Source organism: Amnibacterium sp. CER49 (genome assembly GCF_029846255.1).
GTDB lineage: Bacteria > Actinomycetota > Actinomycetes > Actinomycetales > Microbacteriaceae > Amnibacterium.
In genome coordinates this window covers 228,287-285,957 of sequence record NZ_JARVWQ010000002.1, presented here as the reverse complement: position 1 = coordinate 285,957, position 57,671 = coordinate 228,287, and the positions used below count along the sequence as shown (strand labels likewise).

General features: G+C 72.5%; 52 protein-coding genes (2 of these 52 running past the window's edge). 29 read left to right on the top strand and 23 right to left on the bottom strand.

The genetic code is table 11. The annotated features are described in order from the left end of the window. On the bottom strand, positions 1-61 hold the start of the coding sequence (locus QDR37_RS11300; RefSeq protein ID WP_279713867.1) for a helicase-related protein. Its footprint begins 3,365 nt before the window's first position; only the first 61 of its 3,426 coding nucleotides appear in the window; it begins with the start codon at positions 59-61; the stop codon falls past the left edge of the window. A 152-nt stretch (positions 62-213) separates the two neighbouring features. Further along, positions 214-2,865 (bottom strand): DEAD/DEAH box helicase, encoded by a 2,652-nt coding sequence (locus tag QDR37_RS11295; protein WP_279713866.1) that lies wholly within the window; start codon positions 2,863-2,865, stop codon positions 214-216. A gap of 350 nt (positions 2,866-3,215) precedes the next feature. Here QDR37_RS11295 and QDR37_RS11290 point away from each other — a divergent pair, with 350 nt between their 5' ends. Then, positions 3,216-4,100, top strand: coding sequence for an HNH endonuclease (locus QDR37_RS11290; protein ID WP_279713865.1), 885 nt, complete (start codon positions 3,216-3,218; stop codon positions 4,098-4,100). A 261-nt stretch (positions 4,101-4,361) separates the two neighbouring features. Then, positions 4,362-6,875, top strand: coding sequence for a DEAD/DEAH box helicase (locus tag QDR37_RS11285; RefSeq protein WP_279714858.1), 2,514 nt, complete (start codon positions 4,362-4,364; stop codon positions 6,873-6,875). 304 nt (positions 6,876-7,179) lie between these two features. On the opposite strand, the gene QDR37_RS11280 is transcribed toward QDR37_RS11285, so the two are convergent. Further along, positions 7,180-7,974 (bottom strand): hypothetical protein, encoded by a 795-nt coding sequence (locus QDR37_RS11280; RefSeq protein ID WP_279713864.1) that lies wholly within the window; start codon positions 7,972-7,974, stop codon positions 7,180-7,182. Between the two features lie 531 nt (positions 7,975-8,505). Between QDR37_RS11280 and QDR37_RS11275 the strand changes: the two genes are divergently transcribed. Further along, positions 8,506-9,237 carry a hypothetical protein gene (locus tag QDR37_RS11275; protein ID WP_279713863.1) on the top strand — a complete coding sequence of 244 codons (732 nt, stop codon included), beginning with the start codon at positions 8,506-8,508 and terminating at the stop codon, positions 9,235-9,237. Between the two features lie 65 nt (positions 9,238-9,302). Here QDR37_RS11275 and QDR37_RS11270 read toward each other — a convergent pair whose 3' ends face one another. The 6 genes from QDR37_RS11270 to QDR37_RS11245 form a co-directional block, all read right to left on the bottom strand. Continuing rightward, positions 9,303-9,506, bottom strand: a complete 204-nt coding sequence (locus QDR37_RS11270) for a cold-shock protein (RefSeq protein WP_279713862.1) — start codon at positions 9,504-9,506, stop codon at positions 9,303-9,305. 175 nt (positions 9,507-9,681) lie between these two features. After that, complete coding sequence (locus tag QDR37_RS11265; protein ID WP_279713861.1) at positions 9,682-10,149, bottom strand: hypothetical protein; 468 nt, start codon at positions 10,147-10,149, stop codon at positions 9,682-9,684. A gap of 85 nt (positions 10,150-10,234) precedes the next feature. Beyond that, positions 10,235-10,687: an Rrf2 family transcriptional regulator gene (locus tag QDR37_RS11260; protein WP_279713860.1), complete on the bottom strand. Its 453-nt coding sequence runs from the start codon at positions 10,685-10,687 to the stop codon at positions 10,235-10,237. Between the two features lie 82 nt (positions 10,688-10,769). Then, positions 10,770-11,642 (bottom strand): ABC transporter permease, encoded by an 873-nt coding sequence (locus QDR37_RS11255; protein WP_279713859.1) that lies wholly within the window; start codon positions 11,640-11,642, stop codon positions 10,770-10,772. 5 nt (positions 11,643-11,647) lie between these two features. Beyond that, on the bottom strand, positions 11,648-12,418 hold the full coding sequence (locus QDR37_RS11250; RefSeq protein ID WP_279713858.1) for an ABC transporter ATP-binding protein: 771 nt from the start codon (positions 12,416-12,418) through the stop codon (positions 11,648-11,650). Beyond that, positions 12,415-13,479 (bottom strand): ABC transporter substrate-binding protein, encoded by a 1,065-nt coding sequence (locus QDR37_RS11245; RefSeq protein ID WP_279713857.1) that lies wholly within the window; start codon positions 13,477-13,479, stop codon positions 12,415-12,417. The genes QDR37_RS11250 and QDR37_RS11245 overlap by 4 nt, the downstream gene beginning before the upstream one ends. A 122-nt stretch (positions 13,480-13,601) precedes the next feature. On the opposite strand from QDR37_RS11245, the gene QDR37_RS11240 reads away from it, so the two are divergent. Next, positions 13,602-17,138: a TM0106 family RecB-like putative nuclease gene (locus tag QDR37_RS11240; protein WP_279713856.1), complete on the top strand. Its 3,537-nt coding sequence runs from the start codon at positions 13,602-13,604 to the stop codon at positions 17,136-17,138. On the opposite strand, the gene QDR37_RS11235 is transcribed toward QDR37_RS11240, so the two are convergent. The 3 genes from QDR37_RS11235 to QDR37_RS11225 all read right to left on the bottom strand — a co-directional run bounded on the left by QDR37_RS11235 (position 17,135) and on the right by QDR37_RS11225 (position 18,288). Beyond that, positions 17,135-17,482, bottom strand: a complete 348-nt coding sequence (locus tag QDR37_RS11235) for a VOC family protein (protein ID WP_279713855.1) — start codon at positions 17,480-17,482, stop codon at positions 17,135-17,137. The genes QDR37_RS11240 and QDR37_RS11235 overlap by 4 nt on opposite strands. Before the next feature lie 80 nt (positions 17,483-17,562). Then, positions 17,563-17,769 carry a hypothetical protein gene (locus QDR37_RS11230; protein WP_279713854.1) on the bottom strand — a complete coding sequence of 69 codons (207 nt, stop codon included), beginning with the start codon at positions 17,767-17,769 and terminating at the stop codon, positions 17,563-17,565. A gap of 159 nt (positions 17,770-17,928) precedes the next feature. Continuing rightward, positions 17,929-18,288 (bottom strand): DUF5997 family protein, encoded by a 360-nt coding sequence (locus QDR37_RS11225; protein ID WP_279714857.1) that lies wholly within the window; start codon positions 18,286-18,288, stop codon positions 17,929-17,931. Positions 18,289-18,329: 41 nt separating this feature from the next. Between QDR37_RS11225 and QDR37_RS11220 the strand changes: the two genes are divergently transcribed. Both QDR37_RS11220 and QDR37_RS11215 read left to right on the top strand, forming a co-directional pair. Then, complete coding sequence (locus tag QDR37_RS11220; protein ID WP_279713853.1) at positions 18,330-18,992, top strand: LysR substrate-binding domain-containing protein; 663 nt, start codon at positions 18,330-18,332, stop codon at positions 18,990-18,992. A gap of 13 nt (positions 18,993-19,005) precedes the next feature. Next, the gene (locus QDR37_RS11215; protein WP_279713852.1) at positions 19,006-19,812 is read left to right on the top strand and encodes a methyltransferase domain-containing protein; all 807 of its coding nucleotides are present in this window, start codon (positions 19,006-19,008) and stop codon (positions 19,810-19,812) included. Between the two features lie 22 nt (positions 19,813-19,834). On the opposite strand, the gene QDR37_RS11210 is transcribed toward QDR37_RS11215, so the two are convergent. The 5 genes from QDR37_RS11210 to QDR37_RS11190 all read right to left on the bottom strand — a co-directional run bounded on the left by QDR37_RS11210 (position 19,835) and on the right by QDR37_RS11190 (position 24,693). Beyond that, entirely contained in the window at positions 19,835-20,176 is a 342-nt protein-coding gene (locus QDR37_RS11210) for a DUF805 domain-containing protein (RefSeq protein WP_279713851.1), read from the bottom strand. Positions 20,177-20,338: 162 nt separating this feature from the next. Beyond that, positions 20,339-20,812, bottom strand: coding sequence for a hypothetical protein (locus QDR37_RS11205; RefSeq protein ID WP_279713850.1), 474 nt, complete (start codon positions 20,810-20,812; stop codon positions 20,339-20,341). Positions 20,813-20,894: 82 nt separating this feature from the next. Further along, entirely contained in the window at positions 20,895-21,230 is a 336-nt protein-coding gene (locus QDR37_RS11200; protein ID WP_279713848.1) for a hypothetical protein, read from the bottom strand. 147 nt (positions 21,231-21,377) lie between these two features. Continuing rightward, entirely contained in the window at positions 21,378-23,975 is a 2,598-nt protein-coding gene (locus QDR37_RS11195) for an AAA family ATPase (RefSeq protein WP_279713847.1), read from the bottom strand. A 256-nt stretch (positions 23,976-24,231) separates the two neighbouring features. Then, entirely contained in the window at positions 24,232-24,693 is a 462-nt protein-coding gene (locus tag QDR37_RS11190; protein WP_279713846.1) for a pyridoxamine 5'-phosphate oxidase family protein, read from the bottom strand. Positions 24,694-24,817: 124 nt separating this feature from the next. Between QDR37_RS11190 and QDR37_RS11185 the strand changes: the two genes are divergently transcribed. The 16 genes from QDR37_RS11185 to QDR37_RS11110 all read left to right on the top strand — a co-directional run bounded on the left by QDR37_RS11185 (position 24,818) and on the right by QDR37_RS11110 (position 42,822). Next, positions 24,818-25,618 carry an LLM class flavin-dependent oxidoreductase gene (locus QDR37_RS11185; RefSeq protein ID WP_279713845.1) on the top strand — a complete coding sequence of 267 codons (801 nt, stop codon included), beginning with the start codon at positions 24,818-24,820 and terminating at the stop codon, positions 25,616-25,618. Between the two features lie 68 nt (positions 25,619-25,686). Further along, on the top strand, positions 25,687-26,676 hold the full coding sequence (locus QDR37_RS11180; RefSeq protein WP_279713844.1) for a hypothetical protein: 990 nt from the start codon (positions 25,687-25,689) through the stop codon (positions 26,674-26,676). A gap of 124 nt (positions 26,677-26,800) precedes the next feature. Continuing rightward, positions 26,801-27,694: a hypothetical protein gene (locus QDR37_RS11175; RefSeq protein WP_279713843.1), complete on the top strand. Its 894-nt coding sequence runs from the start codon at positions 26,801-26,803 to the stop codon at positions 27,692-27,694. Further along, entirely contained in the window at positions 27,691-28,050 is a 360-nt protein-coding gene (locus QDR37_RS11170; RefSeq protein WP_347882104.1) for a GntR family transcriptional regulator, read from the top strand. The genes QDR37_RS11175 and QDR37_RS11170 overlap by 4 nt, the downstream gene beginning before the upstream one ends. Positions 28,051-28,104: 54 nt before the next feature. Beyond that, on the top strand, positions 28,105-29,259 hold the full coding sequence (locus QDR37_RS11165) for an NAD(P)/FAD-dependent oxidoreductase (RefSeq protein ID WP_279713842.1): 1,155 nt from the start codon (positions 28,105-28,107) through the stop codon (positions 29,257-29,259). 222 nt (positions 29,260-29,481) lie between these two features. Continuing rightward, positions 29,482-30,408, top strand: coding sequence for a hypothetical protein (locus QDR37_RS11160; protein WP_279713841.1), 927 nt, complete (start codon positions 29,482-29,484; stop codon positions 30,406-30,408). A 185-nt stretch (positions 30,409-30,593) separates the two neighbouring features. Further along, the gene (locus tag QDR37_RS11155) at positions 30,594-32,111 is read left to right on the top strand and encodes a serine/threonine-protein kinase (protein WP_279713840.1); all 1,518 of its coding nucleotides are present in this window, start codon (positions 30,594-30,596) and stop codon (positions 32,109-32,111) included. Positions 32,112-32,169: 58 nt separating this feature from the next. After that, a complete protein-coding gene (locus QDR37_RS11150) occupies positions 32,170-33,432 on the top strand; it encodes an MFS transporter (RefSeq protein WP_279713839.1) in 1,263 nt (420 codons plus the stop codon). A 34-nt stretch (positions 33,433-33,466) separates the two neighbouring features. Next, positions 33,467-34,051 (top strand): helix-turn-helix domain-containing protein, encoded by a 585-nt coding sequence (locus QDR37_RS11145; protein WP_279713838.1) that lies wholly within the window; start codon positions 33,467-33,469, stop codon positions 34,049-34,051. Positions 34,052-34,166: 115 nt separating this feature from the next. Continuing rightward, the gene (locus tag QDR37_RS11140; RefSeq protein ID WP_279713837.1) at positions 34,167-35,720 is read left to right on the top strand and encodes an ABC transporter substrate-binding protein; all 1,554 of its coding nucleotides are present in this window, start codon (positions 34,167-34,169) and stop codon (positions 35,718-35,720) included. After that, a complete protein-coding gene (locus QDR37_RS11135) occupies positions 35,713-36,729 on the top strand; it encodes an ABC transporter permease (protein ID WP_279713836.1) in 1,017 nt (338 codons plus the stop codon). Before QDR37_RS11140 ends, QDR37_RS11135 begins: the two co-directional genes overlap by 8 nt. Next, positions 36,726-37,655, top strand: coding sequence for an ABC transporter permease (locus tag QDR37_RS11130; RefSeq protein ID WP_279713835.1), 930 nt, complete (start codon positions 36,726-36,728; stop codon positions 37,653-37,655). Before QDR37_RS11135 ends, QDR37_RS11130 begins: the two co-directional genes overlap by 4 nt. Then, positions 37,652-39,280, top strand: a complete 1,629-nt coding sequence (locus QDR37_RS11125; protein ID WP_279713834.1) for an ABC transporter ATP-binding protein — start codon at positions 37,652-37,654, stop codon at positions 39,278-39,280. Before QDR37_RS11130 ends, QDR37_RS11125 begins: the two co-directional genes overlap by 4 nt. A gap of 54 nt (positions 39,281-39,334) precedes the next feature. Then, positions 39,335-41,173: a prolyl oligopeptidase family serine peptidase gene (locus tag QDR37_RS11120; protein WP_279713833.1), complete on the top strand. Its 1,839-nt coding sequence runs from the start codon at positions 39,335-39,337 to the stop codon at positions 41,171-41,173. Between the two features lie 67 nt (positions 41,174-41,240). Continuing rightward, entirely contained in the window at positions 41,241-42,011 is a 771-nt protein-coding gene (fabG, locus tag QDR37_RS11115; protein ID WP_279713832.1) for a 3-oxoacyl-ACP reductase FabG, read from the top strand. A gap of 52 nt (positions 42,012-42,063) precedes the next feature. Further along, on the top strand, positions 42,064-42,822 hold the full coding sequence (locus QDR37_RS11110; protein ID WP_279713831.1) for a class II glutamine amidotransferase: 759 nt from the start codon (positions 42,064-42,066) through the stop codon (positions 42,820-42,822). A gap of 7 nt (positions 42,823-42,829) precedes the next feature. Here the strand turns inward: QDR37_RS11110 and QDR37_RS11105 are convergent, their stop codons facing one another. The 3 genes from QDR37_RS11105 to QDR37_RS11095 are packed head-to-tail and all read right to left on the bottom strand — an operon-like array spanning position 42,830 to position 46,840. Further along, the gene (locus QDR37_RS11105; RefSeq protein WP_279713830.1) at positions 42,830-44,320 is read right to left on the bottom strand and encodes an APC family permease; all 1,491 of its coding nucleotides are present in this window, start codon (positions 44,318-44,320) and stop codon (positions 42,830-42,832) included. A gap of 31 nt (positions 44,321-44,351) precedes the next feature. Continuing rightward, positions 44,352-45,479, bottom strand: coding sequence for an amidohydrolase family protein (locus tag QDR37_RS11100; RefSeq protein WP_279713828.1), 1,128 nt, complete (start codon positions 45,477-45,479; stop codon positions 44,352-44,354). Beyond that, complete coding sequence (locus QDR37_RS11095) at positions 45,479-46,840, bottom strand: glutamine synthetase family protein (RefSeq protein ID WP_279713827.1); 1,362 nt, start codon at positions 46,838-46,840, stop codon at positions 45,479-45,481. The genes QDR37_RS11100 and QDR37_RS11095 overlap by 1 nt, the downstream gene beginning before the upstream one ends. Before the next feature lie 207 nt (positions 46,841-47,047). Between QDR37_RS11095 and QDR37_RS11090 the strand changes: the two genes are divergently transcribed. The 5 genes from QDR37_RS11090 to QDR37_RS11070 all read left to right on the top strand — a co-directional run bounded on the left by QDR37_RS11090 (position 47,048) and on the right by QDR37_RS11070 (position 52,086). Continuing rightward, a complete protein-coding gene (locus QDR37_RS11090) occupies positions 47,048-48,199 on the top strand; it encodes a Gfo/Idh/MocA family oxidoreductase (RefSeq protein WP_279714855.1) in 1,152 nt (383 codons plus the stop codon). Further along, positions 48,196-48,897 carry a ThuA domain-containing protein gene (locus QDR37_RS11085; RefSeq protein WP_279713826.1) on the top strand — a complete coding sequence of 234 codons (702 nt, stop codon included), beginning with the start codon at positions 48,196-48,198 and terminating at the stop codon, positions 48,895-48,897. The genes QDR37_RS11090 and QDR37_RS11085 overlap by 4 nt, the downstream gene beginning before the upstream one ends. Beyond that, positions 48,882-49,985, top strand: a complete 1,104-nt coding sequence (locus tag QDR37_RS11080) for a Gfo/Idh/MocA family oxidoreductase (RefSeq protein WP_279713824.1) — start codon at positions 48,882-48,884, stop codon at positions 49,983-49,985. The genes QDR37_RS11085 and QDR37_RS11080 overlap by 16 nt, the downstream gene beginning before the upstream one ends. A 116-nt stretch (positions 49,986-50,101) precedes the next feature. Beyond that, entirely contained in the window at positions 50,102-50,395 is a 294-nt protein-coding gene (locus tag QDR37_RS11075; protein WP_279713823.1) for a DUF3311 domain-containing protein, read from the top strand. Next, positions 50,392-52,086, top strand: a complete 1,695-nt coding sequence (locus QDR37_RS11070; protein WP_279713822.1) for a sodium:solute symporter — start codon at positions 50,392-50,394, stop codon at positions 52,084-52,086. Before QDR37_RS11075 ends, QDR37_RS11070 begins: the two co-directional genes overlap by 4 nt. On the opposite strand, the gene QDR37_RS11065 is transcribed toward QDR37_RS11070, so the two are convergent. After that, on the bottom strand, positions 52,064-52,861 hold the full coding sequence (locus tag QDR37_RS11065) for an EI24 domain-containing protein (protein ID WP_279713821.1): 798 nt from the start codon (positions 52,859-52,861) through the stop codon (positions 52,064-52,066). The genes QDR37_RS11070 and QDR37_RS11065 overlap by 23 nt on opposite strands. Positions 52,862-52,941: 80 nt before the next feature. Between QDR37_RS11065 and QDR37_RS11060 the strand changes: the two genes are divergently transcribed. After that, positions 52,942-53,283, top strand: coding sequence for a TfoX/Sxy family protein (locus QDR37_RS11060; RefSeq protein WP_279713820.1), 342 nt, complete (start codon positions 52,942-52,944; stop codon positions 53,281-53,283). Beyond that, on the top strand, positions 53,280-53,873 hold the full coding sequence (locus tag QDR37_RS11055) for a CPBP family intramembrane metalloprotease (protein WP_279713819.1): 594 nt from the start codon (positions 53,280-53,282) through the stop codon (positions 53,871-53,873). Before QDR37_RS11060 ends, QDR37_RS11055 begins: the two co-directional genes overlap by 4 nt. Positions 53,874-53,907: 34 nt before the next feature. Here QDR37_RS11055 and QDR37_RS11050 read toward each other — a convergent pair whose 3' ends face one another. Both QDR37_RS11050 and QDR37_RS11045 read right to left on the bottom strand, forming a co-directional pair. After that, positions 53,908-54,501: a universal stress protein gene (locus QDR37_RS11050; protein WP_279713818.1), complete on the bottom strand. Its 594-nt coding sequence runs from the start codon at positions 54,499-54,501 to the stop codon at positions 53,908-53,910. A gap of 119 nt (positions 54,502-54,620) precedes the next feature. Next, on the bottom strand, positions 54,621-57,671 hold the 3' portion of the coding sequence (locus QDR37_RS11045) for a DEAD/DEAH box helicase (protein ID WP_279713817.1). It continues 240 nt past the right edge of the window; the window shows 3,051 of its 3,291 coding nt (coding positions 241-3,291); its start codon lies beyond the right edge, outside the window — the gene reads right to left on this strand; its stop codon occupies positions 54,621-54,623.

Below are 57,671 nucleotides of genomic sequence, written 5' to 3'. Positions count from 1 at the left end.
CCGGCCGAGTCGGCACGATGCCGGCCAGGCGAGTGCGCGGCGCAATCTCTTCAAGTCGCACGAGTACCTCTCGATCGTGGGCCGCGGTGAAGGCTAGCGAGCAGTACGGCTCTCACCGTCCCCCACGCCGTCCCGTCTTGCGCGGTAGCGCGCAGCGGCAGCTGAGCGCCATGAATCAGCACACCGCCAGACTCGCGCACTGCAGCCGCTGCATCACTCGGAAGCTTCGAGATCCGGAAGGCCAGTGAACAGGCGTTGCCGCTCCGCCTCGATTACTTCGCGCACGAGCTCTCCCTCCGAGACGTCGTACGCCTCCGGCGCGCTCGCCGCCATATCGCTCACTGCCGCGAAGTCAGCGAAGATTGCCTTCTTCCTCGAGAGGATATTTCGGACATTCAGATCGACGCCCTCCTCCGACAACAGCCGGTGCACTTGAACGGTCAGCACCTGTCCCATGCGCTGCGCCCGTGCGATGGCTTGCCACTCAGTCGTCGGCTTGAGTTGCGGTTCACAAAGAATGACCACGGATGCGGCCTGGATGTTGAGACCGACACCACCAGCGGATATCTGAGCGACCAGTGCGGCGCCCGAGTCGGAACCAGAGAAGTCGTCCACCATCTGCTGTCGCATCTTCGCCGGCACCGCACCAGTCAAAGGGCCGAACACCTTTCCCGGTAGCGCACGTACGACAGCGTCGAGCACATTCAGGTAATGAGAGAAGACGAGCACGCGCCGCCCGTTCTCCTCCGCCTCCTCTACGATCTCGACAAGGCGAGAGATCTTCTCCGACTGAGAGTGCTGCAGCATGCATACCTGCCGCATGGCGTGAAAGTTGCCGGAATAGACTGCTTCGCGATATGCAGTTTTGTCCGCCGACGACATCGGTAACCACTCTTCGACTTCAACCAACTCGGGCAGCTCGGTGAGCACGTCCTCCTGATTTCGCCGCAGGTACGCCGGCGCAACCTGCTGTCTGAAGAGTCGAGGGCGGAGATCGGTAGCGTCGACGGCAAGATCCGGCCTCAAGTAGCGGATGAGATTTCTAAACTCCTCCACCCGGTTCTCAAGCGGCGTCCCAGTCAGCAAAACCGCGCGATCAGCCCGACCCACGAGTGAGGCGGTTCGCCTGGCGCGCAAAGAACTAGGGTTCTTGATGTAATGCGCTTCGTCCACGACGACGACGGGAAGCTCGTCGAGCGATGCGAGGTGAGGCTGCAGCCAGCCCAGGGATTCGTAGGTAGTGACAGCAACGCCGCCCTGACGACGCCAGCTGCGCAGAGCATTCTCGCGGCCCGTGCCGTGGAGCCGATGCGGGCGCAACCTCGATCTCTCCTCCACCTCGCGCACCCAGTTCGTCACCACAGCTGCAGGGCAGACGACCATGGCGTGACCGAAACCCTTCGCTGCAAGGTGCGCCATCACGGCGAGAGATTCGACGGTCTTCCCAAGGCCCATCTCATCCCCGATGATCACCTTGCGTTGCACCAGCGCGAAGCGAGCTGCGAAGGCTTGGTACCCGCGCAGGGAGACAGTAAGATGCCGTGTCTCAAGTTCGAACTCGCGCGCCGCCCTCACGATTTCTTCGGGTAGACCGCCCGCGACGACGTCCTCGTCCTCAGTGAGGAATCCGAGTTCCGCGAGCATCGCGAAATAGTCGGCGGCCCGAGATCTGAAGTCTTGCCATGCGTCTGCCGCCGCACCACGCGCGACGGTTTCTGCGATTGTGCGCGCTCGTGCCACGACGGCGTCGACCGCCTGCAGGAGATCTCCCTCGCCATCGATCGTGGGGCAGATCAACACGAGATGAGTGGCACCCTCCGTCAACGGCTTCACGAGTGGCACTAATGCCTCGGCCCTGGCGATGTCTGTTGCAGCGTTCCTGGTTCGCCTGCTGCCGTCCCAATCGGCTAACGCTCGGACGAGACCCTGCGTCGCCTCCGAAGGCTTGTTGACGTCAATCCGGACCGGCATCTCGTCATAGGTCGACTGCCACAGCGTGCGAGCCGCGCCCCGGATGCGCTGCGCTGTGACCGTCCCGACACCGGGCAGCGAGCCGATCCGAGCCGAATGGATGAAGACGTCGCGCACCGTCTTCATCCCCACCGCCGTAAGCGGTGCGACCCGTATGCGTTCGCGGGTCGCATCCTTCAACCGGTCGATGGGCATCTCTGCGATTACTCGGTCCGTCTCCGCCCTGCGCAAAGCGACGCCAGCCTCCACAGCACGCTGCCTAACCACCTGCTCGCGGCTGACCGCGCCCTCAATCGCTCGTATCGCAGCCGGCAACGCTGCTAGCGAACCCGTTGACATGAGCGTGGGAATTCCCAGCTGTTGAAGGAGCGGTTTGAGACCGACCCACTCAGCCAGTGCCTCAGAGGAAGCGACTGGTGGAAGCGGCGCCAGGCTTGCACGAATTCGGTCGAAGAGTGACGGCACATCGGCGGCTGTCGCCCACGCATGAAACACTGTCAGGAATTCAGCCGCCCGCTCATTCGCATCACGCGACTCGTAACTGCTGAACACGCGGCGTAGTCCAAAGAGCGCCTTCGCCTGGCGCGTAGCCTCCGGCACCGAGGAGACGAACTCGCTTACGCCGATCGCTTCGGCTTCAGTCAAGGCGGTTAGCGCAGCCCGCTGGGCGAGTGCGCCGAGCAGAGGCGCTTCGTCAGGCGAAAGCGGCAGGAATGAGTAGGTACGACCGCTGCCGAGCGCGACAACGCCCACTCGGCTGCGCACCGCTGCCGACGCAGCCTCAGCGGCCCCGGCAACCCTCTTCCGGTCGCTCTCGAGCCCCTGGGCCCGCTGCGACCAGGACTCTAACTCGTCGATGCGGGTGCGCAGCGCTCGAAGCTCGTCTTTATTCAAGAGGCCCTCATTTTGAATTCGGCGATCACACTTGTCCCAGTTCTGCTACTTGTATCCGAGCGCATTCGAGTAGGTCGCCGGTCGCCACCTGGCTTCTCATACGACATCATCATCATCGCGATGACAACCCGGGCTCTTGTGACACGCTGATATGAACGCGAGGTTTTGCGCGACCCGCGCCCGAAGACACACCGCCAGCCCTGCTGTTGCCAGACGTTGCGCGTGCTTGGGATGCCGAGGCTGCCCGGCTCGGGCCCCTGCGGGACCCGGTCATGTGAAGTGGGGTCGCGAGCTGCTCGGCGCCAGCGCGTCGCCGCGCGCATCACCGCTAGCTCGTGGAGGATACAGAGGTGTTCGATCACGACCAAGAGACAAGAGCACGACAGGCCGCTTTTGACTGGCTGAGAACGAAGCTCGAGTCAGGCCAACCTGAATTAAGCCGGGCAGAGCTCGAGAGCTTCGAGTTTGAAGGTGAGCGACTCAAGCTTATTGATCAGAGCCGCGGCATCCGCAATCCAAAGAGTTTCTCTGCAACTCTCAGCGTGCTGACGACACCAAAGGGCCGATACAAGGATGAGGTCGTCGCGAATGGACTCTTTCGCTACGACTACAGGCGCGACGACAGCGCTGACAACGTCAAGCTGCGACGAGCAGCCGAGCTTGCCGCCCCCATGATCTACTTCCGTGGCGTGCGACCCAAGGCATTCGTTGCGCACTACCCCGTGTACGCATACGACATACCTGGAGAGCAGGCGGTGTTGCTTGCGCTCGGCGAAGACCTCAGAGCGTTCGGAGAACCCGAAAGAATGACCGCCCCCCAGCGGTCCTATGTGGAGCGCTTAACCCGGCAACGACTACACCAGCCAGTCTTTCGCGCGAAGGTCATGCACGCGTATGAGGACAGGTGCGCAGTCTGCTCGCTGCGACATGTCGATCTTCTAGACGCGGCACATATCATTCCCGATAGGGACGAGCTGGGGAGACCCGAGGTAAGCAACGGGCTCGCGCTCTGCAAGCTCCATCACGCCGCGTACGACCGTGATGTGATTGGGCTCTCTCCTGACTACACGGTTCACGTGAACGAGGCAGTGATGCGCGAAGTGGACGGACCGATGCTTCGCCACGGCATTCAGGGTATGGACGGGGCCAGGTTCGCGGTTCCGGAGCGAAGAGCTGACAAGCCTGATAGGGACGGCTTAGCGAGGCGCTACGAGAGCTTCCTAGCCAAGTCCTAACTCCCGGAAGAAGTCGCGATTCGCGATGCGCGTCTTCTGAAACCGGGCATGTCTACCCCGTGGGCGGCACTCCCGAGGCGAAGACTGCCAGCCGGGCTCAACCGTGGTGCTCAAGCACGCTGAGGAACGTCGGCTTCGTGCACTATTTGTGACCCGTCTAACTGCTGTGCTCGTCACGAGGCACCCGGAGGAAGCCCGACTACCGTGGTCGCGCCGCGCCTGCCGAAGGAGACCGAGCTGGACCCCTCGCTGCTCGACCGCATGCCCTCGCCCGCAGCCGGCACCGGCCTCGACGAGGACGCCGCGTACACCGCCTTTGCCGACTGGGCCAAGGACCGCGGCTTTGCCCTCTATCCCGCGCAGGACGAGGCGATGATCGAGATCGTCTCCGGCGCGAACGTGATCCTCTCGACGCCCACCGGCACGGGGAAGTCGCTCGTCGCCATCGGCGCTCATGCGGTCGCGTTCGCGCAGGGCCAGCGGAGCTTCTACACGGCACCGATCAAGGCGCTGGTGAGCGAGAAGTTCTTCGCGCTCGTCGACGTCTTCGGTGCGGCGAACGTCGGCATGGTCACGGGCGACTCCTCCGTAAACCCGGAGGCGCCGATCATCTGCTGCACCGCCGAGATCCTCGCGAACCTCGCCCTCCGGCACGGCTCGGACTCACCCGTGCAGCAGGTCGTGATGGACGAGTTCCACTTCTACGGCGACCCCGACCGCGGGTGGGCGTGGCAGGTGCCGCTGCTCACGCTGCCGCAGGCGCAGTTCCTGCTGATGTCCGCGACCCTCGGCGACGTCACCGCCCTCGCCGCCGACCTCACCCGCCGCACGGGACGCGAGACCGCCCGCGTCACCGGGGTCGAGCGCCCCGTGCCGCTCACCTACGTCTACGAGCTCGAGCCGATCCACGAATCGATCGACCTGCTCCTGCACTCGGACCAGGCGCCGATCTACATCGTCCACTTCGCGCAGCTCGCCGCGCTCGAGCGGGCGCAGGCGCTCGCGAGCGCGGGCGTCGCGAGCCGCGAGCTCCGCGATCGGATCGCCGCCGAGATCGGCGGCTTCCGCTTCACCACCGCCTTCGGCCGCACCCTGAGCCGGCTGATTCGCCTCGGCATCGGCGTGCACCACGCCGGAATGCTGCCGAAGTACCGCCGGCTCGTCGAACAGCTCGCGCAACAGGGGCTGCTCCGCGTCATCTGCGGCACCGACACCCTCGGCGTCGGCATCAACGTGCCCATCCGCACGGTGCTGCTCACCGCGCTCACGAAGTACGACGGCACGCGGATGCGGCAGCTCACCGCCCGCGAGTTCCACCAGGTCGCGGGCCGCGCGGGTCGGGCCGGCTACGACACCGCCGGCACCGTCGTCGTGCAGGCGCCGGAGCACGAGTCCGAGAACCGCAAGGCCCTCGCGAAGATGGGCGACGACCCCAAGAAGCGCCGCAAGTGGGTGGCGAAGAAGGCGCCGGCGGGCTTCGTGTCGTGGGGCGACCCGAGTTTCCGCAAGCTCGTCGCGGCCGAGCCCGAGACGCTGACCCCGCACATGCAGATCACGTCCGCGATGCTGCTCAACGTCATCGGGCGGGGCGGCGACGTGTTCGCGAACGTCCACGCGCTCGTGTTCGACAACCACGAGCCGTGGCGGCGCCAGCTGCAGCTCGCCCGGCGCGCGCTCGGCATCTACCGGACGCTCCGGGCGGCTGGCGTGGTCGAGCAGGTGCCGGATGCGGACGGCGGTGTCGCGATCCGGCTCACCGTCGACCTGCAGCCGGACTTCGCGCTGAACCAACCCCTCTCCCCCTTCGCGCTGGCCGCGTTCGAGCTGCTCGACCCCGAGTCGCCGACCTTCGCGCTCGACGTGCTTTCGATCCTCGAATCGACGCTCGACGACCCGCGGCCGATCCTGTCCCAGCAGCAGTTCGTTGCCCGTGGCGAGGCCGTAGCGGCGATGAAGGCGGAGGGCATCGACTACGAGGAGCGGATGGAGCTGCTCGAGGACGTCACGCATCCCCAGCCGCTCAAGGAGCTGCTCGACGCCGCCTTCGAGGCGTACGCCGCCGAGCAGCCGTGGGTGCTCGACTTCGCCCTCTCCCCCAAGTCGGTCGTCCGCGACATGGTCGAGCGGGCGATGTCGTTCGGCGAGTACTGCGCCTTCTACAAGCTCTCGCGCTCCGAGGGCCTCGTGCTCCGCTACCTCTCCGACGCCTTCCGCGCGGCCCGGCAGACGATCCCCGACGAGGTCAAGAACGAGGAGCTGCACGACCTCATCGAGTGGCTCGGCGAGCTCGTGCGGCAGGTCGACTCGTCGCTCGTGGACGAGTGGGAGGAGCTGAGCAACCCCTCGCTGCACGAAACGAACGAGGCCATCGTGCCGCCGGCGCCGCGGCGGCTGACTGCGAACGTGCGCGCATTCCGGGTGATGGTGCGGAACGAGCTCTTCCGACGGGTGCAGCTCGCCGCGCTGCGCAACTGGGACGCACTCGGCGAGCTCGACGCCGCGGCCGGCTTCGACGCGGACGCCTGGGCCGACGCGATGGATCCGTACTGGGACGAGCACGACACGATCGGCACGGGGCCGGACGCCCGCGGGGCGGCGCTGCTGCTCATCACCGAGACGCCGACCGAGTGGCGGGTGCGGCAGATCCTCGACGATCCCGCGGGCGACCACGACTGGAGCATCAGTGCGATGGTCGACCTCGCGGCGAGCGACGAGGCGGGGACGGCGGTCGTGCGGGTGACGGACGTCGGCGCAGTCCCAGCGCTCCCCCGCTGAGTTCGACACCCCCGGGGCACGTTCCGCGGTGGCCCGCGCATCTGCTACTCAATCAGCCCATGGTCCGCGCCCGCCAACGCGCGCACGTTTCTGATGCGCGGCGGATCAGGTGCAAGGATCCGCTCTACCCTCGCCGGATCAGACCGCGGCCAGTGTCGTTGGCTCGGTCTGGTTCTTTCGTAAGTGCTAACTGCTTCCTCAGACACCGCCGCTCGACACAGTGAAGCGAAGGGACCCCGCGTCGGCCTACTAGCAACGCCTGAAATTCGAGTGGCGCTCAAGGCGCCTGGCTGCCGACGCCGCGTCAATAGAGCTCCTTGCCGGCGAGGATGCGGGCAGCGTAGGAGAGCTGCGTCGTGGTGCAGACGCCGCCGTAGCCGAGGTACCCGGCTGAATAGGCAGCGTGGGAGACACAGTCCGCCATGTGCTCAATCGGCTGGGAATGATTCGTGCCGAAGATTTTGGTCGCCTGCTGACTCATAAGATTCCAGCCAGTCCCGCTCGCTCCATAATTCTGCCACTGCAGATGGTGGCCGCACTCGTGCAACATCATCGCTTTCTGGTTGCTGGCGGTCATGGTCACGCGATCACTGCTGAGGACGTCGATCTCATAAAGACCTCGCGGTGTCACAGCCGCCGCCCAAGCGACCGGAAGGGATGAGAGTCCGCGGATCGCGGCATCGGGACAGAACTGGCGCATGTCCAGGTAAAGAGAACGTTTCCAACCCGTGTAAAGGCTCGGGTTCTGGTAATCGACGCGGATCTGAGGAGACACACTCCCCCGCCCGATGACACCACCGGTCGGTACGACGAGTCGGTAGTAGACCGAGACATCGTGCATGGTTGAGCTCGACGAGTACGGATTGATGCGGAAGTCGAATAAAGTCGCCGCAGTGGAGGATGTTTGACCGGTGTCACTCCACGTTCCCGTGCTGCTGTAGCGCTTCTGCAGGCGCCCCACCACCAGCGCTGTCTGGCCGTCTGCGGTTGACGATTGCTTGTAGAAGCCAAATTGCACACGCAGAGAACGAGACATCACTGCCGCTGACGTGCGACCGCTCGTTCCGTTGATCCCGCCCCACGCGAACGAGACCGCCACGCTTCCAGGCGGCGGTGTGACCGTCTGGGCCGACGCCGACGTAGCGGGCAGTAAGGCACTAACGATGGCGGCTGCGGCCACAAGTCCTGCGGCGAGTCGGAGCGAAGAGGAGAGTCGGCCTAGGGAACGCTTTAGGCGCACGGATGTGGCGACGAGGGGCATAAGGGCACGTCCAGGAAGTTGTTGTGATAACGAGGTTCGGCCCGATGGTATTGACTTGCGACCAGCCGATCCGATGGCCCGTTCAGCAATCCCAACGCTTGCCATGAGCAGTGAAGTGTCGCATCAACGGACGTAGCGCTACGCGGTCAACTATCGCGTCACGTAACGACGGCGACGGCCTCCGCGGCTCCTCCCGTCGCTGCGACACTCCTGGCACTCCCACTGCGGCACCTTCCGGCACGCGCGACTCCGGCTCTCGGCACTCCTCGCGCGACACGATCTCCCTGTCCGCCTTGGGGGTGCGGCGGCCATACCGAGGGGGGTCGGATGAACAGGGTTCAACGCGCGGGAGTGGGCGCATGTGCGGCGGTGGCCGCCCTAGCAGGGGCGGTGCTCGTGCCGATGGCGGCACAGGCGCTCGGGCAGTACCCGACAGGGCACAGCGGCATCGACCTCAGCTTCCCGAGCTGCGCCAACGCGGTACCAAGCGGCGAGTTCCGCATCGTGGGCGTGCAGGGAGGCAGCGACTTCACCGACAACGGCTGCGCGAACGCCGAGGCGACGGTCGGCGGGTTCGACCCGGCGAACGTGAGCATCTACGTGAACACGGGCTACAACACCGCGAACCCGAACTACAAGCTCGCGCAGGCGAACTGCCCGGTCGGTGAAGCGAGCTGCGCGGCATACCAGTACGGCTACCTCGCGGGGATCTACGCCTACGACACGTCCGCCACCAAGGCGAACCTGCTGAACGCGCAGACCTGGTGGCTGGACGTCGAGACCACGAATCCCTGGAGCACCAACACGGCGCTGAACGTGCAGGACATCCAGGGCGAGTATGACGCGATCAGCGGCCGTCTGAAGAACGCCGGCTCGACCGCAACGGTTGGCGTCTACGCACGGCCGGCCCAGTGGGCGACAATCACCGGCACCGGCCTCGGGACCAGCGGCTGGCCGGTCTGGTACGCGACCGGCGCACGGAACCAGACCACGAGTCAGCTCCAGCAGGCCTGCAAGGCGACGAGCTTCACCGGTGGCCCAATCCAGGTCGTGCAGTGGATCGGCCAGGGGCACCTGAACGACCTCGACTACGGCTGCTAATCCGCCCGTAGGAACACGAAGGGCCCGGCGTCGCCGCCGGGCCCTTCGCTACTTCTGGTGAGAACTCAGAGCGCGCGGATGTTCGCGGCCTGGGGTCCGCGGTCGCCCTGGGCGACGTCGAACTCCACCTTCTGGTTCTCGTCGAGGGAGCGGTATCCGCCGCCCGTGATGGCGGAGAAGTGCGCGAACAGGTCGGCACCTCCGTCATCGGGAGCGATGAACCCGAAACCCTTCTCAGCGTTGAACCACTTCACGGTACCTGTAGCCATATCGACCTCGTCTCTCTCGACTTGCACGGCGCGGTCGTCCACGCCGTCACACCACGCTGAACACACGCGTTCGAGGACATCGGGAGAATCCCGAGGGAACCTGAGCCACCTGCAACAACTAGAAATGCAGGACCCAGGCTACTCGCTTCACGGCGGTCCGCAACGCGAGGCCTCGTCACCAGTCTCGGGAGGCCTCGCGCTCCTGCCGGTACAGCCACGTGGCGTGCTGCACCGCGGCGTCGACGATCCACGCCGCGCGGGCGATCGCGGGCTCACGGAGCGCTGGCACCCGCAGCACCTCACGCGCCATCGCGTCGGCCAGGCGGATGCGCAGCTTGCGGTCCTCGAGGTCCTCGCCGTGGTAGCGCGGCTCGTCCAGGTAGATCGGCAGCAGCAGGAGCACGGCGTCCACACCCGCGATGCGCGCGACGGCGCCCTCGGGCACGAACTGCCGCTCCAGCGCGAGGAGGGCGAGCTCCTGCCGGGTGAGCAGCTCCCCCGCGAACCGCTCGAGGCACAGGCGGAGGTCCGCCTCGGCCCGCTCGAGGCGTGCGAGCCGCCGGCTGGTGGACTGCCGTCGCTGCTCCGCGAAGAACCAGCGGATCACGTCGTCGGACCGCTGCACGCCTCCTCCGTCGATCATGCCGACGAGTGTGGACCCTTCGGCGGACGCAGCGACACCCCACGCGGGTCGTTCCAGCGGAACCGAAGGCGACGGGTCCGCGTGCTCAGCGCCGCACCCACGCGTCGTCGCTCGCGAGCAGCTGCTGCACGTGCGGTGGCAGGGCGCCGCCCGCGATGTCGGCGAGGGTCGTCGCCTCGAGCACCTCGCGCATCGCGGCGCGCAGCGCGACCCAGAGGTCGCGCAGGCGGGCGGCGGACTCGGGGTACTCGGCGTCCTCGGGCGGCATGCCGCGGACGGCCGCGAGGGGTCCGTCGAGCACCCGGATGACGTCGGCGACCGAGATGGTGTCGGCGGGTCGCGCGAGCTCATAGCCGCCGGCCACGCCGCGTCGCGCGACCAGCAGGCCGCCGCGACGCAGCCGCAGCAGGATCGACTCCAGGAACTTCGCCGGGATGCCCTGCGCGGCGGCGATCTCGCTGCCGCTCGCGCGGCCCTCGCCGGCGGCGATCTCGATCATCGCCCGCACGCCGTAGTCGATCTGGGCGGTCACCTGCATGCACGCGTCCCGCCCGATCGGGCGGCCTCCGGTTCGAAGGCTAGCGCTGCCTTGCGGACCGGCGACGACGGTCGTGGTCACCTCAGCTGCGGAGCGCGCCGAGGCCGCGGCGGGCGCGCACGCCGTTCGTGATCACGGCGAAGACGCGGTCGACGACCATGCCGATGACGAGGATCACGATCATCGTCGCGAACAGGCTCGGGGCGTCCGAGAGCTGCCGGTAGAACGACAGCGCCTGCCCGAGGCTCGTCGCGCTGCTGATGATCACGAGCAGCTCGCCGGCGAGCAGTGAGCGCCACGCGAAGGCCCACCCCTGCTTCAGCCCCGACAGGTAGGCGGGGAACGCCGCCGGCATGATCACGAGGCGATAGAGGTCGAAGCCGTGGGCGCCGAGGCTGCGCGCCGTGCGGAGCAGCGGCGGCGGCACCTCGTCGACGCCGCCGATCAGGCCGTTCGCGATCGAAGGCGCCGCGCCGAGGATGACGACGAAGAGGATCGCCTGCTCGGAGAGGCCGAAGAAGAGGATCGCGAGCGGGAACCACGCGATTGACGGCATGGTCTGCAGGCCGGTGAGCAGGGATCCGATCGCGCTGCGCACGAACGGGAAGCGACTCACCGCGAGGCCGATCGCGGTGCCGATCACGAGGGCGATGAGGTAGCCCACGATGCCGCGGGTCATCGTGGTCGCGACGCCGCCGAGGAACGTCGGGTCGCCGACCATCTGGAAGAGGCGCGCGAACACGGTGGGCGGGTCGGGCAGCACGTACGCCGGCTTCCAGCCGGTGAGGACGAGCGCCTCCCAGACCACGAGCGCGACGACGATCGCGATGACGGGCGGGAGCAGGCGCTTCGGTAGCCCGAGGAGGAGGGCTCGGCCGCGGTTCGTCGCCTCCGCCGCGCGGCCGGGGGCGCGGACGGCGGGTGCGGGGCGCGCTGCGGCGTCGCGATCGGTCACGGCGCTCATCCCTGCACCTCCGTACCGGCGTCCTGGGTCTCGAGCTCGTCGCGGAGGAGGCCTGCGCGCACGGCGACCGCGGGGTCCTCCATCTGCCGGGGCCGCGGCAGGTCTATCCGCTCCTCGTGGACGATCCGGCCGGGCGACGGCTTCATCACGAGCACCCGGTCGCCGAGGCGGGCCGCCTCCCGCACGTTGTGCGTGACGAAGATGACGGTCAGCCCGCGCTCGCGGACGATCCGCTCGAGCTCCGCGTGCAGGGCGTCGCGGGTGATCGCGTCGAGCGCGGCGAACGGCTCGTCCATGAGCAGCACCTCCGCCTCCTGCGCGAGCGACCGGGCGAGCGCGACGCGCTGGCGCATGCCGCCGGACAGCTCGTGCGGGCGCTTCCTCGCGGCGCCGGGCAGGCGGACGACGGCGAGCAGCTCGCGGACCCGCGCGGCCCAGTCGGACCGCGGTACGCCTGAGAAGCGCAGCGCGAGCTCGATGTTGCCCTGCACGGTGAGCCACGGGAACAGGTTCGCGTCCTGGAACATGACGGCGGTGCGCCGGCCGCCGAGGTCGATGACCCCGGTGGTCGGCTCGTCGAGCGCGGCGATCATCGCGAGCAGCGTGCTCTTGCCGCAGCCGGAGGCGCCGAGGAGGCAGACGAACTCGCCCTCCTCGACGGTGAGGTCGACGTTGTCGAGCGCGACCGTCGCGTCGGCGCCCCGTCCGAAGACCTTGCTGACAGCCTCGATGCGGACCGGGGTGCGGACGTCGGTGATGAGCGTCACTCCCCCTTCACCTCGGCCTTCCCCTTCGCCTTGAGCAGCGCGTTCAGCGGCCCGAGGTCGTAGAGGCCCTTGAGATCGACGGTGCCGGTGAGCAGCCCGACGTCCTGCGCGTGCTTCGCCCCCTCGACGAGGCTTCCGGCGACCGGGTCGACCGTGAACTCGACGTTCGACCAGGCGGTCTTCAGCACGGCGGGATCGATCTGCTTGCCGGTCACCTTCTCGAGCACGGCGTTCGTCGTGGTCTGGGCGCCGGCGGGGTCCTTCGCGATGGCGTCCTCGGCGTCGAGCAGCCCCTTCAGCAGGTCGGTGACGCTGCCCGGGTACTTCGAGGCGAAGTCCTTCGTGACGACGAGGTTCGTGACGACGAAGCGGTGATCCGGCCACAGCGACCGCTCGTCGACGAGGACCTTGCCGCCGGCCTTCTGCATGATCGTCGCGTAGGGCTCCGGCACCCAGGCGCCGTCGATCTGGCCCTGCTGGAAGGCCTTCACCGCGTCGCCGTTCGCCTGCGGCTCGATGGAGACGTCGCCGCCACCGGTCGCGGTCGCGGTGAGGTGGTTCTGCTTGAGGTAGTGCCGCAGCGCGATGTCCTGGGTGTTCGCGAGCTGCGGCGTCGCGAGCTTCTTGCCCTTCAGCTGCGCGACCGAGGTGATGGAGGGCTTCACGACGAGCTCGGCGCCGTTCGCGGCCGCGCCGGCGATCACCTCGATCGCCTTGCTCTTCACGTAGGCGTTGGTGGTCGGTCCGGGGCCGATGAACGCGGCGTCGATCGAGCCCGAGAGCAGCGCCTCGCTGGCGGCGGGGCCGGCGTCGAACAGGTTCGTCGTCAGCTTCGTGGCGCCGAGCTCCTTCTGGAAGAGCCCCTTCTCCGCGCCGACGATGGCGGGAGCGTGGGTGAAGTTCGGGAAGTAGCCGAGGCGGAGCGCGGGGGCCTTCGCGCTCGAGCTCGACTTCGTGTCGGCGGCCGGCGCGCCGGCCTTCGAGGAGGCGCCGCAGGCGGTCAGGCCCACGGCGAGGACGGCCGCGGTCGCGACGGCGGCGAGGTGACGGATCCGGATCACGACCGGAACCTATTGGTTCAGTAGGGATTAAGGGAAGGGCCTGTTGGAGTGGACTGACGGATTGCGTACCCCGACGTGTCGGAGCCCCGGCATACCGTGGCTCGACTCGAGAGGGAGGCCGCATGTTCGTGCAGAACGGCACGGTGGTGTGCAGCGCCTCCGATCTCAAGGCGGCGGTCGAGTGCGAGTGGGGCCTGATGCGCCGCCTCGACGCGAAGCTCGGCCGGGTCGATGCGGTGCCCGAGCCCGAGGATCCGATGAACCGGCGGGCCGCCGCGCTCGGCGACGTGCACGAGCAGCGGCAGCTGGAGGCCTACCTCCAGACGTTCGGCGAGTGGACGCCCGGCCGCGCGGGCGGCGTCGCGAGCATCGAGCGGCCGGACGACTCGAGGGACTTCGCGCAGCTCCGGGCCGCGCAGGACCGCACGCTCGCGGCGATGACGGGCGGCGCCGACGTGGTGTTCCAGGCGACGCTGTTCGACGGCTCGTTCCTCGGCTTCGCCGACTTCCTCGTCCGGGGCGGGGACCACTGGGAGGTGTTCGACACCAAGCTCGCGCGACGCGCGAAGGTGACGGCGCTGCTGCAGCTCGCCGCGTACGCGCGGCAGCTCCAGGCGCTCGGCGTCGCGGTCGGCGAGCAGGTGCACCTGCTGCTCGGCGACGGCACGTCCTCGACGCACCGGCTGCAGGACATCGAGCCGGTGTTCGACCTGCGGATGACGCGGCTCCGCCGGCTCGTCGACGACCGGCTGGCCGCCCACGCCGCGATCGAGTGGGGCGCCGAGGGCGTCGCCGCCGATGGTCGCTGCGCGGAGTGCACGGCGCAGGTGGAGGCCACGCGCGACGTGCTGCTCGTCGGCCGGCTGACGGTCGGGCAGCGGCTCCGGCTCCGCGAGGTCGGCATCCGCACGGTCGACGAGTTCGCCGCGAGCACCGGCCCTGTACCGGGCATCGGCTCCGCCGCCCTGCAGCGGCTGCGGCTGCAGGCCGAGCTGCAGCTGCGGGCCGAGCGGTCCGAGACGGGTGAGCACCGCGTCCGCTTCGAGATCATCGACGCCGAGGGCCTCGCGGCGCTGCCCGAGCCGAGCCCCGGCGACGTCTTCTTCGACTTCGAGGGCGACCCGCTCTGGAGCGACGACGGCCGCAACTGGGGCCTCGAGTACCTGTTCGGCGTCATCGACCACGACGGGCGGCGCGAACACTTCAGGCCGTTCTGGGCGCACGACCGCGCGCAGGAGAAGCGGGCGCTGCTCCACTTCCTCACCTACGTGCGCGACCGGCGGCGGCAGTACCCGGATCTGCACATCTACCACTACGCCGACTACGAGCGCAGCCACCTGCAGCAGCTCTGTGCGCGGCACGGCGTCGGCGAGCCGATCCTCGACGACCTGCTCCGCGACCACGTCTTCGTCGACCTCTACCCGATCGTGCTCCGCACCCTGCGCATCTCCGAGCGCTCGTACAGCCTGAAGAAGCTGGAGCCGCTCTACATGGGCGGCCGGCTCCGCAACGGCGACGTGACGAACGCGGCGGCGTCCGTCGACGCCTACGTGGAGTACCGCGCCCTGCTCGAGCGCGGCGCCGAGGCCGAGGCGGAGGCGCTGCTCGGGCAGATCGCCGACTACAACGAGTACGACTGCGTCTCCACGCTGCAGCTGCGCGACTGGCTGCTCGCCCGCGGCGACGAGCTCCGTGTCCGTCGCCGGCCGCCGCTGCCGGACGACGAGCCGGGCCGCGACACGCAGCTCGCCCGGCGCGAGGACGCGGCCCGCGACGCGCTGCTCGCGACGGTCAGCGGCATCCCCGCCGGTGACCGCACCCCCGACGAGACCGCGCTCGCGCTCGCCGCTGCGGCGATCGAGTACCACCGCCGCGAGGACAAGACGTACTGGTGGGAGCACTTCAACCGCGAGGTCGCACCCGTGGAGGAGTGGGCCGAGCAGAAGGAGGTGCTCGTCGCCGACTCGGTCGAGGTCGAGCGCGACTGGGGCCGCCAGGACGGCGACCGCGTCGACGGCCGCGTCCTGCGCATCATCGGCTCGCTCGCGCCGGGCGGCTCGCTCCGGGTCGGTCAGCGCCCGTTCCTCATGTACGACGACCCGGCACCGGCCGGCTGCGGCCCCACGCCCGCCGGGCAGCGCGGCGAGCACGCCCGCACGACCGTGCTCGCGGTCGAGACGCTGCGCGACGGCAGCACCGCGGTGCGCATCGAGGAGCGCGTCGGCGCGGACGACGGCATCCCCGACGAGCCCTGGGCGGCCCTGCCGATCGCCATCACGCCGCCCCCGCCCATCGCGACCATGGCGCAGCGTCAGGCGATCCTCGAGCAGGGCGAGGCCCTCGCCGACTCCCCCACCCGCCGCGACGCGGTGCTCGACCTGCTGCGCCGTCGGCCCCCGCGCCTCACCGGCGACGGCGGCCTTCCGGAGGCCGGCGACGACCGGGCCTCGGCGATCGTCCGTGCCGCGCTGCGCCTCGATGAGTCCTACCTCGCGGTGCAGGGACCTCCCGGCTCCGGCAAGACGCACCTCGGCGCCCGGGTGATCGCCGAGCTCGTGCAGCGGCACGGCTGGCGCGTCGGCGTGGTCGCGCAGTCGCACGCGGTCGTCGAGCACCTGCTCGAGGGCGTCATCGCGGCAGGCGTCGACGCGGGCCGGGTCGCGAAGCGCCCGGACGGCAAGGGCGGCACCGGCCGCTGGACGCCCGTGAAGAGCAACTCGGACGTCCGTGCCTTCATCACGCAGCGGACGTCGGACGGGCTGGTGCTCGGTGGCACGTCGTGGGACTTCAGCAACGCGTCGAAGGTGCCGCGCCGACAGCTCGACCTGCTCGTCGTCGACGAGGCCGGCCAGTACTCGCTCGCGAACACCATCGCGGTCGCGGCCAGCGCCCGGAACCTGCTGCTGCTCGGTGACCCGCAGCAGCTGCCGCAGGTGAGTCAGGGGCTGCACCCCGAGCCCGTCGACACCTCGGCGCTCGGCTGGCTGTCCGACGGGCACGACGTGCTGCCACCCGAGCTCGGCTACTTCCTCGCCGAGAGCTGGCGCATGCATCCGGCGCTCAGCGCGGCCGTCTCCGACCTGTCCTACGAGGGACGCCTCACGTCGAAGAAGCCGGAGACGACGCGGCGGCACCTCGACGGAGCCGAGCCCGGCGTGCACCCGGTCCCGGTGCTGCACGACGGCGACTCCGTGAGCTCCGAGGCCGAGGCGGAGGCGGTGGTCGAGCTCGTGCGGCGGCACGTGGGGCCGCCGTGGACGGATCCGGACTGCAGGCGCCGGCAGGATCCGCTGCGTCCCTCCGACGTGATCGTGGTCGCGCCCTTCAACGCGCAGGTCGCGCTGATCCGCGACCGCCTCGACGCCGCCGGCTACCGGGACGTCCGCGTCGGCACGGTCGACAGGTTCCAGGGGCAGGAGGCGGTGCTCGCGATCGTCTCGCTCACGGCCTCGTCACCGATCGACGTGCCGCGTGGCGTCGCGTTCGTGATGAACCGCAACCGGCTGAACGTCGCGATCTCGCGGGCGCAGTGGGCGACGTTCCTCGTCCACTCCCCCGCGCTCGCCGACTACCTGCCGCACGACGCGGAAGGCGTCGCCGAGCTGAGCGGGTTCCTGCGGCTGACGGCGCCCGAACCCGAGCCGGCGTCCTTGCGCTAGCGCTCTGCCTTCGGCTTCCACACGCCGAACCGGTTGCCCTGCGGATCGCGAAGGTGCGCGAACTCGATCGCGCCGTTGTCGACGAGGGGCATCAGCACGGTCGCGCCGAGGCGCTCCGCCTTCGTGATCGCAGCCGGTACGTCGTCGACCTGGACGTAGAAGATCGCCCAGGAGGCCCCGCCGATGCCGCTCGTGTCCCAGAGGCCGCCCTTGCCGCCGTCGACCGTGCTGTATGCCGCGGGCGACGGCTCACCGATCGCCCAGTCGAAGAGCGATCCGTAGAACGCCTTCGCTCCTTCCGGGTCGGGCGAGCCGATCTCGAAGTAGTTCATGTTCGCGGGCATGTGCAGCCTCCTCGTCGGCGTCACTCGAGCGGTAACCAACTCCGCCGCCGAGCCTCGCCGCAACAGGCCGAGGTGTGTTCTCAGCGCCCGTCGGGCGTCCGCCCCTGGGTCCGCCGCCACACGAGTACGCCCGTCACCACGCTGACCGCGCGCCACACCACGAGCAGCACCGCGAGGAGGCGCAGCGTCGGGTCGCCGCCGATCAGGAACAGGATCGCCAGCACGACGACGCCGCCGTCGAGCGCCCAGCCGATGAACGGCCGCCCCCACAGTCGCTGCTGGAACACGGGCTCGAGGCTAACCGGCCTCGACGCCGGCCCCGCGCCGCTGCGACGGCCACCAGAAGCGGTCGCCGGTGATCAGCACGAGCGCCGGCACGAGCAGCGTCCGCCCGACGAGGGTGTCGAGTCGCACGCAATGCAGACGAGCGGGCCGACCTGCCGCGGTCAGCCTGCGGTCTTGGCGGCGCGCTCGCGCTTGACGCGCGCGTTCTCGGCCATGACCTCGGCGTGCGTCGCGCGCTCCCGGACGAGCCACTCCGGCTTCTCACGGAGCAGCTCCTGGATCTGCTCGGTGGTCATCGGCTCCTCGACGCCGCCGCGCTTCAGGCCGGCGATCGAGACGCCCAGTCGCGCCGCGACGACGGGTCGCGGATGCGGGCCGGTGCGGCGCAGCTCCTGCAGCCACTCCGGCGGCGTCTCCTGCAGCTCGTTCAGCCGGCTCCGCGTGACTGGCGCCGCCCGGAACTCCTCCGGGGTCGCCTCGAGCAGCACGCCGAGCTTCTTCGCCGCGGTCTCGGGCTTCATCGTCTGCTCCTGCGCCACCCCGTCACGCTACCGTCGGCACGGTGACGGACGGACTCGTGGTCGGCGTCGTGCCCGGCGTGACCCCGGACCGCTGGGTGCGCACCTGGGCGGAGCGGATGCCCGACGCGCCCCTCCGCATCGAGGCGCTGCCCGACGACGAGGTCGGACCGGCGCTGCTCGCGTCCCTCGACCTCGCCTTCGCCCGGCTGCCCGTCGCGGGCATCGACGCGGGCGAGCTGCACGTCATCCCCCTCTGGGAGGAGACGCCGATCGTCGTCGCGGCGAAGGACCACCCGATCAAGGTGTTCGACACGGTCATGCTCGCCGACCTCGACGGCGAGGAGCTCTACCCGGGATGGGACGACGGCGTGCTCGATCTGGTCGCCGCGGGCCACGGCATCGCGCGGATGCCGCAGTCGGTGCTGCGCGCCACCGGCCGTCGCGACGTCGTCGGCCGACCGATCAGCGACGCCGAGCCGACGCGCGTCGGGCTCGTCTGGCGCAGGACGACGGAGGGCCCGCTGATCGACGAGTTCATCGGGATCGTCCGCGGCCGCACGGCGAACAGCTCGCGCGGCGCGGCGCCCGTGGAGCCGCCCGCGCCGAAGCCGGCGAAGCAGCCGCAACCGAAGCAGGCCGCGCAGCGGCAGGGGCGCCAGCGCCGCGGTGCGACGTCGACGCGGCGTCGCACGAACGGCCGGTGAGGAGAAGCAGCGCATGAGCCAGGACGAGCAGCGGATCTCCCCGGACCAGGAGCCGGAGGCGTGGTCGGACGCCGCCGCAGCGTACGACGAGTGGTTCGCGCCGCTCACCGGCCGCTTCGCCGGCGACGTGGTCGAGGCGCTCGCGCTCGGGCCGACCGTGCGGTTCCTCGACGTCGCCGCCGGGACCGGGGTGCTCGCGCTCGCGGCGGCGCGAGCCGGCGCGGAGGTGCTCGCCACCGACTTCGCGCTCGGCATGGTCGAGCACCTGCAGCGGCGGTTCGCGCACGAGCAGCTGCATGGCCGGGTCGAGGTGATGGACGGGCAGGCGCTCGCGCTGCCGCCCGCGAGCTTCGATGCCGCCGCCTCGCTGTTCGGGCTGATCTTCTTCCCCGACCTCGCCGCGGGCACGGCGGAGCTGCACCGGGTGCTGCGGGACGGCGGCACGGTCGCGGTCACGGCGTGGGCGCCGGGGGGCTTCCCGCTGCAGGACCTCGCGCTCGAGGCCCTCGATCGCGTCCCGGACCCGAGCCGGCCGACGCCCGCCGCGTTCCGGCTCAGCGACTCCGTCCGGCTGAGGGCGCTGCTCGAGGACGCGGGCTTCCGCGACGTCGAGGTGCGCGAGGTCGAGCACGGCTGGCGGATCGATGACGCCGAGGCGCTGTTCCGGTCGATCCCCGGCTGGTCGGCACCGCTCCGCCCGGTGTTCCGCCGGCTCGATGAGGGCGCGGTGGCGTCCGCCGCGGCGCGGTTCGCGGAGCTGGTCCGCGCGCGCTCCGGCGTACTGCTCATGCGGGCGCTGCTCGCGACCGGAACCCGCTAGAGCGACGGCGCGCGACTGCTCGTCAGGCGGCCGCCGGGACGCCTCGCTCCTCGACGCTCGGTCGAGCGAGCAGCACGACGAGGATCAGCCAGCCGACGAGCGGCACGAGGCCGATGAGGATCCACGCCCAGTGCAGGCCGGCGTCGCGCAGCCGCCGGACCGTGACCGCGAGGGTCGGCAGCAGCACCGCGAGGTTCCAGATCGTCGAGTAGAGCCCGCTGCGCGCGAGCGTGTCGAAGGTGAGCGCGATCAGGGAGACGATGGTCACGAACAGCGTGAACCACCAGTACTCCGGGCGGCTCGCGCGTCCGCGGAAGTCGGCGTACTTGACGAAGCAGATCGAGACGGCCTGACCGATGTGCACGCGACGATTCCAGCAGGTCCCAGGGTCTCATAGGGCCGCTCGGGCCGTGCCCGTCGCCGAGCCGCCTCATGCAGGGAATCCGCCCGAGTGCAGGTGCTGACGCCGCGTGTCGTCCCTGCAGCAGGGTGGATCCCCTGCACGCGGTCGTGCCGTCGATGCGGCTCAGGTCACGAGCACCGTCTGGTGCAGCGCGTTCAGGCCGTCCTTCGCGTCCCAGGTGCCGCTGTTCGCGGCGCGCAGCGCGAGCGCCGGGTCGCGCCGGCTGCGGCGGTCGGCGTACGGCAGCGAGAGGTACGCGCGGTAGGCGCCGGGGCGCAGCCCGCGCACCGTGAGCGTCGCCGTGGTCGTACCGCCGGCCCAGCTCGCGGCATCGGTCCGGAACGCGAGCGTGCGCCGGCGGCCGTGCCGCTCGAGCACGAGCAGCACCGGCCGTGCCGCGAGCCGACCGCCCTCGGTTCGCCAGGTCAGAGCGACGACCGGATGCCGCCCGGGGGTGACCCGGCTGCCGACGAGCACGAGCCGCGGCACGAGCGGTGGCGGTCCCGAGTGCGACGCCGTCCGGTACTCGACGACGCTCGGCTCCAGCGGCGCGACCGGTCGCGCGGCGAGGCCGGCGAGCGACGCGAGCAGCGTCACGGCTTCCTCCTCGCGGGGCGGCGGCAGGGGTCCGCCGCGCCGGGTCCAACGGCGCCGACGCGGCGGAGGTCCTCGATGGGGATCAGGCGTGCTGCGGGACCCGGGGCGCCTCGGGCTGCACCGCAGCGGCGACCTCCTCGACCACCGGGCGGACGAGGCCGTCCACGACCGGCGCGACGAGGTCGGCGACGACCGGGATCGCCGGCACGGGCACGTCGTTCACGATCGGCGCCATCGGCACGACCGGCAGAGCCGGCTTCGGTGCGGGCGTCAGCGCCCGGCCGATCCGCGCGAGCAGCAGGCCGGCGCGCGAGGGTCCGCGCGGGGCGCTCAGGTCGCGTCCGCGGTTGCGCTCGCGGTTGCGCCGCTCGTGCTCGTGCCAGGTGGCCGCGGCGAAGTCCTGGTGGTAGAGGCTCATCGTCCTGCTCCTCCGATCCGTCAGCCGGCGCGGTGCACCGGCTCGTCGACGACGGTAGGAATCAGGCCGAGAGCCGAGGATCGGGGACGGCACCCGAGATCGGGATCCGCGGCACCCCCTCTTGCCACCCGATGTCCTTCGGCCCCATCAGAACCCTGGGCGGACCTGGTCCCCGAGCGCGGCGGGCTCCCCCATCAGCGCGGCCTCCTCGCGGCTGTGCACGCCGAGCTTCGCGAAGACGCTCGTGACGTGGTGGTCCACGGTCTTCATCGAGATGACGAGCCGGGCGGCGATCTCCGCGTTCGTGCGCCCGGCGCGCAGCTCGGCGAGCACCTCCTGCTCACGTGCGGTGAGCCCGGCGGGATGCTCGCGGGCCGCCCCACGGGCTCCGGTCGGGATCGCCCGGGCGCCGATCCCCCGCAGCCGTTCGCGCGCGATGCGCTGCGCGGCCACTGCGTCGAGCTCGTGCAGCACCTCGAGGGCGCGGCGGAGGTCGGCCTCCCCGTCCGAGCCGAGCAGGGAGAGCGCCGCGAGGTAGCGGCAGCGCCGGTCGAACCAGATCCCCGCCGCGTCCGTGAACCGCCCGCGCAGCTCGAGCGCGAAGGGCTCGGCGACGGCACCGGCCGGTACCGGCAGCTCGAGCCGGCGGCACCAGACGGCGACGGCGCCGGCGAGCCACGACGACGAGCCGCGGATCAACGGCACGATCGCGCCCACCTCCTGCCGTGCCTGCGGCACCCGCCGCTCGAGCCAGCACGCCTCCGCCCGCGCGAGCCGCACGTCGATCAGGCGGTCGGGCTCGTCGGAGCCGCGGGCGATCGCGAGGGCTTCGTCGAGGTGCCGCCAGGCGTCGTCGTCGCCGCGACGGGCGGCGATGAGGCCGAGCACGAGCAGCGGCGTCATCCGGTTGATCGGTGACGCCCCGGCGGTGCGCAGCACGTGGTCGGCGATGGCGGCGGCGTCGTTCCACCGGCCACGGCGCAGGGCGACGAGCGCCCGGAGCCCACGGATCACGGTGCCGTACGTCTCGAGGTCGCGGCCCTCGCAGTAGGCGGTCGCCTCGGCGAGCACGGGTCGCGCGTCCTCGAAGCGGTACTCGGCGCACAGCAGCCAGGCGAGGTTCGCGTAGGCGCGGGCAGCCTGGTCCTCGGTGCCGATGCCGACCGCCACGTCGAGCGCGCGGCGCATCACGGGCTCCCACGGGCGCTCCTCGTTCGCGAGCGCGCAGGCCTCGGCGTTCAGCGCGTCGCTCAGCACCGCGGGCAGGTCGAAGCGCTCCGCGAGCGACTCGGCGCGGCGCGCGAGGTCGATGGCGGCCTCGTTGCCGCCGTGCACCATCCGGTGCCCGGCCAGGGCGGCGGTGGCCCACGCGAGCTCGACGGACGGGCCGAGCGGCTCGAGGATCCGGATCGCTCCCTCCGCGGCCTCGACCGCCTCGTCGCTGCGCGCGAGCCGCCAGAGCACCCGCGACAGGTGGCGGAGCGTGTCGCCCTCCCGGTACGGCTCGCCGCGGGCGTGCCAGAGCGCGAGCGCGCGGCGCCGCATCCGCTCGGCCTCCTCGACCCGATCGATCGTGGCGAGCTCGAGGCCGAGCGCGTCGCAGAGCGCCGCCTCCCGCGGGTCGTGCAGCACGGCAGCGGCCGCCACCGCGCGCTCGAGGTGCGTCGCCGCCTCGCGGTGGGAGCGGAGGCGCAGGGCGGCGTCGGCCGCGCGAGGCGCCTGCTCGAGCACGACCGGGTCGTCACCGGCGGCGGCGGCGTGGAAGGCGAGCAGCGTGGCGTCCGTGCTGCCCTGCGCGAGGAGCGCGTCGAGGAGCCGACGGTGGATCGCGACGCGGCGGTGCGGTGGGATCGCCTCCTCGACCGCGCGCCGGGCGATCTCGTGGCGGAAGGTGAGCACGCCGCCCGCGTCGACGAGCAGGCCGACCTCGAGCAGCTCGGCGAGCACGTCGCCGTCGGCGCCCGTGACCGCCTGCAGCGTCGCGACCTCGATGACGCGGCCCATGAGCGCCGCGGTCTCGAGCGCCGTGCTCGCCGCGGGACCGAGCCGGAGGGCGCGGCCGAGCACGAGGTCGCGAGCCGACGGCGGGAGCGTCGTGAGGCCGGAGCGGAGCACCTCGGTGACGAAGAACGGGTTGCCGCCGGTGACCGCGTGCAGCTCGCCGCCGTCGACCCCGGCGAGGTGGGCGAGCCGGGCGACGGCCTCGGCCGAGAGCGGCTGCAGCTCGATCCGCCGCGTCGACTGGCGGACGACCAGCTCACCGAGGGCGAGCCGCAGCGGATGGCGCTCCGCGAGCTCGTCGGAGCGGTAGGTGACGACGACGAGCGACCGCGCGCTTCGGATTCGGCGCGCGACGTAGCGGAGGAGGTCGACGGTCGCCTCGTCCGCCCAGTGCAGGTCCTCGAGCACGACGACGTCGAAGGTGCGGGGGTCCTCCAGGCGCCGGAGCAGGGTCGCGAAGAGGTCGATGCGGGCGGGGCTCCTGCGGATCAGCTCGCCGAGGTCGCCGCCGAGCTGGGCCGCGACCTCGTAGAGCGGACCGAGCGGCAGCGGCGTCGTCAGACCGTCGCAGGCGCCCTCGGACCAGACGGCGTCGGGCACGGCGCGCCGGAAGCGCTCGAGCAGCGCGGTCTTGCCGGCGCCCGCCTCACCCGCGAGGAGGACGAGTCTGCCCGCGCCGGCACGCGCGTCGCCGGCGGCATCGTTGAGTGCCTCCATCGGCACCTGCCGCTCGAGCAGTGCCATCGCGGGTCAGTGTTATCGCGTCCTGACCTCCGCCGCCAGCCCTGGATCCGAAGATCCGTGGTTCCACGGAGTGCGGTGCCCGGCGGTGCGGTCAGCACGTGCGGCCGTCCCAGCGAGCGGGGCCGATGCCCGGCGCAGCCGCGGCACGACCCCGACCGCGTGCAGGTGATCCGCGCTCGGGCAGGTGCCGGCGTCGCGGGTCGCAGCTGCACGAGGAGGAAGCACCGACGGCCCCTATCGGTCGGAGCGGGCGCCCTCAGGCGGCGAGCGCGCTCGGGAAGCGGGTCTCGAAGTCGAGCAGGCCGACCCACGTCGGTCTGACCGTGATCCGGGCCATGGGCATGCCGCGCAGCTGCGACAGCCACGCCTCGCCCTGCTCCTTCCCGAAGTAGCGGATCGCCGCCTGCGCGTACTCGGGCACCACGTCGTCCTGCAGCTCGACCTGCGCCCGGCCCCGCAGCATGAGCTCGTGGTACGGGTACGAGTTGCCGTTGTCGATCGTGACGGCGACCTCCGGCCGCTCCTGCAGCACCTTCAGCTTCGGCGCCCTCGGCGGCGTGCCCATGACGAGCCGCCCGTCGCTCCACTGGAACCACATCGCCACGACCCGCGGCGAGCCGTCCCGCCACGTGTACGCGAACCGCGCCGGGTTCGCCGACGTGAGCAGCTCCTGCGCCACAGGGTCCTCGAGCAGCGCCACATCCCCTTGATCGGTCATCGGTCCCCTCCATCGTCCTCGATCGGCCGTCCGTCTCGATCGGCGCAGCGTAGGACTGCTGCCGCGGCCTGCTCCATACGGGAATCCGCGTATCCCTCCAGTCCGTCGGCTGCAGGATGGCCGCATGCCGGCCCGCCGCGGACTGTTCCTCGCCCCGTTCGACGTGCTCGCCGACCCGCGGCTCGTCGGCGACCTCGCTGCCGAGGCGGAGGCCGCCGGCTGGGACGGTCTCTTCCTCTGGGACCACATGCTCTACAGCGAGCCGGTCCGGGCGATCGCGGACCCCTGGATCTGCCTCGCCGCGATCGCGCTCCGCACCGAGCGGCTGCTGATGGGACCGATGGTGACGCCGCTGCCCCGCCGGCGCCCGCACGTGCTCGCGCGGCAGGCGGCGAGCCTCGACGTGCTCTCCAGGGGGCGCCTCGTCCTCGGGTTCGGCATCGGTGACGACTGGGGCGCCGGCGAGTTCAGCCGCTTCCGCGACGAGGCCGACCCGAAGGTGCGCGGCCGGATGCTCGACGAAGGCCTCGACCTGCTCACCACGCTGCTCTCGGGCGCGCGCGTGCACCACGACGGCGAGCACTACGCCGCGACCGACGTGACGTTCCTGCCGTCGCCGGGCCGGCCGATCCCCGTCTGGGTCGCCGGGCGCCACCCGAACGCCGCCCCGCTGCGGCGCGCGGCGCGGTACGACGGGTTCTTCCCGATCGGCGTGCCCGAGCCCGCGGCGGTCGGGGGGATCCTCGAGTCCGTCGCGGCGCTGCGCGCGAGCAGCCCCGCGCCGTACGACGTCGTGATCGACCTGCAGCCCGGGGTCGACCCGGCGCCGTGGGCGGACGCCGGCGCGACGTGGGTGCTCACCCGGGTCGGCCCCTACGAGCTCGACCTCGAGGCGGTGCGCCGGCTCATCGATGCCGGACCGTGACCCGGACGCCGTCCACAGGCGCGGGTCGACCCTCCGCCGCCCGCCGCGCCGCCGCTACCGTGCTGCAGATGAGACGGGGTGCGCGGCGGCTGGTGCTCGTGCTGCTCGCGGCCGCCCTCGTCGTGGTCGTCGCCGCGGGGGCGACCGCCGTCTGGTACGCGGGCACCCACCCGGCGCAAGCGCAGGGGCCGACGGCGAGCACGAGCCCCACCACCCCGGCCGGCTCGCACTGGTTCAAGCTCACGGGACGCGACGGGAAGCCGCTCGACCCCGACCGCAGCACGTACGGCGCCCGCACCACCGCCTCGGGGCCGCTGCTGCTCTTCCTCGCCGCCACGGGTCTGCGGCCGAAGAACTACGAGCGGTTCCTCACCGCCGCGACGCAGGCCGGCTACCACGTTCTCGGGCTCGACTACTACAACCTCGGCCCCGCCCCCTCCGACGCGTGCGGCGCCGATCAGGCCTGCTACGGCAGGCTCGAGCAGAACCGCTTCGACGGCTCGGCGCCCTCGAAGGTGAGCGCCGTGACGCCGCGCAACGGCGTCCTCGCCCGGCTCGGGGCCGCCCTCGACCACCTCGAGCAGATCGACCCGAAGGGCGGGTGGGACCACTACCGCACGCGCGGCGCGATCGGCTGGAGCGACGTCGTGGTCGCGGGCCACAGCCAGGGCGGCGGCGAGGCCGCGTGGATCGCCCACGAGCACCGCGTCACGGGCGTGCTGCTCGTCGGCGCCCCGATCCTCACGAACGGCACGGGCGTGGCGACCTGGACGGGCACCCCCGGCAAGACGCCCGTCGGCCGCTACGTCGCCTTCGACAACACGGCTGACGGCTACTACTCCCAGATCCGCGCGTCGTGGCAGGCCCTCGGACTCGGCACGCCACGCACGGTGTCCCCCAACGACCGGCTGTCCGGACGCCTGCTGCTCGTCGACGAACCGATGCGCGACGCGCACATCAAGCTCGCCGACGACTCGACCCCGCTCACCGCGGACGGGACCCCGCGGTACCTGCCGATCTGGCGCTGGATGCTCGACCGGTTCGCTCCCCGCGCCTGACCCGGCCGACTGTTCGCGGTCCTGCAGACCGGCCGGGACCTCGCTCGCGGCGACACGCTTGTATCACCTGATTGACACAGGAGCGGGACCGCTTGTACCGTCACGGCAGTACAAGGAGGCCCTCATGGCACTGATCCTGCTGCTCGCCCTCGGCGCCCTCACCGCGCTCGCGGTCGTCGTCGCCGTGCTGCTCGCGCTCGCCGGCCGGCTCGTCGCGGACCGGCCCACGGACCGCGGGCTGCGCCGCGTGCGCCTCGGTCTGCTCTGCGGCCTCGCGACCGGCGGCGTCGTGCTCGTCGCCCTCCTCGCGCTCGGCACCGCGGTGCCGTCGTGGCTCGGACTGCCCCTCGCGGTCGCGCCCGGCCTCGCCACCGCAGCGGGCCTGCTCGTCTTCGCCGCCGTGCCGGCAGCGCCGGTCGAGCCGAGCGCCGTCCGGACGGCGAGTCTCGACACCCGCGGGCCGCTCACGGTCGGCGACCGTCGCGCCTACCTGGTCCCCGCGGCACTCGGAACCCTGCTCGCCGTGCTGCTCGTCCTCACCGGCGCGACCGGCGCCCCCGACGAGGCCGGCCGCCTCCGCGAGTACGCGATCGGCACCGCGGCCGGCGTCGGCACCGCCGGCCCCTACCCCGGCTGGTACTACGCCCTGCCGCTGCTGCTCACCACCGCGCTCGTCGTCGGCGCGACCATGCTCGCCCTGCGACGCATCGCGGCACTGCCCTCCGTGCCGGGCGCTGCCGACGGCGACCGGATGTGGCGCCGCGACGCCACCGCCGCGGTCTCGCTGCTCACGTCCGCCGGCCTCCTGCTCCACCTCACCGGCGTGCTCGCCGCCGCCGGCGAGCCGATGCTGACCGTCGGGCTCACCACGGGCACCGATGCGGCGCGCGTCGGCGGCACCGTGCTGCTCGCGCTGGCGCCCGTGGCGCTCGTCGCCGCCTGCGTGCTCGTCGTCCGGGCGGCAGTCCGTGCGGTCACCGTCCGCGCCGGCCGCCCCGTCCCCGCGGCACGCCCGTGATCCTCGCGGTCGACGTCACGAGCCCGGTGCCGCCGTTCGAGCAGATCCGCGAGCAGATCGCCGGTCGGATCGCGGACGGCTCGCTCGCCACCGGCAGCCGGCTGCCCCCCATCCGGCAGCTGGCGGCCGACCTGCACCTCGCCCCGGGCACCGTGGCCCGCGCCTACGCCGAGCTGGAGGCCGCCGGGCTCGTCGAGACGAACCGCGGCAAGGGCACGCGGGTGCGGGCCACCCGGGCCTCCGACGAGGCGGTGCGCCGCGCCGCCGACGCGTTCGTCGCCGCCGCGAGGGCGCAGGGCCTCGACGCGGCGGGCGCGGTCGCCCTGCTGCGCGCCCGCTTCGGCACCTCGACCTGAACCGGGGTCCCCGTACCTGTTCCGTCCGCCCCGCGGGTGCGGCAGCATCGGGCCGTGCAGGGACGCACCCGTGCGAGCGCCGGTCCCGTCGTCGTGGTCGGCGCGGGGCCGGCGGGCCTCGCGGCCGCCGCCCAGCTGCGGCGCCGCGGCGTCGACGCCCTCGTGCTCGAGGCGGGAACCGCGGTCGGCTCGAGCTGGCGCTCGGCGTACGACCGGCTCGCGCTGCACACCGTCCGCTCGCTGTCGGGGCTGCCGGGCCTGCGCATCCCCCGCGAGGCGGGCCGGTGGGTCGCGTCCGGCGAGCTCGTCCGCTACCTCGAGCGGTACACGACCCGCTTCGCGCTCCACGTGCGGGCCGACACCCGGGCGGCCCGGATCGATGCCGCCCCGTCCGGGACCGGGACGCGGTGGACGGTGACGACCGAGGACGCGGAGGTGCTCCGCGCCCGCACCGTCGCTGTCGCCACCGGCCGGAACGGCGTGCCGTTCCTGCCGCCGTGGCCGGGCGCGGACGACTACCGCGGCAGCCTGCTGCACGCCGCGCAGTACCGGAACGGCGAGCCCTTCCGCGGCCTCGACGTGCTCGTGGTGGGCCCGGGCAACACCGGGACCGACATCGCCGTCGACCTCGCCGAGCACGGCGCCGCCCGCGTCCGGCTGGCGGTCCGGACGCCGCCGCACCTCGTGCGGCGGCAGACCGGGCCGCTGCCCGCCCAGATCGTCGGCCTCGCCGCCGGCAGGCTCCCCGACCCGGTCGTCGACCTGCTCGGCGCCGTGCAGATCCGACTGACGGTCCCCGACCTCGGGACGTACGGCCTGCCCCGAGCGCGCGACGGCCTCGGGACCCGGTTGCGCCTCGACGGAGCGATTCCGACCCAGGACGTCGGCATCGTGGCGGCGATCCGCAGCGGCGCGGTCGAACCCGTACCGGGCGTGACGGCCTTCGAGGACGACGAGGTGCGCCTCGCCGACGGACGCCGCATCTCGCCCTCCGTCGTGATCGCCGCCACGGGCTACCGCCCCGGCCTCGAGCCGCTCGTCGGGCACCTCGGCGTCCTCACGCCGACCGGGCTGCCGCGGATCCGCGGCGGCCGTGCAGCCGCACCGGGCCTCGCGTTCCTCGGCTACACGGTCTCGCTAGGCGGCGTCCTGCACGAGATCGGCACCGAGGCGCGTCGGTTCGCCGCGGAGGTTGCGGCCGACCGCTGAGCCGGCCGCTTCGGCGCGCAGCCACCTCGGCGGGACCCTCGACCCACTCCGCCCACCCGCGCCGCGATCAGCGCGCCGCGCGCTCCCGCTGGCTCGCCTCACGCAGCCCTGGTCGGACGAGCCGCCGGACCAGCGTCAGTCGACTCCGCCTGGTCGACCCACGTACCGGGAGCATCCTCCACCGGCGCGCTCTGGGGTATGGCTGGTATACCGGGCGTCATCATGAGCGACACCAGCGTCCACCTGGTCCTGTCCGGCCGGATGGTGTTCGAGGACGACATCAGCCTGGCGCAGGCCGCGCACATCCTGGCGTATCTGACCGGGCAGGAGCACCCCGCGGGCGTCGGCCAGGAGGCCGTGCTCGACCTCCGCTCCGAGACCTCCCGCAGCGCCGCGACGCCGACGGTCTCCCCCTCCCCCGATCAGCCCGCTCACCCACCCGCACCGGCGCCGGCACCGGCACCCGAACCGGTTCCCGGACCGCCGTCGACGCCTCGCGAGCTGCTGCAGTCGACGGGCGCGAAGACGAACGTGGAGAAGATCGTCGCCTTCGCGGGCTACCTGACGCGGAACGACACGGCGGAGACCTTCACCGTGAACGACGTGCGTCAGGTGTTCCGTCGGGCCCGGGAGCCGCTGCCCGGCAACCTGAACCGCGACGTCGACTCCGCGATCCGGGCCGGCTTCGTCGCGCCGGCCGGTGCGCCGGGCGAGTTCTTCCTCACCGGGCAGGCCGAGACGGCGCTCGAGTCGGGTTTCGGCGCCGTGCACGGGCGGCCGCCTCGGCAGCGGTCCTCCGCTCACGGCGGCCGGGGGCGCCCGACCCCGCCCCCGGAGCTCGAGTCGCTCGACGAGCTGCCCGGGGTGCCGCCGGGCATGCCCGCGTTCCACGAGGTGCCGCTGAAGCGCGACCGGGTGCTCTGGGTGCTCGCCGCGGCGAAGGAAGCGGGCATCGATGCGCTGTCGAACCGAGGCATCGAGTGGCTCACCGACCGCTACGGCGACGGCGTGCTCGCGAAGCACGTCGGCGTGCACCACGACGCCCTCCGGCGTCCCGGCTACGTGACCCGCTCGCTGCGCGACCAGCGGCTGCGGATCACCCCGCAGGGCGAGGCGTACCTGCGGTCGCTGCGCGGGCGCACGGGCTGACGGGACTTCCCACCCCGGCGGGCGAGCAGGCCGTCACCTCCCCGTCGGTATCGATCCGATACCACTCGCCGGGCGTCGACGTGCTGATCGGCTACCGTGCAGGCATCGGCGAGTGCGCACCCAGCGTCCTCCGATATGAATGCTCGGCGCAGCCACCCCACCCCGCGCCGATCGGAGGCTTCCTCATGGAGGACGACCGGCGCCCCGGCCCGGGCGACGTGCTCGACGGCCGCTACCACCTGCTCGATCGGCTCGGGCGCGGCGGCATGTCCGACGTCTTCGAGGCCCAGGACCTCGTGCACGGCGGCGACGTCGCGGTGAAGGTCTACCGGCGCGACGTCGCGGAGGCGCTCGACCCGTCGCGCACGACCCGCGAGATGCAGGTGCTCACCGATGTCGCGCACCCGACCCTCGTGCAGGTGCTGAACGCGTCGGCCGACCCGGGTTCCGTGCCGTACCTCGTCCTCGAGCTCGTCCGCGGCGCCGACCTCGGCGCGCTCGTGCACGAGCAGGGCCCGCTCGAGCCGGAGCGCGTTCGGCGCATCGTCGCCGACGTCGCCGACGCCCTCGCCGCGCTGCACGAGCGCGGCCTCGTGCACCGCGACGTGAAGCCCGCGAACATCCTCGTCCGCGACGGCTCCGACGGCCTGATCGGGCCGTCGGCGAAGCTCACCGACTTCGGCATCACGCTCGAGATCGGCGCGACCCGCGTCACCGGCACGGGCACGATCGTCGGCACCGCCGCCTACCTCAGTCCCGAGCAGGTGCGGGGCGCGACGGTCGGCACCGCCAGCGACGTCTACGCCCTGGGGCTCGTGCTCATCGAGGCGCTGACCGGCGAGCGGGCCTACCGCGGCAGCCTCGCCGAGTCGGCGGTCGCGCGCCTGCACCGCCCGCCCGCCCTGCCCCCGACGGCGTCGCCGGCGCTCGCGCACCTGCTCTCGGCGATGACCGCGCTCGACCCCGACCAGCGCCCTCGAGCCGCCCAGGTCCGCGACCGGCTCGACGCGCTCGTCGGTGCGATGACCGCCGAGGAGGCCGGGCTGACCGGCGGTCTCATGGTCCCCGCCTTCCTCGAGCCGCTGCCGGAGCTCGAGCCGCAGCTCACGGGGTTCCTGCCCGCGCGCTCGACCCGGCCCGCGGCGCTGCGGCTCCTCGGCGCCGCCGCGGCGGTGGCGGTGGCCATCACCGCCGGCAGCGCCCTCGCCCTGGGCGGCGTGCCCGCGCCGACGCAGGGTGGCGCCGCCGACGCCGCCGCCGGTGCCGTCGCGGGCGGTCCGACCGCCCTCCCGAGCCCGTCGAGCGGTGCGCCGTCCTCGATCGCCGCCGTGCCCGCCGTCGCCCGCACCGTCTCCCTCCGCAGCGCCACCTCCACGGGCCCGTCCGCCGCGCGCAGCACCTCGGGCAGGGGCACCGCGGCGGCGACCGCTCACACCGCGCCCGCGAAACCGAAGGCGTCCTCGAAGGGCGGGACCGGCAAGAACAAGGGATCGAAGGGCAAGGGCGGCCACAAGGGCGGCGGCAAGAAGGACAAGGGGCACGGCGAAGGGCACGGGAAGCACCACGGCGAGAGGCACGGGAAGCACGACGGCGCGGGGCACGCCGGGCACCACGCGAAGCACCAGCCGACGACGCAGCACCGGCACGCCGCGAAGACGCACCCGCAGCAACGTCATCCCGCCCGCTCGGCGCACCGGCGCTGATCCCGGCGCGGGGGCCCTCACCAGGCACGGCCCGGCGGTCCGCCGGTAGGTTCCTGCGGTGCTCTCGCCGTACCGTTCGATCCTCGTGCTGCCCGGCGCGCTCGCGTTCTCCGCGGCCGGCCTGCTCGCGCGCCTCGAGATCGCCATGGTCGGCCTCGGGTCCGTGCTGCTCGTGCAGCGGCTCACGGGGTCGTACGCGCTCGGCGGCGCCGTCTCCGCGACATTCGGCGTGAGCTGCTCGGTCGTCGCCCCGTTCGTCGCCCGGCAGGTCGACACACACGGGCAGGCGCGCATGCTCCGCCTCGCGGCCCCCGTGCACGCCGCGATGCTGCTCGCCCTCGTGCTCGCCGCCGTGCTCTCGGCGCCCCCGGTGCTGCTGTTCGTCTTCTCCGCCCTCGCGGGCGCCTCGCAGCTGTCGGTCGGTTCCCTCGTTCGGGCACGCTGGGCCGCGCTCCTCAGCGGCACCGAGCGGATGCAGACCGCGTTCGCGCTCGAGTCCGTCCTCGACGAGGTGGTCTTCATCGTCGGCCCGATCGTCGTGGTGCTGCTCGCGACGCTCGTGCACCCGGCGGTCGGCCTGCTCGTCGCCGCCGCGTCCGCCGTGGCCGGCGGGTTCCTGCTCGCCGCCCAGGCCCGCACCCAGCCGCCCGCCGCCCGTGACCACCCGCACCTGCGCCGGCACGCGGCCGGCGGGTCCGTGCTGCGGATGCGCGGGGTGCTCGTGCTCGTCACCGCGTTCCTCGCCTGCGGCGTGCTGTTCGGCGGCGCGGAGGTGACCGTGGCCGCGTTCACCCGGGCGGAGCACGTGCCGGCTGCCGCAGGTGCGGTGCTGTCGCTCTGGGCGATCGGGAGCATGACGTCCGGGCTCGTCTACGGCGCGATCCGGTGGCGCAGCCGCGTCGACCGCCGCTTCGTCGCCGTGCTCGTGCTGCTCGGCCTCGGCACGGTGCCGATGCTGCTCGTGCCGACCGTGCCGCTGCTCGCGGTCGTCTTCCTCGTCGCCGGGGCCTTCATCGCCCCCGTCATGGCGAGCGGCACGACGCTCGTCGAGGCGCTCGTGCCGCCCGCGCGGCTCACCGAGGGCCTCGCCTGGACCGGCACGGCCCTGAACATCACGTACGCCCTCTCGGCCGCGGTCACCGGCGCGATCATCGACGGCTTCGGCGCCCGCACCGGTTTCGCGGTGCCTGTCGCGGCGGGGCTGCTCGCCGCCGTCGCCGGCGTCGTCGGGCTCCGTCGCCTCCGCCCGGAGGGCGGCGAACGGGGCGGGCTGGGCCGCTCCGCCTCGGGGCCGGACACCGCCCGTCCCGGCCTGCCCTGAGGACGGGACGGGCTCGGCAACTAGCCTGAGCCGTGTGGTGGACGCGGAGGAGAGCCTGGCGGTCAGCACGCTCGGGGCCACGGTCCGCGTGCAGCGGCAACGGCAGGGCCTTTCGGTTCAGGCGCTCGGGCAGCGCGCCGGAGTGAGCTCGGGCCTCATCAGCGAGCTCGAGCGGGGGCACGGCAACCCGTCGTTCACGTCGCTCAGCAGGATCGCCGCGGCGCTCAACCTGCCCCTGCCGAAGCTGCTCTCCGGCGTGGTCGAGGACTCGATGGTCGTCCGCGCCTCGGAGCGGCCGCTGCTCCCCACATCGGCCGACGAGCCGGCGGAGCGGCAGGCGCGCCGCGAGCTGCTCACGCCGCCGAGCGAGACGGTGCTGCAGTTGATCCGCAGCACGCTGCCGCCCGGGTTCAGCAACGAGGGCCGCCCCTACCGCCACCTGGGCACCGAGACCGTGACCGTGGAGTCCGGCGGACTGCTGGTGGTGCACGGCGAGCGCCGGGTCGAGCTCGCGCCTGGAGACACGATCACGTACGGGTGCTCGACGCCGCACTGGTGGGCGAACCCGACCGGCGCCGAGACCGTCGTCCTGGGCGCCGTCACGCCGTTCGAGTCCTGACGCGCCCACGGTCGCCGTGTGACGGTTGTGTTTCGTCCTCGCGTGCCCCTTGCCGCACGTTTCATCGGTCGACAGAATGACGATTCCATCACCGTATTGATGACGAGGGGACGCCATGGCGCGCGTAGCGGTATCGAGAGGACGAGGCCCGGCGGTCATCGCCGGCGCGGTCGCGGCAGCGCTGCTGCTCGCGGGCTGCTCGACGGGATCGAAGGTCGACGTGAAGGGCAGCGGCGGCGCCGGCGGCGCGAGCGGCACCCTGAAGGTCGCCATCGCCGGTGAGCCCGACCAGCTCGACCCGCAGAAGACGTCGTCGTACTTCTCGTTCGAGGTGCTCGAGAACGTCTTCGACACGCTGGTCGAGCCCGACGCGAAGCTCACGATGCAGCCGGCGCTCGCGAAGTCGTGGACGACGAGCACGGACCAGCTGACCTGGACCTTCTCCCTCCGGCAGGGCGTGACGTTCCAGGACGGCAGCAAGTTCTCCGCGAGCGACGTCGTCTACTCGTACAACCGGATCATCGACGACAAGCTGTCGAACGCGTACAAGTTCGCGAACGTGAAGTCGGTGACGGCGAAGGACCCGAGCACGGTCGTCATCAGCCTGAAGCAGCCGACCCCGAACCTCCTGTCGAACCTCGGCGGCTTCAAGGGCATGGCGATCGTCGAGAAGTCGAACGTCACCGACAAGAAGATCGCGACGCAGCCGATCGGCACCGGCCCGTTCTCGGTCGCGAAGTGGACCCAGGGCGACTCGATCACCCTGAAGGCGAACCCGAAGTACTGGGGCGGCGCACCGAAGGTCGCCGGCATCACCTACCGCTTCATCTCCTCCGGTGCCACCGCGATCGCGGCGCTGAAGAGCGGCGAGATCGACTGGACCGACTCCATCCCCGCGCAGCAGGTGTCCACGCTCAAGTCGGCGAGCGGCATCACCCTCGGCAACGTCCCGAGCAACGACTACTGGTACCTCGCGCTCAACGAGAAGCGGAAGCCCTGGAACGACGTGCGGGTGCGCCAGGCGATCGCGTACGCGATCAACCGCGACGACATCGTGAAGGTCGCGAAGTACGGCAACGCCCAGGTCAACGAGCTCGCGATCCCGAAGCAGAGCGCCTGGTACACGTCGTACGACAAGTACTCCACGAACATCGCGAAGGCGAAGCAGCTGCTCTCGCAGGCGGGCGTCTCCGGCACCGTCAAGCTCGACTTCCTCGCCACGTCGGACTACCCCGAGACGGTCTCGGCCGCGCAGGTCATCGCCGATGAGCTGCAGCCGCTCGGCATCAAGGTGTCGATCAGGACCCCCGACTTCGCCACCTGGCTGCAGCAGCAGAACTCCGGGAAGTTCGACATGCTCATGATGGGCTGGCTCGGCAACATCGACCCGGACGACTTCTACTACAACCAGCACCACACCGGCGGTGGAAGCAACGCGCAGGGCTACTCGAACAAGACGGTCGACAAGCTGCTCGACGCGGCCCGGACCGAGACCGACCAGGCGAAGCGCAAGCAGGACTACGCGCAGGCCGCGACGCAGATCGCGGACGACGCGAGCTACATCTACCTGTACAACCCCACCGTGATCCAGGCCTACGACAGCAAGGTCAAGGGCTACACCGTGCGTGGCGACCGAGCGATCCGCTTCAAGGACGTCTCGCTTGGCTGACGCCCGTGTCGCCGGCGGGCCGGGGGACGTCGCTCCCCCGGCCCGCCGGCGACAGGCGCACCCGCTCGTGCGCTTCCTGCTCCACCGTCTGGGCTCGTCCCTCGTGGTGCTGCTCGGCGTCATGGTGGTCGTCTTCGTGCTCATCCACCTCGTGCCCGGCGACCCGGTGCGCATCGCGCTCGGCACCCGGTACACGAAGGAGTCGTACGACGCGCTCCGCGCGGCGAACGGCCTCGACCGGCCGCTGTGGCTGCAGTTCGTCACCTACATCGGCCACGCGCTCTCGGGCGACCTCGGCACGAGCTTCCGCGACGGCGAGCCCGTCACGATGACGCTGCTCGGCCGGCTGCCCGCGACCGCGTCGCTCGCGCTCGTCGGCATCGTGATCGCGCTCGCCATCGCCGTGCCTGCGGGCATCTGGTCGGCGCTGCACCAGGGCCGCGCCTCCGACGCGGTCGTCCGCGCGCTGTCCCAGCTCGGCGTCTCGGTGCCCGACTTCTGGGTCGGCATGCTGCTCATCACCGTCTTCTCGTCGCTGCTGCGGCTGCTGCCCTCGTCGGGCTACGTGCCGATCACCGAGGACCCGGTCGAGTGGCTGCGCCGCGTGATCCTGCCCGGCACCACGGTCGGGGTCGTCGCCGCGGCGATCATGACCCGCTACATCCGCGCGGCCGTCCTCGACGTCGCCGACCTCGGCCACGTCCGCACCGCCCGCTCGAAGGGCCTCGCCCCGCGGGTCGTCGTGTTGCGCCACATCGTCCGCAACGCGCTCATCCCCATGCTCACGATCACGGGCATCCAGCTCGCCACGATCCTCGGCGGCGTCATCGTCGTCGAGGTCGTCTTCGCCTGGCCGGGACTCGGCCTGCTCGTCTACAGCGCCGTCGCCGCACGCGACTACGCGCTCATCCAGGGCGCGGTGCTGCTCATCGCCGCCCTGTTCCTGCTCATCAACTTCCTCGTCGACGTGCTCTACGCCGTCGCCGACCCACGGATCCGGCTCGCATGACGAACGTCGACGCCTCGAAGCCCGTCCCGGTGCCGCTGCCCGAGGCCGCGCCGATCGCCGCCGCCGGCACGCGCATCGCCGCATGGCGGCTGCTGCTGCGGAGCCCGGTCACCGTCGCGAGCGCGGTTGTGCTGCTCGTGCTCGTGCTCGTCGCGGTCGTCGCCGCCCCACTCGTTGCGGCCGGTGTGAACCACACCGACGTGCTGCACGCCCTGCAGGGCCCCTCGGGGAAGCACTGGTTCGGCACCGACGACCTCGGCCGCGACATCCTCGTCCGCACGGTGGGCGCTGCGCAGGTGTCGCTCACCGTCGCGGTCGTCTCCGTCGCGTTCGCCCTCATCGTCGGCACCGCAGCCGGCGTGCTCGCCGGCTACCTCGGCGGCTGGGTCGACACCGTGATCATGCGCATCGCGGACGTGATGTTCGCCTTCCCCGTGCTGCTGCTCGCGCTCGCCATCGTCGCGATCCTGCAGCCCGGGATGGTCACGACGATCCTCGCGATCGGCGTCGTGTACACGCCGATCTTCGCGCGGGTCGCGCGGGCGAGCACCCTCGCCGTGCGCGTCGAGCCGTACGTGGAGGTGTCCCGGACCATGGGCACCCCGACCTGGGCGATCCTCGTCCGGCACGTGCTGCCCGGCATCTCCGGTCCTGTGCTCGTCCAGACGTCGCTGTCGCTCGCGTTCGCGATCCTCTCCGAGGCGGCGCTGTCGTTCCTCGGTCTCGGCATCCAGCCGCCGCAGCCCTCGTGGGGCGGGATGCTCTTCACCGCGCAGGGGTTCCTCGGCCTCGCCTGGTGGATGAGCGTCTTCCCCGGCGCGGCGATCTTCGTCTCGGTGCTCGCGTTCAACCTGCTCGGTGACGGCCTCCGCGACGTCCTCGATCCCCGCCAGCGGACCGTGCTGGAAGCGAGGACCCGCCGATGACCGCTCCCGACCTGGTGCTCGCGGTCGACGGCCTGACCGTCGGCATCGGGCGCACCGGCATCGTGCAGGGCGTGTCGCTCGCCGCGCACCGCGGCCAGACGCTCGGCATCGTCGGCGAGTCCGGGTCCGGCAAGTCGATGACGGTGCTCGCCGCCACCGGTCTGCTCGACGCCCCCGGCGCCGTCGTCGGCGGATCGAGCCGGTTCACCGACGGCGGCCGCGAGCCCGCGCAGCTCGTCGGGGCCCCGCCACGGCTGCTCCGCAGCGTGCACGGTGGCGGCATCGGCTTCGTCTTCCAGGATCCCGGCACCTCCCTGAACCCCGTGCTCACGATCGACCGCCAGCTCACCGAGAGCATCGAGGCGCATCTCGGCATGACCCGGCGGGCTGCGACGAGGCGGGCGCTCGAGCTGCTCGAGGCCGTCGGGATCCCGGATCCCGAGGCGCGGCTCGGCGGCTACCCGCACCAGCTCTCCGGCGGGCAGCGGCAGCGGGTGATGATCGCGATCGCCCTGTCGTGCGACCCGGCGCTCCTCATCGCGGACGAGCCCACCACCGCGCTCGACGTGACCACGCAGGCACAGATCATCGACCTCGTCCAGGCGCTGCAGCGCGACCGGGGCACCGCCGTCGTCTGGATCAGCCACGACCTCGGCGTCATCGGCCGGGTCGCCGACGACGTGCTCGTGCTGCGCAGCGGCCGGGAGGTCGAGCACGCTCCCGTCGACGAGCTCTTCCAGCAGCCGCAGGACCCGTACACGCGGCGGCTGCTCGCTGCGCGTCCCCGCATCCGCCCGGTCGACGAGCTCCCCGAGCCGGCTCCCGCGACGGGCGAGCCGGTGCTGCGGGTGCAGGGGCTCGACGTGCGCTTCCCCGTGCAGACCGCCGCGGGCCGCACGGTCGTGCACGCGGTCGACGACGTGTCGTTCGAGGTGCGCCGGGGCCGAACCCTCGGCATCGTCGGCGAGTCGGGTTCCGGCAAGTCGACGATCGCCCGCGCCCTCACCGGCCTCGTCCGGCCCGACGCCGGCACCGCGACGCTCGGGGGCGCGGACCTCTTCGCGCGGCACGGCCGCGTGCCCCGGTCGCTCCGCCGGCGGATCGCGATGGTGTTCCAGGACCCGTTCGCGTCACTGAACGCTCGCAGCCGCATCGGCACGAGCATCGGCGAGGCGCTGCCGGGGCTCGGCCGCACCTCCGGCGGCCGGCGTCGCGTCGAGGAGCTGCTCGACCTCGTCGGGCTCGATCCCGCCTACGCGAGCCGCTTCCCGCACGAGCTGTCCGGGGGTCAGCGGCAGCGGGTCAGCATCGCGCGCGCCCTCGCGCTGGAGCCCGAGCTGATGATCCTCGACGAGGCGACCGCCTCGCTCGACGTGTCGATCCAGGCGACGGTCCTCGACCTGCTCGCGCGCCTCCAGCGGGAGCTCGGTCTCACCTACCTCTTCATCGCGCACGATCTCGCGATCGTGCAGCAGATGAGCCACGACGTGCTCGTGCTGCAGCGCGGCCGGACGGTCGAGCACCGCCCGGCCGTCGAGCTGTTCGCCGCGCCGCGTGAGCAGTACACGCGGGACCTGCTCGCCGCGGTGCCCCCCGAGCGGCCGGCGGCGCTGACCGGGCACTGAGTCCCGGTCCCGCCGTCCTGCCGTCCCGCCCACCCCTGCCCGGAAGGAGCCCGCGTGTTCGAGCGCGACGAGGAACGCGGCCGACGGCCCGACGATGCACAGGTCGCTCTCAGCGACCGCGCCGCCGAGCTCCGCGCCGTGCTCGCCGCGGCCGAGGCGAGCTGGGCACCCGCACTCTCGCCCGACGGCCGCCGCGTCGCCTACCTCAGCGACCGCGGCGGGGAGCCCACCGTCCACGTCCAGGACCCCGACGACGTCGGCTCCGCCCGCGCTGTGCCCCTCGCGGCGGGCCCCGCCGTCGCGGTCTCGTGGTCGCCCGACGGCACGCTGCTCGCCTGCCAGCTGGCGGTGGCGGGGGTGCGGACCGAGGTGTGGACGGTTCGGGCCGACGGCCGCGACGCCCGGAGGGTCGCCGGCGACGTGGACGAGCACGCCGAGCTCGGACCGTGGAGCGGTGGCCGCGTCGCTGCGACCCTGCTGCCGCGGGTGGCGGGCCGCCCGACGCGGATCGTGCTCGCCGACCCCCGCACCGGTGCGCTCGAGCAGCTGGTCGACGCGCCGATCGCGACCCTGCTCGCGCTGTCGGACGACGGGGCCACCGCCGTCGTCGCCGAGGGCCCGCGCGGGCAGGAGGCACCGGTCGTCGTCGACCTCCGCACCGGTACCCGGTGGGCGCCGCGGACCGCCTCCGGGGTGGTCCAGGCCGCCGCCGTGACGAAGGACGGCGCGGTGTACGTCGTCACCGACGCGGGCGCCGAGCGGATGCGCCTCGCGCGGGCCGTCCGCGAGACCGACGGCGGGCTCACGCTCGAGGACGTCGCCACCGATGCCCACGCCGATCTCGAGGCGGTCTCGACCGACGCCGCCGGCGGGCTGCTCCTGCTGCTCTGGAACGTCGGCGGCTGCAGCCGCCTCGAGCTGCTCGAGCCGAACGGCGGCCGCGAGGAGGTCCTGCTGCCCGCGCCGCTCGTCACCACGGCCGTGCTCGCCCCGGACGGCAGGACCGCGCTGCTCGCGCTCGAAGGGCCCGCGCAGCCGCGGGGCGTGTTCCGGCTCGACCTGGCGGACGGGCGCTCGTCGCGGATCACCCCTGCGCCCACCGTGCCGGAGGGGCTCGTCGAGCCGTCCCTCGAGCGGTTCTCCGGCGAGGACGGCCTGCCGCTGACGGGCTGGCTGTACCGCGCGCCCGGCGCGGGCCCCGGCTCCCCCGCCGTCGTGTACCTGCACGGCGGTCCGGAGTCGGAGGAGCGACCCGGCTTCGCGCCGCAGCTCCAGGCGCTCGCCGCCTCCGGCATCTCCGTGCTCGCCGCGAACATCCGCGGCTCGAGCGGCTCGGGCCGCGCATTCCGCGAGGCCGACGACCGATCCGGCCGCTTCGCCGCCTTCGGCGACGTCCGCGCCTCGGCCGCGCACCTCGTGTCCGCAGGGCTCGCGGCGCCGGACCGCATCGGCGTCACCGGGCGCTCGTACGGCGGCTACCTCGTCCTCGCGGCCCTCGCCTTCCTGCCCGGCGTCTTCGCCGCCGGCGTCGACATCTGCGGCATGAGCGACCTGCGCACCTTCTACCGCGACACCGACGCGTGGATCGGCATCGCCGCCGTCCCGAAGTACGGCGACCCGGCCGCCGACGCGGCGATGCTCGAGGCGCTCTCACCGCTGCCCCGCGCGGACGCCATCGACGTGCCGCTGCTCGTCGTGCACGGCGAGCTCGACACGAACGTGCCCCTCGGCGAGGCGACCCAGGTGGTCCGGCGCCTGCGCGCGGCGGGCCGCGACGTGGAGTACCTCGAGCTGCCCGGCGAGGGCCACGAGTACCGGCGGACCGCCTCCCGCGCCCGCCTCGCCGAGACGATGGTCCGGTTCCTCACGAGGTCCCTCGGCCGGAGCACGTGATCCTCGATCCCCGCGTCCGCGCGGCGGAGCGCAGCCGTCGCTCCGCGGCGTGCGGTACACCGGAGCGGTGACGCCTCCCGCTCCCGCCTCCGGCCTGCTCGACGGTCGCGTCGCCCTCGTCACCGGGGCCGCGTCCGGCATCGGGCAGGGCATCGCCGTCGCGTACGCCCGGGAGGGCGCCGACGTGGTCGTCGTCGATCTCGCGGGCGAGCGGGACGCCGCCGCGACCCTCGACGGCATCCGGGCAGCGGGTCACGAGCCCCTCCACGTGCAGGCGGACGTGAGCGACGCGGCGGCCGTGCAGGCGATGGCCGCCGCGGCGCTCGAGCGCTTCGGCCGCGTCGACGTGCTCGTGAACAACGCCGGGATCTTCCGCGAAGCGCTCGTCGAATCGATGACGGTCGAGGACTGGGACCGGGTGATCGCCGTGAACCTGCGCAGCGTGTTCCTCTGCACCCGCGCTCTGCTGCCCCAGATGCTCGAGCGCTCCGACGGGCGGATCATCACCATCGCCTCGCAGCTCGGCCAGATCGGTGGGGCCGGCGCCGCGCACTACGCGGCCAGCAAGGCGGGCGTGATCGGGCTCACGAAGTCGCTCGCCCGCGAGGTGTCGGCCCGCGGCGTGCTCGTGAACGCGATCGCGCCCGGGCCGATCGAGACGCCGCTGCTCGCCGGCGAGACCGAGGCCTGGCGCAGCACGAAGCTCGCCGAGCTGCCGATCGGCCGGTTCGGCCGGGTCGAGGAGGTGGTGCCGACCGCGGTGCTGCTCGCGTCCGCCGGAGGCAGCTACTACGTGGGCCAGACGCTCGGCCCGAACGGCGGCGACGTGATGCTCTGACGCGCAGGCCTCCTGACGAGCCTCCGAGTGGATCCGATGGAGGATGGCACGCATGTGCCGCCTGCTCGCCTACGTCTCCCGCACCCCCACGACGCTCACCGAGGTGCTCGGCGCGGACGCGCTGCAGCGGTTCGTCGACCTCGCGCGCCAGCACACGGACGGCTGGGGTCTCGCCTGGGCGACCGAGGACGGCGTCGGTACCGCCCGGTACCCGGACCCGGCGCACGAGAGCCCGGAGTTCGCCCGCGTCTCCCAGGAGCACCGCACCGACGCGGCGGTCGCCCATGTGCGGTGGGCCACCGACGGCCTCGCGATCGACGTCCGCAACACGCATCCCTTCACGGACGGCCGGATCGCGTTCGCGCACAACGGCGCGATCCGGCCCGCGACCCGGCTCGACGAGCTCGTCGCCGAGGACGTGCGCGGCCTCCGGGAAGGCACGACGGACAGCGAGCGCTACTACCTCTCGGTGCTCGACAAGGCGCGCCGCATGGACGTCGCCGCCGCGCTCGCGGAGACCACCACCGCGATCGCGGAGGGCGGCTTCGACTACACGTGCCTGAACGCCATGGTGCTGACGAGCACCGAGCTCGTCGTGGCCAACCGCTTCCGGCCAGAGGCCGAGGCGCTCGAGGGTCCCGAGTACTACCGGCTGCGCTACCGGGTGACGCCGGACGCCGTCGTCGTCGCGTCGACCGGCTGGGGCGGCGACGGCTGGCGCTCTCTCGAGAACGGGCAGCTGCTCGTCGTGCAGCGCCACACCCTCGAGGTCGATGTCCGCGACCTCGCCGAGGTGGCCGCCGCCGCCTGAGCCCCGGTCAGCCGCCGACAGGCGCCTCCGTCGTCGACAGGCCCTCGGACCGCGCGAGCAGCTGTCCGGCGCGCACCGCCGCGGCGGGGCGGGCGAGCACGCCCACGAGCGCGACGACCAGCCAGGCCACCGCGAGCCCGGGACCCCAGAGGCCGGCGCCGGTGGGCAGCGGGACGATGTTCCGGAACAGCGTGTACGCCAGCACGAGCAGCGCGAGGATCGGCACGACGATCTCCCACGTCGCCACCTTGCGCGCGCCGCTGAAGAACAGGAGCCGGATCGCCCCGATGGTCGCGAGCACGTAGGCGACGAGCAGGATCAGCGTCCCCGTGGTGCCGGAGGTGACGAACAGGTCGAACGGCTTCACGCGGAGCACGAACCAGGACACCGCGATGAACACGTAGATGAGCACCGCGACCGCCGCGACGGCCACGTTCGGCACCCCGTGCCTCGCCGACACCCGCGAGAACGGCGCCGGGCCGAGGCCGTCGCGCGACAGCGCGAAGATCAGCCGCGAGGCGCCCACGGCGCAGGCGAGGCAGCACGCGACGGCGCTGAACGCGGCGCCGAGGGTGATGAGGTCACCGATCCACGGGGCGATGTACGTCGCGCCGAGGTCGCCGACGAGCGAGCCCGACGCGACGAACGCCTTCACGCCCTTCGCGTCGGTGCCGAAGCCCATCACCTCGATCGCGGTGACGACGATGAAGTACACGCCCCCGAAGATCGCCGTGCCGAGGATGGCCCGCGGGATGTCCCGCCGCGGCTCGCGCGCCTCCTCGCCGAGCGTCGCCGCCGCCTCGAAGCCGGCGAACGACAGGAAGGCGAAGACGACCCCGAGGAACACGGTCGACGGGTCGCTGCCCGGTTCGACCGCGAACACCGACAGGTCGAAGGTGTGGCCCCCGGGCGCGTTGCCGACGAGCAGCCGCACGGCGACCACCACCGCGACGATGAGGATCAGCGCCACCGTCGTCGTCTCGGCGATGAACAGGAACCGGGTGCCGCCCTTGGCGGGGCGGGAGGCGAGGAACCAGACGACCGCGAGCACGATCGAGCCGAGCAGGAAGCCGAGCCAGTCCGGGGCGTCCTTCCAGAACAGGCGCTGCACGAGCGAGGTGAGGAAGATGCCGGAGGCCATGCTCGTCACGGCGCCGTAGAAGATGTAGGTGCCCGCCATCGCCCAGCCGCTGAACGCGCCCGAGCGCGGCCCGAGGGTCACCCCGACGAAGCCGTAGACGCTGCCGGAGTGGTTGAACCGCTGGCTCAGCCGCACGAACGTGTAGGCGATCAGCAGCACCGCGACCGTCGCGATCACGAACGTGAGCGGCACGGCTCGGCCGACGAGACCGGCGGAGCCCTGCGGGTTGATGTTGATCGCCATCGAGGGCGCCATCAGCGCCACGCTGACGCCGATCGCCTCCCAGACGGACAGGTTGCGGCGCAGCGCCGGGGCGCCGTCGCTCTCGGTCGTGCGCGCGAGCGCCTCGTCGGTCACGGAAGGGTCCTTCCTCGTCGGTCGAGCTGGTTCAGGAGTCGGGCAGGCCGTACAGCCGGCGGGCGTTGCCCGAGGCGGAGAGCTCGAGCACGCGCCGGGCGTCGCCCGGCGACCACTCCCCCTCGTCGACGAAGCCGCCGATCACCCGGGTGACGGCGTTCCGCCACAGGCGGGCGCCGAGGTAGTGCAGCTCCGCCGGTCCCCAGGCGTCCGAGGAGTAGAGCACCTTCGCGAACGGCGCGGCCTCGTAGCTGCGGGCGACGAGCGCGGCGGCGCGAGCGCCGAGGTAGTTGAGCGCGAGCCCGACGTCGAGATAGACGTTGCCGAACGCCTGCGCGAGGTACCCCGCCTCCCGCTCGTAGGGGTAGCAGTGCAGCAGCAGCACCGGCACGGCCTGCGCCTCGGGGGTGCGCAGCAGCGGCAGCAGCAGCATCGGGTTCGTGCGGTGCAGGTCGAGGTCGCGGTCGCCGAACCCGACGTGCAGCTGCAGGGGCAGCCCGGCGTCGACTGCGGCGAGGATCCCGAAGACGATGAGCGAGCGGTCCTTGAGCTGCGGGTTCCCCGCCGCCACCTGCGCCTCGGCGGCGCGCTGCACCTCGTCGTCGCCAGGTCGCCGCCAGTCGATGTCGAACCCGGTGCGGTAGGCGAGGACGCTCTTCGCTCCGGCCGCCCCCCGCACCCGCGCGGCGTGCACCTCGGCCCGGAACCGGGCAGGGTAGTCGTCCGCGCCCTGAACGAGCAGCATCGCGGCGATCGCCTCGAGCCGCACGACCTCGTGGACGCGCGCGCCGGTGATGTCACGCACCTCGTCGAGCGAGAGCACCTCGTCCGCGCCGAAGCCCGTGTCGAGCACCCAGTCCGAGACGCCCGCGGCGCGGAGGAAGCGCCGGTTCACCTCGGACTCGCCGAGCTCCGCCCGGCGGCTCCAGTAGTCGTCCGCGGCCGCATGCGGGGGCAGGTCGAGCAGCGGGGCGCACCAGCGGCGGACCGCGAAGCCGAGCTGCGAGTCGAACCCCGAGACGAACTCGGGCAGCGGGTCGGTGCTGCCCTCGTTCAGCGCGTTCTCGAAGCGGCTGCGCGAGAGGTCCGCACGGAACGACCCGTGCACGTGGTGGTCGACGAGCGGCAGCGCCTCGACGAAGCCGACCAGGTCGGCCATCAGATCGACCAGGCGAAGCGGAAGCGGGCCGGCAGCTCCTCGGCGGGCACGTCGCCGTGATGGTCGAGCTCCCATCGGCGCACTGCGAGCACCGCGGCGACGACCGGCTCGCCCAGCACGAGGGCGGCGGACGCCGACGCCTCGAGCGCGTCGAGCGCCGGGGCGAGCTCGGACGGCATGCGCACGATCCCCCGCTCGTCGGCGACATCGACGGGGTTCACCGGCACCTCCGCGGGCAGCGCCGTGCCGGCACGGACGCCCTGGAGCGCCGCGCCGAGCACCGCGGCCGACGCGAGGTACGGGTTCGCGGAGGGGTCGATCGGCTTCACCTCGATGTTCGCGCCGTGCGGGTTGCCGGGCGTCGCCTCCAGGAAGCGGATCGCGGCCTCGCGGTTCTCACGGCCCCAGCACGCGAACGCCCCGGACCAGAACCCCGGCCGCAGCCGGGCGCCGGAGAGGATCGAGCCGCTCAGCACCGCATGGATGCCGGGCAGCGCCTCCACCAGCCCGCCGATCGCGGCGCCGCCCTCCGTCGTGATGCCGTACGGGCCGTCGCCACCGGAGAAGAGGGGCGCGCCGTCCCGGCTGAAGGAGAAGTGGAGGTGCGCGCCATTGCCGCCGCCGCCCGCGAACGGGAACGGCGAGAACGAGGCGAGCAGCCCGTGCCGCCGCGCGATGCGCGAGACGAGCAACCGGGAGAGCACCGCGGCGTCCGCGGCGGCGAGGGGTGACAGCGGGGGCAGCGAGAACTCGAACTGCCCGGGCACGTACTCGGCATGCAGCTGCTCGAGCCCGAGCCCTGCCGCGGTCGCCTCGCCGACCAGGTCGGCGAGGAAGGCCTCGTGGTCGAGCACCGGGCCGAACCCGTAGGGCGTCCAGCCGCGGCGCGGCCAGGCCTCGCCGTCCCCGGCGGTGACGACGAACTCGAGCTCGTGCCCCACGAGCACGTCCAGGCCCGCGGCCTCGACGTCGGCCTGGACGCGCCGCAGCGTGCCCCGCGGGTCGATCGGCAGCGGCTCCCCGGCCTGGTCGAACAGCTCGGTCGGCGCCCACGCGAGGCCGCCGTCGAGCTCGGTGAGCGCGTCGAGGTCGAGGCGGAGGCGGAGGTCGCCGACGACGCCGAGGTCGGGGGTGAAGGCGATGCCGCCGTCGATGCAGAACACGTTCCAGGTGGGCGAGACGCCGAGGCCGCTGCTCGCGAACGCGCCGAGCCGCGCGGGGCTCACCGTCTTGCCGAGCACGATGCCGGCGCTGTTCACGAAGCTTCCCCCGATGAGGCGCACGCCGCGCTCGGTCAGCGCCTCGGCCGCAGCGGTGAGGGCGACCGGATCCGGAGCGGGCAGGACTCGGGGGGTGCTCACGGCGACATGCTGGCAGAGGGCCGCTTCCGGGTGCGTCTCGTTACGGACACGGTCGGCACGAGCGACGCATTCGTTGCCGTGCCATACGAATTGCACGCCCAGGAGGGCGTCGGTAGCGTCGATCCCGGAGCCGGCGCGGTGAGCGCGACGGCAGATCGGGACGAGGGGGTTCGCGTGGCACTGTCCGACGGCACGCTCGGGATCGGCATGGCCGGCTACGGGTTCATGGGAGCGGCGCACTCGCAGGGCTGGCGGAGCGCTCCGGCGTTCTTCGACCTGCCCGCGCAGGTGCGGATGACGGCGGTCGCGGGCCGCAACCAGGAGGCCGTCTCGGCGGCCGCGGCGAAGTGGGGGTGGTCCCGCGCCGAGACCGACTGGCGGGCGCTGATCGACGCCGACGACATCGACCTCATCGACGTCTGCACGCCGGGCGACAGCCACGTCGACATCGCGATCGCCGCCCTCGAGGCGGGCAAGCACGTGATCTGCGAGAAGCCGCTCGCGAACTCCGTCGCCGAGGCCGAGCGCATGGCCGACGCCGCCCGGGCCGCCGCCGAGCGCGGCGTCTTCGCGATGGTCGGCTTCAGCTACCGCCGGGTGCCGGCCGTCGGGCTCGCGAAGCGGCTGATCGAGGAGGGCAGGCTCGGCCGCATCCGCCAGGTGCGCGCGCAGTACCTGCAGGACTGGCTCGCCGACGCCTCCGCCCCGATGACCTGGCGCCTCGACAAGTCGCTCGCGGGCTCCGGCGCCCTCGGCGACATCGGCGCGCACGCGATCGACATGACGCAGTACCTCACCGACTCCCCCATCACCTCGGTGAGCGGGGTGCTCGAGACGTTCGTGACGGAGCGCCCGAAGCTCGCCGAGCGCGCAGGGCTCAGCGGGCGCGCCTCCGACGAGACCGGCACGGTCACCGTCGACGACGCCGCCCTGTTCACCGCCCGCTTCGGCGACGGCGCCCTCGGGCAGTTCGAGGCGACCCGCATGGCGACCGGACGCAAGAACGCGTTCCGGTTCGAGCTCTCGGGCGAGCGCGGCGCGATCGCGTTCGACTTCGAGGACATGAACGTCCTCTGGTTCTACGACGCGACGGACCCCGAGGAGACCCTCGGCTTCCAGCGCATCCTCGCCACCGAGCCGTCCCACCCGTGGGTGGGCGCCTGGTGGCCGACCGGGCACGGCCTCGGCTACGAGCACGCGTTCTCGCACCAGATCGTCGACTTCGTGAACGACATCGCGGCCGGACGCCCGCCGCGCCCGTCGTTCGACGAGGGCCTGCAGGTGCAGCGGGTGCTCGCCGCGATCGAGGAGAGCGCCGCGAACGGCAGCGCATGGACGACGACGGAGGGCATCCGATGACCGACACGAAGAAGCAGGCGCTCGTCGTCCGGGGCGGATGGTTCGGCCACCAGCCGAAGGAGGCGACCGAGGAGTTCATCCCCTTCCTCGAGGAGCACGGCTACGAGGTCCGCATCGAGGAGTCCCCCGCCGTCTACGCCGACGCCGAGTACATGCCGACGGTCGACCTCATCGTGCAGACGATGACGATGTCGACGATCGAGATGGACCAGTTCCTCGGGCTCCGCGCCGCGATCGAGGCGGGCGCCGGGTTCGCCGGCTGGCACGGCGGCATCGCCGACTCGTACCGGAACACGGCCCAGTACCTGCAGATGGTCGGCGCGCAGTTCGCCGAGCACCCCGGCAAGCACCCCGACGAGCGCACCGGCGAGCAGGACGACAACTACCTGCCGCACACGATCGAGATCACCGACCTCGGCCGCAGCCACGAGATCACGGCGGGCATCGAGGACTTCGAGCTGACGACGGAGCAGTACTGGGTGCTGCACGACGACTACATGGACGTGCTCGCCACCACCACCCAGGCGGTGCGCCCCTGGGACCCGTGGAACAAGCCGATCACCTCACCCGCCGTGTACACGCGGCAGTGGGGCGAAGGACGCATCTTCGTCTCGACCCCGGGCCACCGCGTCGAGATCCTGCGCGACCGCAACGTGCGCACCATCATCGAGCGGGGGCTGCTGTGGGCGAGCCGCTGAGGGTCGGGGTCATCGGCGTCGGAAACATCAGCGCTCAGTACTTCGCGTCGTTCCCGCGGCTGCCGGGTCTGCGCCTCGTCGCGGTCGCGGACATGAACGAGCAGCGGGCGCGCGAGGTCGCGGCCGAGCAGGGCGTGCAGGCCCTGACCGTGGACGAGCTGCTCGCCGTCCCCGACGTCGACGTCGTGCTCAACCTCACGATCCCGGCGGCGCACGTCGAGGTCGGCACGCGCGCCCTGCGGGCGGGCAAGCACGTCTTCGCCGAGAAGCCGCTCGGCCTCTCGGTGGACGAGGCGCGGCCGATGCTCGAGCTCGCCGCGTCGCTCGGCCTCCGGGTCGGCAGCGCGCCCGACACGGTGCTCGGCACCGGTGTGCAGACCGCCAGGCAGGTGCTCGACGCCGGCACCGTCGGGGCGCCCGTCTCCGCGAACGCCGTGTGGAGCGCGCCAGGGCACGAGCGCTGGCATCCCGCGCCCGCCTTCTTCTACCAGCCCGGCGGCGGCCCGCTGCTCGACATGGGCCCGTACTACCTCACCGCCCTCGTCACCCTGCTCGGTCCCGTCACGCGGGTGAGCGGCGTCGGTCGGCGGTCGACGAGGGAGCGCGCGATCGCCACCGGGCCGAGCTCGGGCACCACGATCCCGATCGACATCGACACGACCGTCACGGCGGTCCTCGAGCACGCCTCCGGCCCCTTCTCGACGCTCACCGTGTCGTTCGACCGCTGGGCGACGAAGGCGCCCATGCCGCTGTTCGAGCTCTACGGCGAGACCGGCACCATCGCCGTGCCCGACCCCAACCGCTTCGACGACCCCGTCGAGGTGTTCGAGTCGGCGTCCGGCGAGTGGCGCACCGTGGAGCCTTCGGGCGGGTACGCCGAAGCGGCCCGCGGATACGGGCTCGCCGACCTCGCCCGCGCCGTCGAGACGGACCGGCCGCACCGCGCCTCCGGCGACCTCGCCCTGCACGTGCTCGAGATCATGGACGCCGTCGCCGCCTCGAGCAGCACGGGCCGGGCCGTCGACCTCTCGACCACGACCTCGCGGCCCGACGCGGTGCCCGCGGGGGTGACGCCGAGCACCTGGTGAGGTCCGCTCCCACCCGCTGAGCGGCGGCCGATCGGCTCGTGTTCGTGGGGTTTGACACGGCCGAGCCGCCGCTGGTGCAATGCATCGAGCAGCAGGCGCGACCGCGAGGAGGCGGCATGGCCAGGACCGTCGACCGACCGACCAGGGGCCCCGCGCGGCCGCTGCCGTACGTGATCGTGGGGGTGCTGCTCGCGATCGGGATCATCGCGCCGCTGCTCGTGCCGACGTACGCGCGCACCGATCCGACCCTCGCCGGGATCCCGTTCTTCTACTGGTACCAGATGCTCTGGGTGCTGCTCGACACCGGCCTGCTCGCGATCTGCTACTTCATCATCCGTGCCGAGGACCGCCGTCGCCGCGCGGCGGTCGGGGTCGACCGGGTTGCCGCGCGGGCGGAGCAGGACCGATGACGCCCCTGGCCGCGGCGGCGCCCGCGAAGCCGGTCGACGTCGTGCCGCTCGTCGTCGTCATCGTGCTCTTCGTCGTCGTCGCCGGCATCGGGTTCGCCGCGTCCCGCTGGCGTGCCGCCCCCTCGGGCCTCAAGTCGCTCGACGAGTGGGGCCTCGGGGGCCGCGGCTTCGGCGGCTGGGTCACCTGGTTCCTCCTCGGCGGCGATCTCTACACCGCGTACACGTTCGTCGCGGTGCCCGCCGCGATGTTCAGCACGGGCGCGGTGAGCGGCTTCTTCGCCGTGCCGTACACGACGGTGCTCTACCCGATCGTGTTCCTGCTCATGGCCCGGCTCTGGTCGGTGTCGCACCGGCACGGCTTCGTGACCCCGGCCGACTTCGTCGGCGGCCGCTACGGCAGCCGGGCGCTCTCGACCGCGGTGGCGGTGACCGGCATCGTCGCGACGATGCCCTACATCGCGCTGCAGCTCGTCGGCATCAAGGCGGTGCTCTCGGTGCTCGGCGTCGGCGGCGGCGGGAACGCGTTCCTGCAGGACCTGCCGCTCATCATCGCGTTCCTCGTGCTCGCCGCCTACACCTACACCGCTGGCCTCCGCGCGCCGGCGCTCATCGCGGTCGTGAAGGACCTGCTCATCTACGTCGCGATCCTCGTGGCGATCGTCTACCTGCCCCTCAGGTTCGGCGGCTTCCCCGAGATCTTCGGCGCCGCCACCGCGAAGCTGACGGCCACGAGCCCGGTCACCGGCAAGCCGATCGGCTCGGTCGTGCCGCCCGCGGCGAGCTTCAACGCCTACTGGACGCTCGCTCTCGGCTCCGCCATGGCGCTCTTCATGTACCCGCACTCCATCACCGGGGTGCTCGCCACGAAGAGCCGCGGCACGATCCGCCGCAACGCGGTCGCGCTGCCCGCGTACTCGCTCGTGCTCGGCTTCCTCGCGTTCCTCGGCTACGTCGCGATCAAGGCCGGCACGAAGCCGATCGATCTGAACGGCCTGCCGAACCCGCAGCTCGTCGTGCCGCAGCTCTTCCTCGACAACTTCCCGGGCTGGTTCGCCGGCATCGCGCTCGCCGCGATCGCGATCGGCGCGCTCGTGCCCGCCGCGATCATGTCGATCGCGGCGTCCAACCTGTTCACGCGCAACATCTACCGCGACCTGTTCGCGCCGCAGGCGTCGGCGCAGCGGCAGGCCTCGGTGTCGAAGATCGTGTCGCTGCTCGTGAAGTTCGGCGCGCTGCTCTTCGTGATCGGGCTCGACCAGTCGTCCGCGATCAACCTGCAGCTGCTCGGCGGCATCTGGATCCTGCAGACCTTCCCCGCGATCGTCGGCGGCCTGTACACGCGCTGGTTCGACCGCTGGGCGCTCCTCACGGGCTGGGCCGCCGGCATCCTCGTCGGCACGGTCTCGGCCTACAGCGTCGTGAACCCGCTGACGAAGGCGCACTTCGGCGGCTCGATCGCGCCGCTCCCGTTCACGACGACGCCGGTGTACATCGGCATCACCGCGCTCGTGGTGAACGCGCTGGTCTCGGTGGTGCTCACGCTGATCCTCCGGGCGATGCGCGTCCAGCCCGGCACCGACATCACGACGACCTCCGACTACGGCGCCGACGAGCACGACCCGAAGGTCGTGGCGCTCGAGGACCGCGCGACCGAGGCGGAGCCGCCGGTCACGCAGCCGCCGACGGCGTGACGCCGCGCCCGCGGGGTTCGCCGAGGACCCCGCGGGCGAGCAGCGTCGCGCCCGCGACCGCGGCGGGCATGACCACGACGGCGCCGAGCGGCACGAGCAGCAGCAGGGCCACCGGCACGCCGAAGCCGAGCGCCCGTCCGGGGCGCGACCGCAGCACCCGGCGCCGCTCGCGCAGCCGATGACCGCGCGCCTCGAAGGCGTAGCCCGTGAGCTCGACCGCGAGCAGCCAGCCGCCCGCGACGGCGCCCCACACCGCGGCGAGCACCGGGCCCGCGACCGGAACGAGGCCGAGCACGAACGACACGAGCCCGACGGCGAGGCCCGCGACGAGGAGACGGGCGCCGTCGCCGACCGCGCGGGCGACGCCACGCAGCAGCGGGACGTGCGGCTCGGGCGGGACCCGCCCGGCGGTCTCGTCGACCCGCCGCGCGATCCGCTCGTAGCACGGGTCGCCCACCGCGACCGTGACGGCGGCGTACGCGAGCACCAGCACGACCCCGGCGACGACGAGCAGCGCGACCGCGAGCAGCGCCCGGACCGCGTCGCGGAGCCCGGGTGCCCACGGGTCGGCGAACGGCGTCGCGCCGGCGACGATCCCGGGCAGCAGCACCAGCAGCAGCACGACGACCCCGGCGAAGGCGACGAGCACGACGAGCGCCGGCACCGCGCCGAGCAGCAGCAGGGCGGGCGACGTGGCCCAGGCGCGGAAGCCGCCGAGCAGGTCGCGCACGCCGGCACCCACGTCGCGGGCGAACGACGGCCGGGCGCGCTCCATCGCAGCAGTCTGCAGGCCCCGCCGGGGCGCGCGGCGCGATCGGGCCGCGCAGCGTCCGGACGACCTGGCACAGTGACCTCATGAGGGAGCCGACACCGGACGACGAGGGCTCGGAGGCGGACGCCGTGTTCCGCGACATCCTGGCGAGCTACGCCGGTGCCGGCGGGGTCACGACGAAGGCGATGTTCGGCAGCGTGGCGCTGCTCGCCGACGGGCACCTCGCCGCGTTCGTCGACCGGCGAGGCCGGTTCGTCGCGAAGCTGCCCGAGGCGACGCGGGTGCGGCTGCAGGCGGCGGGTCTCGCCGTGCCGATGGAGATGGCCGGGCGCCCGACGAAGGAATGGGTCGCCGTGGCGCTCTCCCCCGACGCCGACTGGTGGGCGCTCGCCGACGAGGCCGTCGGCTTCGTCCGCGATCGGTGACCGCGACGCCCGTCGTCCCCGCGGCTGGTCGCGCCCTCGGCGAGACGGTCGCCCTGCTCGCCTGGGCGGCCGGTGTGCTGCTCGTCGTCTGGTTTGTGGCGTTCCCGCTCGTCCGCGACGACTGGCAGGCCGCCGGCCTGCAGGTCGTCGCCTACGTGGTCACGCTGCTCCCCGCGCTGCTCCTCCGTCCCCCGGCGCGGCTGCCGGCCGGTGCGCGGCGCATCCCCGCGATCGTCGCAGCTGCCGTGCTCGTCGCGGGCCTCGCCGTGGCGGTCGGGACCGGCGGCTGGACGGGCCTGCCGCGGCACGTCGTCACCGCGGGGTCCGCCGGGATCGGCGAGGAGCTGCTGTTCCGCGGGGTGCTCTGGGACCGCTTGACGCGCGTGCTGCCCGGGCCGCTGCTGCTCGTCGCGGTCGACGCCGCGCTCTTCGCGGTGTACCACGTGCCGAGCGTGATCGTCCAGCACGAGCCGGGTCGGCAGCTGCTCATCACCTTCGGCTTCGGCGTGCTGTTCGCGGGGCTCCGGGTCGCCTCACGGGGGCTCGTGCTGCCGACGGCCGTGCACGTCGCCGTGGACCTCAGCAGCTGAGGCCCCGGAGCGACGTCAGCGCGCGGGAGCGATGTCAGCGCGCCGGGCGTGCCCGGTGCCGGCCCGCGGCGGCGTCGGCGGTGGCCTCGGCGCCCGCCCGGTCCTCCCACGGCAGCCGATCGCCCTCAGCGACGGGCTGGATCGGCACGACGACGATCGGCCGGTACTGCCGGTGCGCGAGGCGCAGGGCGACCGAGCCGGCGAAGAAGTTGTGGAGCGCCCCGCGGAACCCGGCGTGGCGGGCGCCGACGACGATCAGGGTCGCGTCGACCTCGTCCGCCACGCGCATGAGCTCGCCCGCGGGCTCGCCGACGAGCTGGCGCACCTCCCACGGCACGGAGATGGGGTCGAGCAGGTCACCGACCTGGTCGAGCCACTCGGGCGGGAAGTCGGGCTCGTCCGAGAAGGTGTCCGGGTCGAGCGGCGCGGCGATCATCGTGCCGTCGGCGAGCGCCTGCATCGCGAAGCGGTTCGCGTCGACGGTGACGATCACGAGGCGCGCGCCGAACTGCCGCGCGAAGTCACCGGCGACCTGCAGCACCCAGAGGGGCTGGTCGGGCAGGACCCCCGCGACGACCACGGGCTGCGACGTCGGATGAGGCTGCGGTGGGGTCGGGATCTCGGCCATGATGCCTCCTTCGGCCGCATCATCCCGCGCCGCCCGCCATCGGTCAACGGTCGAGAGCCCCCTGTGACCTGGGGAGACGTGATGAGCACGGCCCCACGGCCCCCGTATCGGCAGCGCGGTCAGACGAGCAGCTGGCGCACGTCCTCCGCGGTGATGCCGGCGCCCGCGCTGCCCGCGGCGTCGCTCATCACCGCGTCGAAGAGCTCGGCCTTCGCGGCCTTCAGCGCCATCACCTTCTCCTCGATCGTGTCGCGGGCGACGAGCCGGTAGACGAGCACCGACCGGGTCTGCCCGATGCGGTGCGCGCGGTCGACCGCCTGCGCCTCCACGGCCGGGTTCCACCACGGGTCGAGCAGCACGCAGTAGTCGGCCTCGGCGAGGTTCAGGCCGAAGCCGCCCGCCTTCAGCGAGATGAGGAACACGTCGGCCTCGCCGGAGCGGAACCGGTCAATCGCCTCGCCGCGCCGCGTGGTCGAGCCGTCGAGGTAGGCGTAGCCGATGTCGGCGTCGTCCAGGCGCTTCCGCACCCGGCTGAGCAGCCGTGTGAACTGGCTGAACACGAGCACGCGGTGGTGCTCGGCGAGGGCGTCCTCGAGCAGCTCGTCGAGCAGGTCGAGCTTCGACGACGGGATGCCCTCGTAGGCGATGTCGACGAGGGCCGCGTCGAGCGCGACCTGCCGCAGGGTCGTGAGCGCCCGGAAGATCTCGAAGCGGTTCCGGTCGAACTCGCCGAGCAGCCCGAGCACCCGCGAGCGCTCGCGGTTCAGGTACCGGTCGTAGACGGCCCGCTGCTTCGGCGACAGCTCGACCTCGAGGGTCTGCTCGATCTTCGGCGGCAGCTCGGACGCGACGAGGTCCTTCGTGCGCCGGAGCATGAGCGGACGGATGCGGCGCCGCAGCTGCGCGAGCCGTTCGGCGTCACCGTCGCGCTCGATCGGCCGCTGGTAGTACTCGGAGAAGCCGTTCGGCGAGGGGAACAGCCCGGGCGCGGCGAGCGAGAGCATCGACCAGAGGTCCATGAGCGAGTTCTCGAGCGGCGTCCCGCTGATCGCGAGCGTGAACGGCACCTGCAGCCCGCGGATGCGCGCGTAGGTGGTCGAAGTCCGGTTCTTCACGAACTGGGCCTCGTCGAGCAGCAGGCCGGACCACGACATCGAGCCGTACGCCGCGGCGTCGATGCGGGCGAGGGCGTAGGAGGTGATGACGAGGTCGGCGTCGCCGATCGTCTCGGTCAGGGGGCGCTTGGCCTTCCGGGTCGTCTCCGTGACGGCGACCGTGCGGACCGACGGAGCGAAGCGCCGCGCCTCCGCGACCCAGTTGGGCACGACGCTCGTCGGCGCGATGACGAGGAAGCGCGGGCGTCCCTCCTGGCGGCCCTCGCCGCCGACCACCCGGGCGATGAGGGCGAGGGCCTGCACGGTCTTGCCGAGTCCCATGTCGTCGGCGAGCACGCCGCCCAGGCGGTTGTCGTAGAGGAAGCACAGCCAGTCGAAGCCGGACTGCTGGTAGGGCCGCAGCTCGGCGTGCAGCCCCGCGGGCAGCGGCCGGGGCTCGAGCTCGCCCGACTCGGTGAAGCCGTCGAGCTCGGTGACGCTGCGCCGCCACGCCTCGGCCTGCTCGGAGACGACGCCGAGCTCGACGAGGTCATCCCAGAGGGAGGTCTGGAAGCGCGAGATCCGCAGCTCGTCGACGGGCCGGTCGGTGAGCTCGAGCGCCTCGGCGATGACCGCGCGCAGCCTCCCGAACACCGGGTTGTCGAGCGGCACGTACACGCCGCCGGGCAGCACGAGGAACTCGTCGCCGGCGGCGAGCGCGCGGAACACGTCGGCGAGGGGCACGGCCTCGTCGCCGACCGTCACCTCGATGTCGAGGTCGAACCAGTCGCGCTCCCCCGGCCGCTCCTTCGTGCCGACGGAGACGACGGGCGCCTCGGTCGCGGGCCGGTAGTCCACGGGGGCGCCGTGCTCCTCGACCGTCACGTCGTGCAGGCGCTTCAGGCGCGGCAGCACGTCGCGGACGAAGGCGATGGTCGCCGCGCTCGACAGGGAGAACCGCGGCCGCGGCCGGCCGGTCGCCTGCACGACCGCGTCGGGCACCGTGCGGAGCCCGCTGCTCGTCACCTCGGCGAGCAGGCGGCGCTCCTGCTCGGGGTCGCGGTACGGCGCGATGCCGTCGGCGTCGATCGGCAGCCGAACGGGCTCGCCGCCGGACTCGGGCACGGCGTAGCGCCACTCCCAGCGCCCGGCGAGGGCCGCGTTCGGCGCGTGGTCGAGCACGAGCACGAGGCCCACGACGGGTGCCGCCGGCGGCGTGAACGAGCCGTCGGACGACACGACGGGCAGCAGCCCGGCGAGACGGCGGTAGTGGTCGGCGAGGAAGAGCGACTCCTCGCCCCGCGGGATGCGGATGGGCGCCGGCAGCTTCAGGAACTGGTGCGCCTGCGCGGCGACCGGCGCGGCGAAGGGCACGAGCGTGATCGGCGTCTCGGCATCGGGTCGGGCGCCGCCCGGCCAGGTCGCGATGCCGATCGCGGGCTCACCGAGCAGCGCGAACGGCGGCGCGACCGGCTCGCCGAGGTGCGAGATCCGCGGCTCGAGCACGAGCCCGTCGTCGCCGCGGACCACGTCGATGGCGGGCTCGGCGGGATCCTCGTCGAGCACGACGGGCGTCTGCTCCCTGCCGCCCGTGATGAGGCCCATGCCGAGCCGCCGGGCGCTTCGGAGCACCGGCCAGACGCTCGCGTGGCAGCGGTCGAGGGCGAGCCACGTGTCGAGGGAGTAGCGCTGCGCCGAGTCCGCGAGCAGCTGGTGCAGCTCGCGGAGCACCTCGAGCTGCTCGGGGTCCCAGTCGTGCACGGCGTAGCCGGAGGTCACCTCGCGCCAGGAGATGCCGGTGCGCCGCCAGCGGTTCTGCCGCCCGAGCTGCACCGGCCGCACCGCGACCGTGAAGCCCTCGTCCCGGGGGCCCGACCGGGCGAAGCGGCCCGGGGATCCGCGGTGGAGCGTCTCGGGCTGCAGCTCGAACTGCAGGCCGAGCACGGTGCCCACGTCGGCGGGGTCGAGGTCGCCGAGGATCGGGTCGAGCGCCCGGCGCCACGCGGCGGTGCCCGCCGGCTTGACCCCGGCGTGCTCCGGGGCCCGGACCGCCTCGAGCAGCAGCGCGCCGACGTG

Excerpts from the sequence above, each read along its gene's own strand:
- QDR37_RS11225 (WP_279714857.1), bottom strand. The coding sequence starts at position 18,288 with ATGAAGCCCGAGACCGCGGCGAAGAAGCTCGGCGTGCTGCTCGAGGCG.
- QDR37_RS11060 (WP_279713820.1), top strand. The coding sequence starts at position 52,942 with ATGAGGGAGCCGACACCGGACGACGAGGGCTCGGAGGCGGACGCCGTG.
- QDR37_RS11110 (WP_279713831.1), top strand. The coding sequence starts at position 42,064 with ATGTGCCGCCTGCTCGCCTACGTCTCCCGCACCCCCACGACGCTCACC.
- QDR37_RS11160 (WP_279713841.1), top strand. The coding sequence starts at position 29,482 with ATGAGCGACACCAGCGTCCACCTGGTCCTGTCCGGCCGGATGGTGTTC.
- QDR37_RS11140 (WP_279713837.1), top strand. The coding sequence starts at position 34,167 with ATGGCGCGCGTAGCGGTATCGAGAGGACGAGGCCCGGCGGTCATCGCC.
- QDR37_RS11180 (WP_279713844.1), top strand. The coding sequence starts at position 25,687 with ATGAGACGGGGTGCGCGGCGGCTGGTGCTCGTGCTGCTCGCGGCCGCC.
- QDR37_RS11240 (WP_279713856.1), top strand. The coding sequence starts at position 13,602 with ATGTTCGTGCAGAACGGCACGGTGGTGTGCAGCGCCTCCGATCTCAAG.
- QDR37_RS11175 (WP_279713843.1), top strand. The coding sequence starts at position 26,801 with ATGGCACTGATCCTGCTGCTCGCCCTCGGCGCCCTCACCGCGCTCGCG.
- QDR37_RS11075 (WP_279713823.1), top strand. The coding sequence starts at position 50,102 with ATGGCCAGGACCGTCGACCGACCGACCAGGGGCCCCGCGCGGCCGCTG.
- QDR37_RS11215 (WP_279713852.1), top strand. The coding sequence starts at position 19,006 with ATGAGCCAGGACGAGCAGCGGATCTCCCCGGACCAGGAGCCGGAGGCG.
- QDR37_RS11260 (WP_279713860.1), bottom strand. The coding sequence starts at position 10,687 with ATGCAGGTGACCGCCCAGATCGACTACGGCGTGCGGGCGATGATCGAG.
- QDR37_RS11195 (WP_279713847.1), bottom strand. The coding sequence starts at position 23,975 with ATGGCACTGCTCGAGCGGCAGGTGCCGATGGAGGCACTCAACGATGCC.
- QDR37_RS11070 (WP_279713822.1), top strand. The coding sequence starts at position 50,392 with ATGACGCCCCTGGCCGCGGCGGCGCCCGCGAAGCCGGTCGACGTCGTG.
- QDR37_RS11190 (WP_279713846.1), bottom strand. The coding sequence starts at position 24,693 with ATGACCGATCAAGGGGATGTGGCGCTGCTCGAGGACCCTGTGGCGCAG.
- QDR37_RS11090 (WP_279714855.1), top strand. The coding sequence starts at position 47,048 with ATGGCCGGCTACGGGTTCATGGGAGCGGCGCACTCGCAGGGCTGGCGG.
- QDR37_RS11155 (WP_279713840.1), top strand. The coding sequence starts at position 30,594 with ATGGAGGACGACCGGCGCCCCGGCCCGGGCGACGTGCTCGACGGCCGC.
- QDR37_RS11200 (WP_279713848.1), bottom strand. The coding sequence starts at position 21,230 with ATGAGCCTCTACCACCAGGACTTCGCCGCGGCCACCTGGCACGAGCAC.
- QDR37_RS11100 (WP_279713828.1), bottom strand. The coding sequence starts at position 45,479 with ATGGCCGACCTGGTCGGCTTCGTCGAGGCGCTGCCGCTCGTCGACCAC.
- QDR37_RS11235 (WP_279713855.1), bottom strand. The coding sequence starts at position 17,482 with ATGCCCGCGAACATGAACTACTTCGAGATCGGCTCGCCCGACCCGGAA.
- QDR37_RS11125 (WP_279713834.1), top strand. The coding sequence starts at position 37,652 with ATGACCGCTCCCGACCTGGTGCTCGCGGTCGACGGCCTGACCGTCGGC.
- QDR37_RS11265 (WP_279713861.1), bottom strand. The coding sequence starts at position 10,149 with ATGATCGACGGAGGAGGCGTGCAGCGGTCCGACGACGTGATCCGCTGG.
- QDR37_RS11285 (WP_279714858.1), top strand. The coding sequence starts at position 4,362 with ATGCCCTCGCCCGCAGCCGGCACCGGCCTCGACGAGGACGCCGCGTAC.
- QDR37_RS11050 (WP_279713818.1), bottom strand. The coding sequence starts at position 54,501 with ATGGCCGAGATCCCGACCCCACCGCAGCCTCATCCGACGTCGCAGCCC.
- QDR37_RS11185 (WP_279713845.1), top strand. The coding sequence starts at position 24,818 with ATGCCGGCCCGCCGCGGACTGTTCCTCGCCCCGTTCGACGTGCTCGCC.
- QDR37_RS11065 (WP_279713821.1), bottom strand. The coding sequence starts at position 52,861 with ATGGAGCGCGCCCGGCCGTCGTTCGCCCGCGACGTGGGTGCCGGCGTG.
- QDR37_RS11130 (WP_279713835.1), top strand. The coding sequence starts at position 36,726 with ATGACGAACGTCGACGCCTCGAAGCCCGTCCCGGTGCCGCTGCCCGAG.
- QDR37_RS11270 (WP_279713862.1), bottom strand. The coding sequence starts at position 9,506 with ATGGCTACAGGTACCGTGAAGTGGTTCAACGCTGAGAAGGGTTTCGGG.
- QDR37_RS11085 (WP_279713826.1), top strand. The coding sequence starts at position 48,196 with ATGACCGACACGAAGAAGCAGGCGCTCGTCGTCCGGGGCGGATGGTTC.